Origin of the sequence: Cribrihabitans marinus (assembly GCF_900109035.1) — a bacterium.
Classification (GTDB): Bacteria; Pseudomonadota; Alphaproteobacteria; order Rhodobacterales; family Rhodobacteraceae; genus Cribrihabitans; species Cribrihabitans marinus.
The window spans coordinates 1-57671 of the sequence record NZ_FNYD01000012.1; the positions used below are offsets into that span (position 1 = coordinate 1).

Annotated in this window: 49 protein-coding genes (1 of these 49 running past the window's edge); 25 read left to right on the forward strand and 24 right to left on the reverse strand. The window is 67.5% G+C overall.

All coding sequences use genetic code 11. The features are described 5' to 3' along the window. The 6 genes from BMX57_RS17460 to BMX57_RS17485 form a co-directional block, all read right to left on the reverse strand. Nucleotides 1-432: ester cyclase (locus tag BMX57_RS17460; protein WP_143057941.1), on the reverse strand; the 432-nt coding region annotated here is incomplete at its 3' end. After that, nucleotides 429-983, reverse strand: a complete 555-nt coding sequence (locus tag BMX57_RS17465) for an ester cyclase (RefSeq protein WP_092370268.1) — start codon at nt 981-983, stop codon at nt 429-431. The genes BMX57_RS17465 and BMX57_RS17460, both read right to left, overlap by 4 nt. A 131-nt stretch (nt 984-1114) precedes the next feature. Next, nucleotides 1115-2272: a carbohydrate ABC transporter permease gene (locus tag BMX57_RS17470; RefSeq protein ID WP_092370271.1), complete on the reverse strand. Its 1158-nt coding sequence runs from the start codon at nt 2270-2272 to the stop codon at nt 1115-1117. Between the two features lie 2 nt (nt 2273-2274). Further along, nucleotides 2275-3297, reverse strand: a complete 1023-nt coding sequence (locus tag BMX57_RS17475) for a carbohydrate ABC transporter permease (protein ID WP_092370274.1) — start codon at nt 3295-3297, stop codon at nt 2275-2277. Between the two features lie 138 nt (nt 3298-3435). Beyond that, nucleotides 3436-4659, reverse strand: coding sequence for an ABC transporter substrate-binding protein (locus tag BMX57_RS17480; protein WP_092370277.1), 1224 nt, complete (start codon nt 4657-4659; stop codon nt 3436-3438). Between the two features lie 87 nt (nt 4660-4746). After that, entirely contained in the window at nt 4747-5799 is a 1053-nt protein-coding gene (locus tag BMX57_RS17485) for an ABC transporter ATP-binding protein (protein WP_092370280.1), read from the reverse strand. 573 nt (nt 5800-6372) lie between these two features. On the opposite strand from BMX57_RS17485, the gene hisD reads away from it, so the two are divergent. From hisD to BMX57_RS17500, 3 genes are read left to right on the forward strand one after another with little or no spacing between them, the layout of a single operon-like run. Beyond that, the gene (gene hisD / locus BMX57_RS17490; protein ID WP_092370283.1) at nt 6373-7701 is read left to right on the forward strand and encodes a histidinol dehydrogenase; all 1329 of its coding nucleotides are present in this window, start codon (nt 6373-6375) and stop codon (nt 7699-7701) included. 33 nt (nt 7702-7734) lie between these two features. Beyond that, complete coding sequence (locus tag BMX57_RS17495) at nt 7735-8700, forward strand: cupin domain-containing protein (RefSeq protein WP_092370286.1); 966 nt, start codon at nt 7735-7737, stop codon at nt 8698-8700. 34 nt (nt 8701-8734) lie between these two features. After that, nucleotides 8735-9739 carry a nuclear transport factor 2 family protein gene (locus BMX57_RS17500; RefSeq protein WP_092370558.1) on the forward strand — a complete coding sequence of 335 codons (1005 nt, stop codon included), beginning with the start codon at nt 8735-8737 and terminating at the stop codon, nt 9737-9739. A 244-nt stretch (nt 9740-9983) separates the two neighbouring features. Here the strand turns inward: BMX57_RS17500 and BMX57_RS17510 are convergent, their stop codons facing one another. The 3 genes from BMX57_RS17510 to speB form a co-directional block, all read right to left on the reverse strand. Continuing rightward, complete coding sequence (locus BMX57_RS17510; protein WP_092370289.1) at nt 9984-12017, reverse strand: hypothetical protein; 2034 nt, start codon at nt 12015-12017, stop codon at nt 9984-9986. Next, nucleotides 12017-13243 (reverse strand): ATP-grasp domain-containing protein, encoded by a 1227-nt coding sequence (locus BMX57_RS17515; RefSeq protein ID WP_092370292.1) that lies wholly within the window; start codon nt 13241-13243, stop codon nt 12017-12019. The genes BMX57_RS17510 and BMX57_RS17515 overlap by 1 nt, the downstream gene beginning before the upstream one ends. A gap of 452 nt (nt 13244-13695) precedes the next feature. Next, nucleotides 13696-14649: an agmatinase gene (gene speB, locus BMX57_RS17520; protein ID WP_092370295.1), complete on the reverse strand. Its 954-nt coding sequence runs from the start codon at nt 14647-14649 to the stop codon at nt 13696-13698. A gap of 151 nt (nt 14650-14800) precedes the next feature. Between speB and BMX57_RS17525 the strand changes: the two genes are divergently transcribed. The 3 genes from BMX57_RS17525 to BMX57_RS17535 all read left to right on the forward strand — a co-directional run bounded on the left by BMX57_RS17525 (nt 14801) and on the right by BMX57_RS17535 (nt 16703). After that, on the forward strand, nt 14801-16021 hold the full coding sequence (locus tag BMX57_RS17525) for an MFS transporter (RefSeq protein ID WP_092370298.1): 1221 nt from the start codon (nt 14801-14803) through the stop codon (nt 16019-16021). A 146-nt stretch (nt 16022-16167) separates the two neighbouring features. Next, a complete protein-coding gene (locus BMX57_RS17530; protein WP_092370301.1) occupies nt 16168-16404 on the forward strand; it encodes a type II toxin-antitoxin system CcdA family antitoxin in 237 nt (78 codons plus the stop codon). Continuing rightward, a complete protein-coding gene (locus BMX57_RS17535) occupies nt 16404-16703 on the forward strand; it encodes a CcdB family protein (RefSeq protein WP_092370304.1) in 300 nt (99 codons plus the stop codon). The genes BMX57_RS17530 and BMX57_RS17535 overlap by 1 nt, the downstream gene beginning before the upstream one ends. A gap of 3 nt (nt 16704-16706) precedes the next feature. On the opposite strand, the gene BMX57_RS17540 is transcribed toward BMX57_RS17535, so the two are convergent. Beyond that, nucleotides 16707-18074, reverse strand: a complete 1368-nt coding sequence (locus BMX57_RS17540; protein ID WP_092370308.1) for a hypothetical protein — start codon at nt 18072-18074, stop codon at nt 16707-16709. Between the two features lie 172 nt (nt 18075-18246). On the opposite strand from BMX57_RS17540, the gene BMX57_RS17545 reads away from it, so the two are divergent. From BMX57_RS17545 to BMX57_RS17555, 3 genes are read left to right on the forward strand one after another with little or no spacing between them, the layout of a single operon-like run. After that, a complete protein-coding gene (locus BMX57_RS17545; protein ID WP_092370310.1) occupies nt 18247-19971 on the forward strand; it encodes a ShlB/FhaC/HecB family hemolysin secretion/activation protein in 1725 nt (574 codons plus the stop codon). A gap of 19 nt (nt 19972-19990) precedes the next feature. Next, the gene (locus tag BMX57_RS17550) at nt 19991-23803 is read left to right on the forward strand and encodes a two-partner secretion domain-containing protein (RefSeq protein WP_244892202.1); all 3813 of its coding nucleotides are present in this window, start codon (nt 19991-19993) and stop codon (nt 23801-23803) included. 18 nt (nt 23804-23821) lie between these two features. Continuing rightward, nucleotides 23822-25741 (forward strand): caspase family protein, encoded by a 1920-nt coding sequence (locus BMX57_RS17555; RefSeq protein ID WP_244892203.1) that lies wholly within the window; start codon nt 23822-23824, stop codon nt 25739-25741. A 16-nt stretch (nt 25742-25757) separates the two neighbouring features. Here the strand turns inward: BMX57_RS17555 and BMX57_RS17560 are convergent, their stop codons facing one another. The 12 genes from BMX57_RS17560 to BMX57_RS17615 form a co-directional block, all read right to left on the reverse strand. After that, the gene (locus tag BMX57_RS17560; protein WP_092370316.1) at nt 25758-26570 is read right to left on the reverse strand and encodes a class I SAM-dependent methyltransferase; all 813 of its coding nucleotides are present in this window, start codon (nt 26568-26570) and stop codon (nt 25758-25760) included. Between the two features lie 88 nt (nt 26571-26658). Beyond that, a complete protein-coding gene (locus BMX57_RS17565) occupies nt 26659-28413 on the reverse strand; it encodes an adenylate/guanylate cyclase domain-containing protein (RefSeq protein ID WP_092370319.1) in 1755 nt (584 codons plus the stop codon). A gap of 94 nt (nt 28414-28507) precedes the next feature. Further along, nucleotides 28508-28714: a hypothetical protein gene (locus BMX57_RS17570; RefSeq protein WP_342341980.1), complete on the reverse strand. Its 207-nt coding sequence runs from the start codon at nt 28712-28714 to the stop codon at nt 28508-28510. 13 nt (nt 28715-28727) lie between these two features. Next, a complete protein-coding gene (locus BMX57_RS17575) occupies nt 28728-30320 on the reverse strand; it encodes a nitrite reductase (protein WP_092370325.1) in 1593 nt (530 codons plus the stop codon). A gap of 13 nt (nt 30321-30333) precedes the next feature. Further along, nucleotides 30334-31545, reverse strand: a complete 1212-nt coding sequence (nirJ, locus tag BMX57_RS17580; RefSeq protein WP_092370328.1) for a heme d1 biosynthesis radical SAM protein NirJ — start codon at nt 31543-31545, stop codon at nt 30334-30336. A gap of 1 nt (nt 31546) precedes the next feature. Then, complete coding sequence (gene ahbB / locus BMX57_RS17585; RefSeq protein WP_092370331.1) at nt 31547-32032, reverse strand: siroheme decarboxylase subunit beta; 486 nt, start codon at nt 32030-32032, stop codon at nt 31547-31549. Continuing rightward, on the reverse strand, nt 32029-32478 hold the full coding sequence (locus BMX57_RS17590; RefSeq protein ID WP_092370334.1) for an Lrp/AsnC family transcriptional regulator: 450 nt from the start codon (nt 32476-32478) through the stop codon (nt 32029-32031). Before BMX57_RS17590 ends, ahbB (BMX57_RS17585) begins: the two co-directional genes overlap by 4 nt. After that, nucleotides 32475-33464, reverse strand: a complete 990-nt coding sequence (gene ahbB / locus BMX57_RS17595; protein WP_092370337.1) for a siroheme decarboxylase subunit beta — start codon at nt 33462-33464, stop codon at nt 32475-32477. Before ahbB (BMX57_RS17595) ends, BMX57_RS17590 begins: the two co-directional genes overlap by 4 nt. A gap of 2 nt (nt 33465-33466) precedes the next feature. Continuing rightward, the gene (locus BMX57_RS17600; protein WP_092370340.1) at nt 33467-34612 is read right to left on the reverse strand and encodes a cytochrome D1 domain-containing protein; all 1146 of its coding nucleotides are present in this window, start codon (nt 34610-34612) and stop codon (nt 33467-33469) included. Next, the gene (locus BMX57_RS17605) at nt 34609-34971 is read right to left on the reverse strand and encodes a c-type cytochrome (protein WP_244892204.1); all 363 of its coding nucleotides are present in this window, start codon (nt 34969-34971) and stop codon (nt 34609-34611) included. Before BMX57_RS17605 ends, BMX57_RS17600 begins: the two co-directional genes overlap by 4 nt. Continuing rightward, the gene (gene cobA, locus BMX57_RS17610; RefSeq protein ID WP_092370343.1) at nt 34964-35737 is read right to left on the reverse strand and encodes a uroporphyrinogen-III C-methyltransferase; all 774 of its coding nucleotides are present in this window, start codon (nt 35735-35737) and stop codon (nt 34964-34966) included. Before cobA ends, BMX57_RS17605 begins: the two co-directional genes overlap by 8 nt. A 94-nt stretch (nt 35738-35831) precedes the next feature. Then, nucleotides 35832-37586 (reverse strand): nitrite reductase, encoded by a 1755-nt coding sequence (locus tag BMX57_RS17615; RefSeq protein WP_218142436.1) that lies wholly within the window; start codon nt 37584-37586, stop codon nt 35832-35834. Nucleotides 37587-37699: 113 nt separating this feature from the next. Between BMX57_RS17615 and BMX57_RS17620 the strand changes: the two genes are divergently transcribed. From BMX57_RS17620 to BMX57_RS17670, 11 genes are all read left to right on the forward strand, one after another. Then, complete coding sequence (locus tag BMX57_RS17620; protein WP_092370346.1) at nt 37700-39730, forward strand: NosR/NirI family protein; 2031 nt, start codon at nt 37700-37702, stop codon at nt 39728-39730. Next, entirely contained in the window at nt 39727-40899 is a 1173-nt protein-coding gene (locus BMX57_RS17625) for an NnrS family protein (protein ID WP_092370349.1), read from the forward strand. Before BMX57_RS17620 ends, BMX57_RS17625 begins: the two co-directional genes overlap by 4 nt. 121 nt (nt 40900-41020) lie before the next feature. After that, nucleotides 41021-41725 (forward strand): cytochrome c biogenesis protein CcdA, encoded by a 705-nt coding sequence (locus BMX57_RS17630; RefSeq protein ID WP_244892205.1) that lies wholly within the window; start codon nt 41021-41023, stop codon nt 41723-41725. Next, the gene (locus BMX57_RS17635) at nt 41722-42960 is read left to right on the forward strand and encodes an MFS transporter (protein WP_143057942.1); all 1239 of its coding nucleotides are present in this window, start codon (nt 41722-41724) and stop codon (nt 42958-42960) included. The genes BMX57_RS17630 and BMX57_RS17635 overlap by 4 nt, the downstream gene beginning before the upstream one ends. A 196-nt stretch (nt 42961-43156) precedes the next feature. Then, nucleotides 43157-43609, forward strand: a complete 453-nt coding sequence (locus BMX57_RS17640) for a c-type cytochrome (RefSeq protein WP_092370358.1) — start codon at nt 43157-43159, stop codon at nt 43607-43609. Nucleotides 43610-43622: 13 nt separating this feature from the next. Continuing rightward, nucleotides 43623-44987, forward strand: coding sequence for a cbb3-type cytochrome c oxidase subunit I (locus tag BMX57_RS17645; RefSeq protein WP_092370361.1), 1365 nt, complete (start codon nt 43623-43625; stop codon nt 44985-44987). 18 nt (nt 44988-45005) lie between these two features. Further along, nucleotides 45006-45818 carry a CbbQ/NirQ/NorQ/GpvN family protein gene (locus BMX57_RS17650; protein ID WP_425304918.1) on the forward strand — a complete coding sequence of 271 codons (813 nt, stop codon included), beginning with the start codon at nt 45006-45008 and terminating at the stop codon, nt 45816-45818. 9 nt (nt 45819-45827) lie between these two features. After that, a complete protein-coding gene (locus BMX57_RS17655; protein WP_092370367.1) occupies nt 45828-47750 on the forward strand; it encodes a nitric oxide reductase activation protein NorD in 1923 nt (640 codons plus the stop codon). Then, entirely contained in the window at nt 47747-48295 is a 549-nt protein-coding gene (locus BMX57_RS17660; RefSeq protein ID WP_092370370.1) for a cytochrome c oxidase subunit 3, read from the forward strand. The genes BMX57_RS17655 and BMX57_RS17660 overlap by 4 nt, the downstream gene beginning before the upstream one ends. A 6-nt stretch (nt 48296-48301) precedes the next feature. Next, on the forward strand, nt 48302-48580 hold the full coding sequence (locus tag BMX57_RS17665) for a cytochrome C oxidase subunit IV family protein (protein WP_092370373.1): 279 nt from the start codon (nt 48302-48304) through the stop codon (nt 48578-48580). Nucleotides 48581-48668: 88 nt separating this feature from the next. Continuing rightward, the gene (locus BMX57_RS17670) at nt 48669-49601 is read left to right on the forward strand and encodes a mechanosensitive ion channel family protein (RefSeq protein ID WP_092370376.1); all 933 of its coding nucleotides are present in this window, start codon (nt 48669-48671) and stop codon (nt 49599-49601) included. 31 nt (nt 49602-49632) lie between these two features. Here BMX57_RS17670 and BMX57_RS17675 read toward each other — a convergent pair whose 3' ends face one another. Both BMX57_RS17675 and BMX57_RS17680 read right to left on the reverse strand, forming a co-directional pair. Next, a complete protein-coding gene (locus tag BMX57_RS17675; RefSeq protein ID WP_092370379.1) occupies nt 49633-50196 on the reverse strand; it encodes a DUF4202 domain-containing protein in 564 nt (187 codons plus the stop codon). Then, on the reverse strand, nt 50193-50897 hold the full coding sequence (locus BMX57_RS17680) for a Crp/Fnr family transcriptional regulator (RefSeq protein WP_092370382.1): 705 nt from the start codon (nt 50895-50897) through the stop codon (nt 50193-50195). The genes BMX57_RS17675 and BMX57_RS17680 overlap by 4 nt, the downstream gene beginning before the upstream one ends. Nucleotides 50898-51065: 168 nt before the next feature. On the opposite strand from BMX57_RS17680, the gene hemA reads away from it, so the two are divergent. The 5 genes from hemA to BMX57_RS17700 form a co-directional block, all read left to right on the forward strand. Next, entirely contained in the window at nt 51066-52286 is a 1221-nt protein-coding gene (hemA, locus tag BMX57_RS17685) for a 5-aminolevulinate synthase (RefSeq protein ID WP_092370385.1), read from the forward strand. Nucleotides 52287-52613: 327 nt separating this feature from the next. Continuing rightward, entirely contained in the window at nt 52614-52754 is a 141-nt protein-coding gene (locus BMX57_RS20750) for a hypothetical protein (protein ID WP_177175492.1), read from the forward strand. Further along, nucleotides 52751-54931, forward strand: coding sequence for a NosR/NirI family protein (locus BMX57_RS17690; protein WP_092370388.1), 2181 nt, complete (start codon nt 52751-52753; stop codon nt 54929-54931). Before BMX57_RS20750 ends, BMX57_RS17690 begins: the two co-directional genes overlap by 4 nt. A 12-nt stretch (nt 54932-54943) precedes the next feature. Next, nucleotides 54944-56851: a TAT-dependent nitrous-oxide reductase gene (gene nosZ / locus BMX57_RS17695; RefSeq protein ID WP_092370391.1), complete on the forward strand. Its 1908-nt coding sequence runs from the start codon at nt 54944-54946 to the stop codon at nt 56849-56851. 4 nt (nt 56852-56855) lie between these two features. Further along, nucleotides 56856-57671 carry the 5' portion of a nitrous oxide reductase family maturation protein NosD gene (locus BMX57_RS17700; protein WP_092370394.1) on the forward strand. It continues 441 nt past the right edge of the window, so the window shows 816 of its 1257 coding nt (coding positions 1-816); it begins with the start codon at nt 56856-56858; its stop codon lies off the right edge, out of view.

Below are 57671 nucleotides of genomic sequence, written 5' to 3' on the forward strand. Positions count from 1 at the left end.
CATCACCTCGGGGATGTCCCAGAGCGCCTGGAACTCGGTCATCACCCCGTCCTCGAAGCGGTAGAACTCGTGGAAGCGCAGGTGCATCTGGTGCCCGGTGGGCGGGATGTCCATCCAGGGTGCGGCGAAAGTGCCGGTATAATAGCCGCCGCAGCCGACCCAATCGGCGCCCTCGGGGGTGGGCCCGGCCATCACGATGAAGTCGCGCCGCTCCAGATCGGGGATCGCGGCGAAGAGCGGGGCATAGGCCCGGTCGTAGAACGCCTCGGGCCCGGTCATGTCGCCAAACGGAAAGGCCAGCCGGAACAGCGCGTCCGGGGCGGCGAGCCCGGCCAGCGCCGCGCGTACGCCGGTTTCGGTGAAATCATACATCGCCGCGCGCAGCGGCGCGAGCCGGGCCTTGTGCTCGGTATGTCGGTCGGGTGCGCTCATGTCCGCTCCTCCGAAACCCGGGCCGCGTCCGGAGACGGGGCAGGGCGCTCGCCGCGGTCATAGGCCTCCCAGCCGCGGCCGTCGAACACGTCGACGCCCAGCTGCGCCAGCACATGCGGGAAATCGACCATCACCCAGTTGTCCGCGATCCTGCCGTCCTCGACCTTCCAGAAATCCATATAGCGTATCTCCACCCGCTTGCCGGTGGGTTCAACCCCCATGAAGGCCCCGGTATGCCGGGCCTCTTGCCGGCCGAAGGCGGCGGCCCATTCGCCCATGTAGAGCCGCGCCTCGTCGATGCAGACCTTGTCCGAGAAGGCGGCCTGGAACGGGCGCTGCCAGTTGTCCTGAAACTCCCTGAGTCCGGTCTTGGTGCCGCAGCCGTAGTTGCCGCGCCAGCGGAACCCCTCGGCGAAGAACTCGCCGATATCGGCGATGCGGTGGTCGTTGAGCCCGTCGACCATGCTCTCGATCACTTGGCGGGTCTCGTCGGTTTTCGTCATGTCGGTATCGCGGCTCAGAACCGCCTGTTCGGGTCGGATGCCTTTCATCGGCCTTGTCCTTTTGGATATTCGCTGAAGGGGTTATGCGCGGGTTCGCCGCGCCCTTTCCAGGAAATCCCGGGGCATCCGGTTGAGCGCGGGGTGACGGCCCCGCGCCCGGTGACGGGCGGCACAGCCCATCAGCCCTTGACCGCGCCGGCGGTCAGGCCGCTGACGATCTGGCGCTGGAACACCATCACCAGCAGGAACAGCGGGGCGGTGATCGACACCGCCGCGGCGATGGCCTCGACCTGGTCGGTGGTCGTGGTCTCGCGGTTGAAATAGCCCGCGATGGCCGGGACCATCGTCTGGTTCTGCGCATCCAGCAGCAGCGAGGTGACCAGGAAGTCGTTGTAGCCCAGCAGGAAGCTGAACAGGCCGGTGGTGATGACGCCGGGCCACATTACCGGCATGATCACCCGCCGGAAGGCCTGGAAATGCGAGCAGCCGTCGACGCGGGCGGCCTCGTCCAGCTCGGTCGGGATGTTGTGGAAGAACGAGCGCAGCATCCAGATGGTGAAGGGCTGGTTGATCGCCACCAGAACCGCGATCACCGCATAGGGCTGACCATAGAGCGTGGGCGCGGCGTCACCGAAGATCGGGCGCAGGATCTCGGACGAGTTGATGAAGACCGGCAGGTAACCCGCCACCAGAACCGAGTGCGGCAGCGCGCGGAAGATCAGCGCCAGGATCAGAAGCCAGAAGGCAAGGTTGGATCCCGACCGGGCCAGCCCGTAGCCCGCCAGCGTGCCGACGGTCAGGGACACGGTGACGACACCGGTGGTCACGATCAGCGAGTTGATGAAGTTGCGGTAGAACTCGTTTTCGACCCAGACCGATTGGTAGTGCACCGTGGTCAGGCCCAGGATCGGATTGCCGAGCGGGCCGGCGATGGCGTTCAGGCCGGACAGCACCACCGGGAGAATGGCGAAGAACAGCACGATGAAAGCCACCGCAAAGCCGACGACCGCGATGATCCAGCCCAGCAGCACGGTGCCCGGCTGGGTGAAGCGGGCCACCATCTCGGGCAGCCGGCCCATGGCGAATTTCCCCGACCACCAGAGCACCAGCAGCCCCAGCACGATGTCGATGATCGACAGGCCGTCACCGCCCGCGCGGGTTCTCGGCCCGAAGATCACCTCGAGCGGGTTGGTGGCGAAGGCATCCACCGGCGACTTGAAGCTCATCACCGTGATCCAGAAGATCGGGAAGGCCGCGATCAGGCACCAGAAGGCGAGGAAACCGGCCGATCCGAGACGCAGCCCGAGGGACTGCCGCATTGCTTTGGGCGTCGACATGGTCAGTGGCTCCCCTTGTGGTCGCGCCAGGTGCGGCGCAGTGGCAGGATCAGCAGGATCACGATCCCGATCATGGTCAGCATGGCGCTGGCCGAGGCACGGCTGATGGCGCGGTTGCCCGAGTCGTCGGGGACCAGGAAGTCATAGGTCAGCCACTGCAGCGAGATGACGTGGCTCTGGCTGCGGAAACCGACGACCTCTTCGAACACGCGGTAGGAGTCCATCAGGTGGATGATCGCGATGAAGATGATCAACGGCATCAGATGCGGCACGATCACGTAGCGCAGACGCTCCAAACGGTTGGCCCCGTCGATGATCGCGCTTTCCAGCGTGTCCTGGTTCACGGTCTGCAATCCGGCGTAGAAGATCACGAAGGCGAAGGGCGCGACATGCCAGACCCGGTAGAACAGCATCAGCAACTCGATGGTCCAGGCCTGGGCGAACATGGCGATGTCCTTGTCCAGCCAACGCTCCAGCGCGGCGGTCAGGATGCCGTCGCCAACGAACAGCCAGTAGATCGACAGCGAGCCGATGACCGGCGTGATGATGAAGGGCAAGAGCGAGATGAAGATCACCGGCCCGCGCAGCGATCGCGCGGCATTGTTCACCGCCAGCGCGATGGCCAGGCCGACGCCGATCACCAGCGGAAGGGTGAAGAGCGTGAAGGTGAGCGTGAAGCGCAGCGCCTTCCAGAAGTCGATGGTCATCAGCTGCGACCAGCTGCCGTTCCGGATCGCCGCGCCGACGCGGTCGAATTCGAGAACGTCGCGATAGGCCTGCAGGCCGACGAAATGGGTCGTGGTCTTGATGTTGCCGTTCTCGTCCATGACCGGCCGGCTCTTGACCTCGGTAACGCAGGTCTGGGTGGGAAAGCCCGGGGTGCAGGTCTCGACCTCGACCTGCTCGAACTCGGGCTGCACGTTGTAGAAACTCTGGGTGAAGACGCTGACCAGCGGGAACGCGATGAACAGCATCATCATGAACAGTGATGGTCCGACGAACGCGATGAATGTCTTGAACTTCATGTCTCCGGCCCTTCCTCGGCTGGGTGACTTTGCTGGTGGCGCCTGCGTACTTCGGGACGGTCGGGCGGGGTGCCGCGACGTCCGATGCCCCGGCAGGGGCGGGTGGAAAGGCGGGCGTGCCGCCTTCCCGGAGTGGTGTTACTCGGTGATCAGTCCGGCCTCTTTGGCCGACGTGATATAGGCCGCCTCGATATCGGCCAGGGCGGTCTCCGCATCCTTGGCGCCGGTCAGGTAGTCGCTGATGCCGTTGCCGAGCGCGGTGTGCATCAGGCCCATGGCCGTGGTCGACGGATAGGCCGGCGGGGAAGGCTGCGCGCTGAGCGTCTCGATCGCGCCCGTGGCGAAGCGGCCGGGCTCATACCCGGGAACCAGCCAGATCGCGGCCTCGTTGTTGGCGCTCACCATCTCCTCGTCCAGGCCCTCGACGATCAGCTTGAACGCGGCGACGGCCTCTTCATCCGAAATGTTCGCGGCCACGACGATGCCGTCCCACCAGATTGTGGTGGCCGGCGGACCGTCCGCGGTGGCCAGCGGGGCGGCAGCGGTTTCCACCAGCCCGACGACCTGGCTTTCGCCCTCGATGTCGGCGGCGGCGGCGCGGCTGGCCCAGAGGTTGGCCATCGCGATCTTGCCCTGCTGGAACTGCTGCTGGACATAGGTGGAATCCGACACCAGGTATTCGGGGTCGAGATAGGGCGTCATCGCCTTCATGGTCTCAAGCGCGTTGATCCCGGCTTCGTTGTTGATCGTCGGGTTGTTGCTGTCGTCGACGAAGCTGCCGCCGTAGCCGTAGAACATGTTCACGAAGTCCTGCGCCAGGTTCCAGCCGGACTTGAGTGTGGCGCCCAGCGGGTAGTCGACCACGCCGGCCTCCTGGATCTTCTCGGCCGCGGCCATCACTTCGTCCCAGGTCTGTGGCACCTCGAGGCCCAGATCCTTGAGGATGTCGGCGCGATACTGCAGGTGCTGTGTGTTCACCATCATGGCAATCGCCATGATCTTGCCGTCGATGCGGATCAGCTGGTTGGGCGACAGGTCCTGGCCGTATTCGGCCACCAGATCGTCAAGCGGGCGGATCGTGCCCTCGTTCAGAAGCGGGGTGATGGTGCCGTTCGACACGCCGCCGAGATGGTAGAGCGACGGGCTGGCCGCAAAGGCGGCGGGCTGCTTGGTGCGGAACTCCTGGTCCAGCTCGGCTTCGAAATTGCCGCATTCGGCCATCGCGTCGGCGACCGCCTTCCAGGCCTCGAAGCCCGCCGACAGCATCTTGACCTCGATCTCGTTCTCAAAGGCGCATTCGGCCCATACGCCGGTGCCGGTCACAGCGACCGCCCCGGCCAATGCAAGGTTTCTCAACTTCATTCTTTCTCTCCCTGTAAACTACCGGACGCCGCCCATGTCGCCGCGCCCTGTTCCGCCCCATCCCTGACGGGGCAATTGCGCAGGACCTCAGGAGGCCCCGATTCTCGCCCCCGTCGCCGTGTCGAACAGGTGGCAGATGTCGGTCGGCACCGAGAACGAGACCATGTCGCCGATCTCGGCCCGGAATTCCTTGTGCGCCTTGACCGAGACGAGCTGGCCGCCGGCCCGCACCGTCAGCATGGTGGCGTCACCCAGAAGCTCGATCGTGTAGAGCGGGGCGTTGACCTGGCCATTGCCGTCGGCGACCTCGGCATCCTCGGCCCGGAAGCCCAGCGTCACCTCGCCGTCAGAGGCCTGCAGCCCGGAAATCTCGACATTCTTGCCGCGGAAGGTGCCGCCCTCGATCACGCCTTCCATCAGGTTCATCGCCGGCGAGCCGATGAAGCTGGCGACGAACGTGTTGGCGGGCATGTCATAGATGTCGGTGGGCGTGCCGACCTGCTGGACGATGCCCTGTTTCATCACCACAACGCGGTCGGCCAGCGTCATCGCCTCGATCTGGTCATGGGTCACATAGACGGTCGTGACCTTCAACTCGTGGCTGAGGTTCTTGATCTGGGCGCGGGTCGAAACCCGCAGCTTGGCGTCCAGGTTGCTGAGCGGCTCGTCCATGAGAAACACCGACGGCTTGCGCACGATGGCGCGCGCCAGGGCGACCCTCTGGCGCTGGCCACCGGACAGCTCGGCCGGTTTGCGGTGCAGGAAATCGGTCAGCTCGACCATCTCGGCCGCCTTCATCACCCGCTCGTCATGGGTGGCGGGGTCGGCCTTTCGGACCTTGAGCGGAAAGCGGATGTTCTCGTAGACGTTGATATGCGGGTAGAGCCCGTAGGACTGGAACACCATCGCCACGTCGCGGTCCTTGGGGTCCAGGTCGTTGACCTTGCGGTCGCCGATCCAGATCTCGCCCTCGGTGGCATCCTCCAGCCCCGCGATCATCCGCATGGTCGTGGTCTTGCCGCAACCGGACGGACCGAGCAGGACCAGGAATTCCTGGTCGGCGATGGTCAGGTCGAAACTGTCGACGCCAACGAACGATCCCCAGCGCTTGGAGATTTTGCGGAGTTGGATTTCTGCCATGTCAGTCCCTGTCGGTTGCTGTCGAGATCTTTGCAAGCGTATTCAAAACATCATTGCGCAAGACCTGATTCGTGGCAAGGGCTTATTGTTCGCCGCGATTCGGGCCCGATGAAACCGACCTCCCACACCGGGGTTACGCTCTCAGCTGCCGGGCGCGCAAAAAGCGCGCTATGCGCGCGGCACATGGGTCATTGCGAAATTATCGGGTTAGGAGGTGTCGGCAGCAAGCAATTTTCCGGCGTCAGGAGCTAGATCCAGGACTCGGATCGGCCTCAGCACCCGGCGGAGCACGCCGGGACTGACGGGGCCGGGCCGATGGTGGGTCCGGCAGAGCACGGAGGTCCGTTGGTGCGGCCAATCCCTCCTTGAACGCTGCCCGAGGTTGATCTAGTGTGATGAATACGTATTCAGGCCGATTCGCGGATCACCCGTCCCGAAACGGCCGGGCGAGCTTGCCGGGAGGCGGCCAGGACAGGTGCATGGGCAGGTCGGCCCGGCGTCGCACCGGGGCCGAGCGGCGCGTCGGACGCCCTGAAAGGGGCGCCCAATCCGATCAGGACAGGAGGCAATGACATGACCATCACCTACCTCAAGCGCGGCAAGCCCGAAGCCGACCGGGCCGAGGACGACGCCAAGACCCGCGCGGTGGTCGAGGCGACTCTCAAGGACATCGAGGCGCGCGGCGACACGGCGGTGCGCGAGCTGAGCGAGAAGTTCGACAAGTACAGCCCGCCCTCCTACCGCCTGTCCGAGAGCGACATCGAGGCGATCACCTCGAAAGTGTCCGAGCGCGAGATGGCCGATATCCGCTTCGCCCATGACCAGGTGCGCAACTTCGCCCAGGCGCAGCGCGACTCGATGAAGGATATCGAGGTCGAGACCCTGCCGGGCGTGATCCTGGGCCACAAGAACATCCCCGTGCAGTCCGTGGGCTGCTATGTGCCGGGCGGCAAGTTCCCGATGGTCGCCAGCGCGCATATGTCGGTGGCCACCGCCTCGGTCGCCGGCGTTCCGCGGATCATCGCCGCGACGCCGCCCTTCAACGGCGAGCCCAATCCGGGCGTGATCGCCGCGATGAAGATGGGCGGCGCGCACGAGATCTATGTGCTGGGCGGCATCCAGGCGATCGGCGCGATGGCGCTGGGAACCGAGACCATCGACCCGGTGCACCTGCTGGTCGGTCCCGGCAACGCCTTTGTCGCCGAAGCCAAGCGCCAGCTTTTCGGCCGCGTCGGCATCGACCTCTTTGCCGGCCCGACCGAGACGATGGTGATCGCCGACGACACGGTCGATGCCGAGATTTGCGCCACCGACCTTCTGGGGCAGGCTGAACACGGTTACAACTCGCCCGCCGTCCTGTTGACCAACAGCCGCGCGCTGGCCGAGTCCACCCTGGCCGAGATCGACCGGCTGCTGGGGATCCTGCCGACCGCGGGCACCGCCTCGGTCAGCTGGGACGCCTATGGCGAGGTGATCCTGTGCGACAGCCATGACGAGATGCTGGCCGTGGCCAATGACTACGCCTCGGAGCATGTGCAGGTGATGACCGGCCGCGACGACTGGTATCTCGACAACATGACCTGCTATGGCGCGCTGTTCCTCGGCCCGCGCACCAATGTCGCCAATGGCGACAAGGTGATCGGCACCAACCACACGCTGCCCACCAAGAAGGCCGGGCGCTATACCGGCGGGTTGTGGGTCGGCAAGTATCTCAAGACCCACAGCTATCAGAAGGTTCTGACCGACGAGGCGGCGACGATGGTGGGCGAATACGGCTCGCGCCTGTGCATCCTCGAAGGTTTCGTCGGCCATGCCGAGCAGTGCAACGTGCGGGTCCGCCGCTATGGCGGGGTCAACGTGCCCTATGGCGCGCCCGCGCCGCATCGCGATGCCGCAGAATAACCTCCAGAACATCCCACAGGAGACCCCAACCAGATGACCCCGACCGAGATGGAAGCCCGCATCGTCCGCTACGGCGACCTGCAGCCCTGCAAGACCGCCTTCATCGACGCGCATACGCCGGGCAGCGACCAGAAGGAAAACTTCACCATCATCGGTGGCGGTGTGTCCGAAAGCCCCGACCAGCACGTGCACATCACCATTCCGCACGGGTTCAACATCGGCGCCGCCGGCCAGCCGCCGCGCTGCCGCAACAGCCTGCACAACCACCGCACCGCCGAGGTCTTCTTTGTCCTCAAGGGGCGCTGGCGGTTCTTCTGGGGCCGCTGGGGCGATGCCGGCGAGGTGGTGCTGGAAGAGGGCGACATCTTCAACATCCCCACCAACACGTTCCGCGGGTTCGAGAATATCGGCACCGATTACGGGATGATCATGGCGATCCTGGGCGGCGACGATGCCGGTGGTGGCGTGATCTGGGCGCCGCAGGTGATCGAGGATGCGAAGGATCACGGGCTGGTTCTGGGTGACAACGGCAAGCTCTACGACACCAAGAAGGGCGAGAGCCTGCCCGAGGGCGTGAAGCCGATGCCGCTTCTCACCGAGGAGGAACTGGCCAAGGTGGACGAGCCGACCCCGATGCAGGTCATCGGCGGCTATGTCCGGCGCTACAACGACCTGTGCGCCATCGCCTCGGACGCGCCGGCCAAGGTGATCGGCAAGCAGGGCGTGATCCGCGACCGGCCGGGGTTCGAGGTCGACCTGATCACCCGCGCCAGCGCCACCGACAGCAAGCACAGCCATGACCGCCCGTCGGTCCTGATGCCGGTCAGGGGCCATTGGCGCGTCGAATGGGAGGGCGGCGCCGCGACCCTGGCGCCCGGAGATACGATGAGCGTGCCCGAGAACCTGGCCCATTCCGCAGTGCCGTCGATGACCGGCGAGGCCGCGCTCTACCACGTGATCGGCACCGACGATCCGGCCGGCGCGACCTGGAAGGGCTGAGATGGCGGACGGGGCAGGGGCCGAGGGGACCGCGATGAGTGACCTTCAGGGCGCCAAGGCGCTGGTGCGCGCGTTCTATGCGGCGCTGGACGCCGCCGAGGGGCCCGACGTGGCCGGGGTGATGGCGCGGTTCTGCGCCCCCGACCTGCTGTGGCGGGGGTTCCACCCGTTCGACGAGCAGAGCGGGCCCGAGGCCGTGGCGCAAACCTTCTGGGTGCCGCTGAAATCGGCGCTACGGCCGTTGCGGCGGCGGCTGGATCTGTTCTTTGCCGGGCGCAATCACGGTGACGGCGCTGTCTGGGTGGCGTCGATGGGGCACCTGATGGGGCTGTTCGACGCGCCCTGGCTGGGCATTCGCCCCACGCGCAGGATCGCGATGCTGCGCTATGCGGCCTTTCACCGGGTCGAGAATGGCGCGATCACCGAGACCGCGATGTTCTTCGACATCCCGCATCTGATGATGCAGGCCGGGCAGAATCCGTTTCCGCCGCAAACCGGCGCGCATCTGGTGCAGCCAGGTCCGGTCGATCACGACGGGCTGCTGTTTCAGCCGCAGGATCCCGAGGAAGGCGAGCGCACGCTGGCCGCGATCGAGTTCATGGTCAAGGATATCGGCGGCGGCTGGCGCGGCGGTGCCGACCATTCGCTGGTCGACGAGCTGCGCCGGTCCTGGAACGAGGACATGATCTGGTGGGGTCCGGCCGGTATCGGCGCGACCTACACCATCGAACGCTATGCCGAGCAGCATTCCGGCGCCTTCCGCGCGGCCTTTGCCGGGCGGGTGTTCAACGGCCATGTCTGCCGCATTGCCGAGGGCAAGTTCGGCGGCTTCTTCGGCTGGCCCAACCTGACGCTGCAACCCACCGGCGGCTTCATGGGGATGCCGGCCACCGGCCAGGCCGGTGACATGCGGGTGATCGACATGTATCGGCGCGAGGGCGACAAGCTGTCCGAAAACTGGGTCTTCATCGACCTGCTGCATTTCTGGAAACAGCAGGGGCTGGACGTGCTGGGCCGGATGCAAGGCCTGACCGCCTGAACGGCGGCGCTCAACGGTCGCGGCCCACGCGGCCAGTGCGTAGCGGTAAATGGCGACCACCTGCGGCGCCAGGCCCTGCGCGCTCAGGCCGCGGCTGAAATACGGCACGATCCCGAAACAGATCGACGCGAACAGAACCCCGGCCGCCGCCAGGGGTTCCGAGGGCAGGGCGTATCCGGGTGTTCGATGGGAAGTGCTCATCCACCCGCCATACCAGATTCCCTGCGCCCGGAAACCGGGCGGGTCAGGCCCCCCGGGGCGGGATCTCGGGCAGCCTGCCGGCCGCCCAGCTGCCGGTGGCCAGGTCGCGGATATGGTCAATGACCTCCTGCGGCACGTCGTGGTCGGTCTCGGTCCCGCGCAGCGGATCGTCGTGGAACAGGTAGACCCGCGACAGGAACTGTTCGAACTCCAGCGACCCCTCGCCGTGGCGTTCGCCGTTGCCGCCGGTGGACACGACCGCGCCGCCGCCCCAATCCTGGCCGCTGTCATTGTTGGGATTGTAGAAATAGACCCGCATCTTGCCCGCCTGGTCCTCGCCCACGCGCAGGATCGCGATGGCGTGCCAGCCGACGAACTGTCCCTGGGGATCGGTGACCGCGATACCGGCGGGCTGCGGGTGGCTGACCGGACGGTCGCCATTGAAAAGCGGGTGATAGCTGGACATGAACCGGCGCAGGAAGGTGTCATAGCCGGTCAGCCGGCCGCTGGTCACGTCGACGGCAACGGCGCAGTCCCGCGCCACCCACCAGCCGTGGAACTGCGGGTTGATCCAGCGATGCGGATCGCCGTCGCGCCCGGCGCAGAGCCGCCCCATTTCGGCATAGATCCGGTCGAGGTGAGACACCAACAGGACCGAGACCGGATCGGCGTCGATCGGCCCGAACCCGGCCAGGCCCACGGGCAGGTCGGCGGCGTCGATCGCGGTGCCTTCGAACTGCATCAGGACGGTGTCGAACTCGGCGGCCTGGGTGACGATGTGCAGCAGGTAGTCCGGCTCGATCAGCGCCCACATGGCGATGGCGCGCGCCGCCTGGCAGGTCGGGTTGGCGCCCTGGCCGATGCCCAGCGGCTGTCCCAGCACCTGGACAACCCCGGCCAGCAGATGCGCCTCGGGCGGCACCGCCTCGCCGAAGCCCTGGATCAGCCGCTCGCGGGCTTGGCCGCGCACGGTCAGTTGTAGCTGCCGGTCCAGCGCGGGGACCATCGGCGCATGATGCAGGATGCCTCGTTCGAGCAGCATTGCCAGGCCATAGACCGCCTGCGGCGTCGCCGGCGTGACCGCGGCACCGATCAGGTCCTGGATCAGGCGGCGGTAGTTGCGCCAGGAATCCAGGCCGCGCGACCCCAGCCCCAGCGCCTCGGGTACAAGCGGCCGGTCGGCATAATCCACCGCCCAGGTAACGAAGGCCGCGTGATAGTCCGACACCAGCCCCGTGTCATGCATGGCGCGGGCAAACCCCATCGCCTCGCGCGACAGGCCGGCCTCGTCGAAATGCGCGATGCGGTCCAGGTAGACGGCAGTACCGGGATCGTCCAGCGAGGCCACGGTCGGACCGAACAGCGCGCTGACCAGGCGTTCGGCGCCCAGCCGTTCGTTGCCCGGCTCGGTGCCCTTCTCGTGCAGCGCGATGGCGATCTGGGCGATCATGTCCTTGGCCACACCCACCTGCACCGAGCGCTGTTCCAGCAGACGCCAGATCTCGGTCACCAGCACACCCAGAACGTCGGTCAGGCCGATATGCTCGAAGATGTAGGTCAGCGCGCGCCGCTTGCGGTCATACCGCTCACCCAGCATACGCGCGGTCTCGTCGGGCGGCAGGAAGATGTCGCGCAGGTTCAGGGCCAGCACCTGGGTCAGGAAATGCCGGGCCTGGTCGCTGTGCAGGTTGTCATGCCGTGCCTGTCCGGTTGCCACCGCCAGGAATCGCGCCAGGCTGGTCAGCTCAAGCGCCGCCGAGACCGGATCTTCCGAGCTCAGTGTGCCGCCCACAAGCTGCGGCAGAAGCGTCTCGGGCCGGTCCCAGTCGGACCCTGCAAACAGCCCGGCCGCGTCCATCCGGGCTGCCTGTGCCGCGATCGCGTCCAGCCCGCCGGGCATGGCCTGCAGCCGCGCCACAACGTCCAGGACCGGGCGCTGGTGGCGGAACTTGGCGAAGGGGCGCGCCTGCTCCAGCCGAGCGATCGCGACGTCCAGCGTCTCGGCCAACCGCAGGGCCGGGGCGTCGACCCCGGACCCTTCGGGCGGCGGCGCGGAATGGGCGGTATCTGCGGTCATCAGACGTAGTAGTCCAGCTCTTCCTGTTGCTTGAGAAGATCCCGCAACTCGTGGGCATTGTCACCGAAGAAATAGGCCAGCCCCCAATGCGTGCCGAATGCCGAGCGCTTGGCGACCTTGTGCTCGCGCGGGTCGGACAGCTCGTGAAACTCGAAATAGGGATGGTTGGCGGTCTGTTCCGGGATCTCCAGCCGGCTGACCACGCGGCGGCGCGGATAGACTCCGAAACAGCCGGCATGGCCCTTGGCGTCCTTGATCGGCGTGGGAAAGAACGCGTCCAGCTCCTCCTGCGTGGTCTTGGGGTCGAAGGCGACGACCAGACCCTGGTAGCCGTTGAAGCCATAGGCGCGCTCGATCAGCTCCAGCGCGTTGAACCCCGGCGGGCGATAGGCGACCTCGCCAAAATAGAGCTTGTTGTCGCTGGTCAGGAAATACTCGGGATGGATGAAGCCGAACTCGATGTCGAAGACTTCGATCAGCTTCTCGATCTCCTCGGTGATCCGCTCCCGGTGCGCTTCCAGTTCCGGCGTCGCCGGCACAAAGACCGAATAGCCCAGCGTGACGTATTCCGAGATGTTCAGGAACTGGATCTTGCCGTCCTTGATCCACGCCTCGACCGCGAATTCCCAGCCGTCCAGATGGCTTTCCAGCAGCGCCGGAAACTCGTCGTCGGGGATGCCGTCGACATCCTCGGGCGTGCGGATCACCCGGTGCCCGGCGGTGCCCGACTTGTCGAAGGCCTTGAAGTGGATCGGATCATTGGGGTCGCCGTCCAGCTTGAGCAGGGTCTGGTTGACCCGCTTGAGGAAGCGGATGACGTCGCCGCGGTCATGCGCCTCTTCGAAGACGCCGACCCGGATGCCACCCAGCTGCGCGCGCCGCTTCATCAGCGACTTGTCGCGGAACAGCATGGCCTGGCCCAGCAGGCGCGGGTTCTTGAGCAGCACGGCATTGATCGCGCCGGCCCATTCCACCGTCTCCTCGAAGATCGGGATGGCCACGTCGACGCCCATCTCCTCGAGCTTGTGCGCCAGCTCGTTCGAGCGTTCGTTCAGCCGGTCAAAATCCCACGGCACGAACGGGATGTCGTTCTGCTCGCAATAGGCCTCGGCCCAGGGCGGGGCGACCACCACATACCGTCGGTCGAACCGGTCCACGGCGTCGATGGCGTTCAGGCTCCAGCCCAGGAGGGCGACATAGCCCTTGTCGGGGTTCTTATCGGTCATTGTTCCGTCCTTTCCGTCGGCAGATCCTGACCTGACATGGTATGCCGTCCGCCGGCCCCTCGGGCGTGACGGTCCGCGCGGTGGCGGGGTGTGATCTGCTGTAATCGTGGTTACGCGCATCGGGGTCGGCATCGGGTCAGGGCCCGCCCGTGTCTCGCGTGGGTGCAGTTCCGTCGCGGTCGACCTTCCTGCGGCGCGGGGCCGCTTGCTGGTGTCGCGGGCAGCGTCACGGGGCGCATGTGAGATGCGCCGCCAAGCGGCCGGTCGTCCCCGGTCCAGGCCGGGCGGGGCGGCCTCTTGCGCCCGGTTCGGTATACCCCATGATCCCACGGATCGGGGCAGGACATCAACTGCGCAGACGTGAACCGGTTCCCCGCCCTTTGGAGCAACCCGGGTCAACCGCCTGACTTCGCAACGTTAATCCGGGATGCGATTTTCCGACGCTCTAGGCTTCAGGGGGTGGTCTGGCGGGCGTGAAAGACGAAGCCGAGGAAATTCAGCAGAACCTGCGCGGCCAGCGTGGCGGTGACCCCGCCGGGATCGTAATCCGGTGCAACCTCGACCAGGTCGATCCCCACGACCTCGTGTCGCCGCGCCAGGGCCTGCAGCATCTCAAGCACCTCGTAGTAGAGGAACCCGCCATGGCTGGGCGTGCCGGTGCCCGGCGCGATCGAGGGGCAGAACCCGTCGATGTCGATGGTCACATAGACCCGAGCGCCGATCGGGATGCGGGCGATCACCTCCTGCGGCCCCAGCGCGCGGGCCTGGCGCACCGACAGGATGTCGGACCCCATCGCGCGGGCGGCCTCGTACCCGTCACGCGCCGTGGATGAGACATTGCGGATGCCGACCTGGGTAAGCCCGGTGACATAGGGCTTCTCGGCCGCGCGGCGCAGGCAGTTGCCGTGGCCGTTGCGCACCCCGTGGCGCTCGTCGACGAAATCCAGATGCGCGTCGATCTGCAGGACATGGATATCGCCATTCCCCTCGAAGGCGTCGATGCAGGGGATGTTGACCGAGTGGTCGCCGCCCAGCACCACCGGAAAGGCGCCCGCCCGCAGGATCGTGTCCACGCCGTCGCGGATGTTGGCGTGGCTGGTCGCGGTGTCGGTATGCACGATGTCGGCATCGCCCAGATCGACGATGCGCACGGTCTCGGGCAGGTAGGTGCAGTCGTCCTCGTGGTCATAGGCCCCGCCCAGCCCGAACGAGAACAGGGTCGAGGCCTCGCGGATCGCGCGCGGCCCGAACCGGGCGCCGGCGCGGAACTGGGTGCCGGCGTCGAAAGGCGCGCCCAGCACCGCGATATCGGCGTCGAGCGCGTCCCAATCGCCGACATGGGGGCGCTTGCCGAAGGTGGAAATGCCGACGAAGGGCAGGTTCAGGCGGGGCTTGGTGTCGCTCATCTCGCGCTCCGGGCGGTTTCGCTCTGTCTGATCGCATCCTACGCAGGTGTCGTGGCCGGCGGCAAATCCGGGGCCGCTCCCGCGGTGTTTCCCAGGGCGAAGGGCGGCTTTCATCCTTGCCTTGGCGCCGGGATCGTCCGAGAGAGACCGGATGAAAGACCGCCCGTTCCTCTTTATCCTGGCGACGCTTCTGATCGACGCGATCGGCATCGGGATCGTGTTCCCGATCATGCCCGAGCTTATGGAGCGCGTGGGCGCGGCCTCGAACGCCGAGGGTTCGCTCTGGGCGGGGCTGCTGATGTCGGCCTATGCCGGCGCGATGTTCCTGTGCGGGCCGGCCATCGGCTCGTTGTCGGACGCCATCGGACGCAAGCCGGTCCTGCTGGCCGCGCTGGCGCTACTTGCGGCGGATTACGTGGTCATGGCGCTGGCCGGGTCGCTGTGGCTGCTGTTGCTGGGGCGGCTGATCGCGGGCATGGCGGGCTCGACCTATATCACCGCGACGGCCTATATCGCCGACATTTCGACAGCGGGCGAGAAATCCGCGCGGTTCGGCATGATCGGTGCGGCCTTCGGCATCGGCTTCGTTCTCGGCCCGGCCCTGGGCGGGCTGGCGGCGACCATCCACTTGTCGGCGCCGTTCTGGATCGCCGCAGCCATGTCGGCGGCCAATGTCCTCTTCGGTCTCTTCGTTCTGCCCGAGAGCCTGCCGCCCGAGCGCCGGCGACCATTCGGCCGGCGCGAGCTCAACCCCTTCGCCCAGATCCTCGACGCGTTCCGCATTCCCAACCTGGCCGTGCCGCTGCTGGTGCTGTTCGTCTTTGAGTTCGCCAACATGGTCTATCCGGCCCTTTGGGCGTTCTGGACGCGCGAGGTGTTCGGCTGGTCCACCGCCCTCATCGGCCTGTCGCTGGCGGCCTACGGGGTCATGCTGGCCGTGGTGCAGGGCGGGCTGATGCCGCTGCTGGTGCGTGGGCTGGGCGAGTTCCGGGTGCTGGTGATCGGGCTTCTGGCCGCGCTGGTGGGGATGGTGGGTTTCGGGTTTACCGAAACGCTGGTGGGGCTGGCGCTGTTTTTGGTGCTGGCCGCTCTCTCGGACCTGGCGCCGCCGCTGCTGACTGCGATGTCGTCCAACCGCGTCGATGAAAGGCGGCAGGGCATGGTGCAGGGGGTCATCGCCTCGCTGTCGTCCTTTGCATCTGTGGTCGCGCCCCTGATCCTGACCTTCGTTTTCGAGGTCTATACCGACGACGAGGGCGAGCTCTACATGCCCGGTGCCCCGTTCCTGCTGTCCGCGCTGATGGTGCTGGCGATCCTGCCCCTGGCGCTGCGCCTGGGCCGCGCCACCGGCCTCTCGCTCGATCGCCCGTAGGCCGTTGCGGGGCGCGACACCTCGCTCGTGTCGCGAACCGTGCGGACGAAAGAAGACGCCGCAATGGCCGGCCTTGCTTGTTAACCGGGCCCCAAGGTTGATGCGCATGAAGTTTGCGCATATACTCTTCACAAGGAGGCTCCACAATGCAAGCAAGCAAGACCGCCCGCAAGGCCACCAACCTGTCGCTGGACCAGACCCTGCTGGCCGAAGCGCGCGCGCTCGGCGTGAACCTCAGCCGCGCCGCCGAGGCGGGGCTGAGCGAGGCGGTGCGCCGCGCCAAGGCCGAGGCCTGGCGGCGCGAGAATGCCGAGGCGATCGCCAGCTCCAACGACTGGGCCGAGGCCAACGGCCTGCCGCTCGAGGCGTTCCGGCAGTTCTGATGGCGAAATACGATGTCTTTGCCGGGACCCAGCCCGGAACGCTGTTGCTGGATGTGCAGAGCGACCTGCTGGGCGGGCTGAACACGCGGGTCGTGGTGCCGCTGATCCCGCAGGGCCAGGCGCCGGTGCCGGCGCGGTTCCTGAACCCGGTGGTCGAGATCGACGGGGTGCCGCATGTGATGGTGACGCAGTTCCTGGCCGCGGTGCCGGCGGGAATGCTGCGCGATCCGGTGGACAGCCTGGCGGCGCGCGCCGACGAGGTGACGCGCGCGCTGGACATGCTGTTCCAGGGGTTCTGAGCGCTAGCCCGCCCGCGCCGACAGCGCCGCCTCGGCCAGCGCGCGGGCCTGCGCCAGGTCGCGGCCGCGAAAGGCGCTGTCCAGCGCGGCGAGCCGGGCGCGGGCGGTGTCGTCGCCGTCCTTGGCGGCCAGCGCGATGGCGCGGCGGGCGGGTGCGACCTGCTCGGCATAGAGCTGCCCGGCGGCCAGCCCGTCGCGCAGGGCGGTCTCGGCCAGGGTCAGCGCATCCAGCGCCTTCTGGTATTCGCGGGTGCGGGCGCGGTCGTCGGCCTCGCGCAGGGCGTCGGTGACGCGGGCCAACTCGTCCTGCACGCAGCGCTCGGCGTTCAGCGCGGCCAGTTCCTTGCGCTGCGCCAGGGCCTGCCGCAGGTTGCTGTCGAAGCGGCCATGCTCGACCATCCCGTCGGTCATCTCGGTCAGCACCCGCCGCGCCTGCGACAGCAGCCCCATCGCCGCGGCCTGGTCGGGCAGGGCGCCGCGCGCGCGCTTGAGCATGTCGACACATTCGATCAGCTCGGGGCGGAACCGGCCGGCGGCGGGCAGCTTGCGCAGCCCCGCGATCATGTCGCGCAGCCGGGCGTGGTTGGCCTCGAAATCGTCGTCGCGCTCCTCGGGGCGCAGCTCTTCGACCAGTTCCAGCCCCTTGGTGCGCACCTTGAGCTCGGTGGCGGCCTTGCGCAGGGTCAGCACCGCGCCGACCCAATTGGCGCTTTTGGTGAAGTTCTCGGCCTCGCCCATCATGTCGCGCACATCCGCCAGCACCGGGCGGGCGGCGCCGCCGCCGGGGGCCTGCGCCTCGATGGCGGCGATACCGGTCTCCAGCCCGGCGCGCAGGCGGGCATAGTCGGCGCCGCGTTCGGCCTCGGCCATCATCGCGGCGTGGCGGTGTTCCTGGGCGTCGCAGGCGGCCAGCGCCCGGTCGATCTCGCCCTGCGCCTCGGCCTTGGCGCGGCGGGCCTCGTCCTCCTCGATCCGCGCCAGGTAATCCTCGATCGCGATTGCCCCGCCGCCGGCGCGATGGGCGCGGGCCTCGGCCAGCCGGGCCTGAAATCTGGGCTCTTCGACCAGATAGCGGCGCACCGCGTCGATCTCGCGATCCAGCGCGCGGACGGTGTCGGCCTCGCGCGCCATCAGCTGCGCGGCGCGGGCGGGCTCGGCCTCGCGCGCGGCGGCCAGCGCCCGGGCTAGTGGCGTGGCCAGCCCCGCCAGCAGCCGGGCGCCGCGCGGCGGCAGGGCGCGCACCCGGCCCAGCACCGCCTCGGCGCGGGCCATGTCGTCGCCCGCATCCGCCGTCGGGGCCGGGTCGGCGCCGCCTGGGGCCGGCACGATCCCGAACCGGGTCAGAAACTCCTGTTGCGTCCGGGTCAGCATGGATGCTCCGCCCTGAAGGTGTCGGATACAGTCTGACCGGCTTTGCGCGATCCGCCAACAGGGCAGCGCCAAAAACCGACAAACCGGTGTCGCGGCTTGGCTTTTCCCTTGCGTCAAGCGGGTGTTTTGCGCTTGGCTGGAAACAGTTCATTTCAGATCGGACCACAGGTCGATGCCATTTGCGAATACCCTTTCCCCGCGCACGGTGGTGCTGGCCGGCGTCCTGTCGCTTCTGGCGCAGGCGGGGCTGGCGCAGACCGCGTCGAACATCGCGCCCTCGACCTTTCAGCCCGAGAACCGGCAGGCCACTTCTGCGCCGGTGACCGTGGCGCGCGACCCCGGCGCCGACACGCCCGCCGGGTCCGACCGGCTGTTCGTGACGGTGGGGGCGGTGGACCTGCGGAACCCGCTGCCGCAGATGCGGGCGGCCAACGAGCGGTTCCGCGCCACGCTGGCGGGCAAGCGGGTGCCGGCATCCGAGATCTTCCGCGCCGTGCGCGAGCTCGAGGCGGCCTACGCCGAGGCGGGATTTGTTCTGGCCCGCGTGGTGCTGCCGCAGCAGACGGTGCGCGACGGCGGCACGGTGCGGGTGGAGGTGGTGAACGGCTTTGTCGAGCGCATCGACAGCAGCGCGGTGCCGGACCCGGTGCGCGCCCGCGTGGCCGCGATCACCGCGCCGCTGGTGGGCCGGCCCGGGTTGCGCATCCAGCAGATCGAGCGCGCGCTGCTGCTGGCCGGCGACACCTATGGCGTGCGGCTGGCCTCGACCCTGGCCACCGGCCAGCAAAGCGGCGGAACTGCGCTTATCCTGGACGGGCAATACAAGCGCGTCACCGGCTCCTACGGGCTGGACAACACGCTCTCGGACGAGCTGGGGCCGTTCAACCTGAGCATGGGGCTGGAGCTGAACGGCGCGCTGGAGATGGGCGAGACCTTCTATGGACGGCTGGGCGGCGCGCCGCAGGACTATTTCAGCAGCGATCCGCAATACCGCATCGCTGCCCTGGGCGCGGTGGTGCCCATCGGGCTGGACGGGCTGACCTTCAATGTCGAGGGCACGCTGAGCCAGTCCAACCCCGATGACGCGCTGGTGCCCACCACCAGCCAGTTCGACCGGCTGTCGCTCAGGCTCTACTATCCGTGGATCCGCTCCCGCGCCTTCAACCTGACCTCGCAATTCATCCTCGACCGGCAGAATGACGAGCAGGAGCTGAAGCTGCCGGGCGGCAACATCCCGATCTATCGCGACGAGCTTACGGTGCTGCGCGCCTCGCTGGATGCCGGCTGGCAGTTCGACTCGGGGGCCTATCTGCGCACCAGCGCGATCCTGTCGCAGGGCATCGACGCGCTTGGCGCGCGCAGCGCCGCCGAGGCCGCCGGAAACGGCGTGCCGTTGTCGCGGCAGGGCGCGGATGACGAGTTCACCAAGCTGGTGGTCGGCGTAAGCTATGACCGGCCGCTCAGCCCCGACTGGAGCCTGTCGCTGCGTGGGCGGATCCAGGAGAATTTCGGCGATCCGCTGCTGACCTCGGAGCAGTTCAGCATCGCCGGGGCGGGCGAGCTGTCGACCTTCGACGCAGGCTCCGTCAAGGGCGATGACGGCTGGGTGATGCGGGCCGAAGTGGCGCATCAGAGCCGCATGTCGCTGGGCGGCATCGGCCTGATCGTCAAGCCCTATCTGTTCGGCGCCTATGGCGAGGTCGGGCTGGAGCAGCCGACGATCGTCGAGCAGGGCAGCACCACCGCCACCTCCTACGGTGTCGGGATCGAGCTGCTGACCATCGAGGAGTCTGATTACAGCAACGCCACGCTGCGGCTGGAATACGGAAGGGGGGAACGGGATGACAACGAACCAGATGACGACCGGTTCAGCATCGTCGCCAGCCGCCGGTTCTGAGCCGCGGCGGGCGCGGGTAGTGCGCCCCGGGCTGGGCCTGGTCGCGGCGCTTCTGGGCTCGACGGCCCTGGCGCAGGAGCTGCCCACGGGCGGCAGCGTGGTGGCCGGCGGCGCGGTGATCGGCGCGCCTTCGGGCGGGCAGATGGCCATCGGCCAGACCACCGGCGCGGCGGTGATCGACTGGCAGAGCTTTTCCATCGGGCAGGGCGGCCGGGTCGACATCACCCAGCCCGGCGTGCAATCGGCGCTGCTGAACCGGGTGACGGGCGCCACCACCAGCCAGATTCACGGCCAGTTGACCGCCAACGGCCAGATCTTCGTGGTCAATCCCAACGGCATCTTCATCGGCCCCACCGGCCGGATCGGCACCGGCGGCTTCGTGGCCTCGACCCTGGGCATCGGCACCGACGACTTCATGGCCGGGCGCTACCGGTTCGAGGGCGATGGAAGCTCGGCCACGGTCGAGAATGCCGGGCGCATCGACGTGGTGCCGGGCGGCTATGCCGCGCTCATTGGCGGGCGGGCGAAGAACTCGGGCGTGATCCGGGTGCCGCTGGGCAGGGTCGGGCTGGCCGCGGGTGAGCGGGTGACGCTGGATGTCTCGGGCGACGGGTTCCTGCAGGTGGCGGTGCCCTCGCAGGGCGACGAGACCATGGAGGCGCTGGTCGAGAATTCGGGCCGCATCGAGGCCGAGGGCGGGCAGGTGCACATGATGGCCGCCAGCGCCCGCGACGCGGCACGGCAGGTGGTCAACATGTCCGGCGTGATCGAGGCGCGCAGCGTCGGCGGGCGCAGCGGCGCGGTGGTGCTGGGCGGCGGCGGCGGCGCGGTGCGCGTCACTGGGCGCATCGACACATCGGCGCGGGCGCAGGTGGCGACCAGCCCGCGCCCGGTGGCGCGTCCCGAAACGCAACCGGGTGGCGACATCACCATCACTGGCGCGGCCATCGAACTGGCCGGCGCCACGCTGGTCGCCAGCGGGGCGGGCGCGGGGCAGGGCGGTCTGATCCGGGTCGGCGGCGATTTCAAGGGCAGCGGAGACCTGGCGCGCGCGCTGACCGCGCATGTGGATGCGGCCACCCGGCTGATTGCCGATGGCGGCGAGAGCGGCGATGGCGGGCGCATCGTGGTCTGGTCGGACGTGTTCACCGATTTCAGCGGACAGATCTCGGCGCGCGGCGGCGATGCGGGCGGCGATGGCGGGTTTGCCGAGGTCTCGGGCCTGGCCGACCTGCGCTATCGCGGGCTGGCCGACACCCGCGCGCCGGCGGGGCAGGTGGGGATGCTGCTGCTGGATCCCAGCAACATCACCGTGCCGGGCACCATCGACGCGGCGACCATCGAGTCGAACCTGTCCACCACCAGCTTTACCCTCGACACCAGCGGGCCGGGGCCGGATGCCGGCGACATCACCATCAACGAGGCGATCAGCTGGAGCTCGGGCTTCTCGCTGGGTCTGGACGCGGACAACGATATCGCGATCAACGCGCCGATCATCGGCAGCGCGCTGACCGTGCTAGCCGGTGGCACCATCACCACCGGGCCGGCCGGCGCAATCGGCGTCGGGCTGTTCGAGATCTTCGCCGGTGACTGGATCCAGCTTGGTCCGGTCCTGCCGGCCTTTGACGCCGACGATTTCCGGCTGGATCCGGATTATACCGGCACGTTCCTACGTGCGCTCGGCGGCACCGGCGGCGCCGGTGATCCCTACCGCCTGACCGATATTTACGGTGTTCAGGGTATCCGCACCGGGGCGCTGCCCTCGGCCAGTTTCGTCCTGGCCAACGATATCGACGCCGAAGTGACGGGCACCTGGCGCGAATTCGACGGCCCGTTCGGCTTTGACACCATTCCCGTCTTCAGCGGTACGCTGGACGGGGCGCGGTATGTGATCTCGGACCTGTTCGTCAACGATTTCGTGGATGGCGGGCTGTTCGGCACCATCTCCGCCGGAGCCACCGTTACAGACCTGGGGCTGGTCGATGCCGATGTCAGCAATGACGAGGGCGGGCTGCTGGCCGACACCAACCTGGGCACCATCGCCAATTCCTCGGTCGAGGGCGTGTTGCAGATGGTGGCCGGGGTCGTCGGCGGCATGGTCGGCACCAATGCCGGCATCATCCGCGACAGCTTTGCCGATATCGAGATCGACGCCTTCTCCTTCGCGGCGACGCCGGCCTCGGTCGGCGGGCTGGCCGGGCAGAATTTCGGCACCATCCTGCGCAGCCACAGCAGCGGAACGGTGGATGTCAGCGAATCCGGCGGCGCGTTCGTCTCGGCAGGAGGGCTGGTGGGGTTCGAGCAGGGCACGATCACCGATTCCTATTCCTTGGCTGACGTCACCCTGACCCAGAGCGCCAGCAATGGCGGCGCGGTGGGCGGGCTGGTCGGCATCAACGAGGCACCGATCCCGCCGGGCAGCTTAACCATCACCAACTCCTTCTCCGCCGGCACCCCCTCGGCCACCGGCGCCGCGGCGGTCGGCGGGCTCGTGGGTCTCAACACCGGCACCGTCATCAACTCGTTCTGGGACACCGATGCCTCGGGCGTGGGCACCAGCGCGGCGGGCACCGGGCTGACCACGGCGCAATTCCAGGACACCGCCGGCTTCTTGGCGCTGACCCAGCCTCTGGGCTGGGATTTCGCCGGCGCCTGGGCGCCGGGCGCGCCGGGGGCCTATCCGACGAACTATTCCACCAGCCCGGTGGTCTTCGTCCAGCCGGGCGATTTCACCGTGCAATACGGCCAGACCCCGACCGCCACCGCGCCGGGCACCATCGGCGGCGGGGCCGGCAGTTTCGTCTTCGGGCCGCTGGGCGACACGCTGGACACGTCCGGGCTGCTGTCCAACCTCAGCTACGGGTCGCAGACCGTGGGCACGACGCCCTTCACCATTCCCGTCACCGGCCTGACCTCGGCGCAGGGTGTGGGCTATGCGGTGCGCTCGCTCGGCGCCACGGCGACGATCACGCCGGCGCCGCTGACCGTCACAGCGCTGAACCAGAGCCGGGTCGAGAACGACGAATTCGTGCTGGACCAGAGCGCCTTTGCGGTGACCGGCCTGGTGTTCTCGGACAGCGTCGGCAGCGTGGCGCTGAGCAGCGCCGGCGCAGCATCCGACGCCACCGCCGCCGGCAGCCCCTATGCGATCAACCTGGGCACGCCCGCGGGCAGCGGGTTGAGCAACTACAGCATCGCCCTGGTGCCCGGCCAATTGGCGGTCCTGCCCGAGGCGACCCCGCCGGTGCCACCGGTGCCGGTCATCCCGCCGCCGCCCACGGTGGACACCACGATCACCGGCGGCACCGGCGGAACCGGGGGCGGCACGACCGGCGGCACTGCGGTCACGCCGACCGACCGCGCGGCGCTGGCCCTGGGCACGGTCGAGAGCTTCTCGGAGGATTTCGAAGCCCGCGCCGCTGCCTGCGCAGGCCAGGATGATGATGTCGGCGCGTATCTCGCCTGTCTCGCCGACGCGATGGACAGCTACTCCGACGACCTGGAGCGGCTGGTCTCGGAGCTGCCTCCCGAGTTGTCGGGCATCGCCGACATCATCCGCGACGCCTCGGCCGGGATCCGCGCGGCAGGCGCCGAGGCGCAGGCCCGTCTGGCCGTCGCCACCAGCGCCGCCGAGCGCGCCGCGATCCGGCGCGAGGCAGTGGGCAAGGCCCGCGCCGCGCTGCAGACCGCCGAGACCGAGATCCGCAAGGCGATCTCCCTGATCCGCGCCACGGATCCCGAACTGGCCGGGCTGCACCGTCAGCAGGCCGAGACCGTCATCGCCGCCGTGGGCCGCGCCGAGATCGGCATGTCCCGCGTGCTGGAACTCTGACCCCGGAGGACCCGTCTGGTGCCCGTGCGAGTTCTCGTGTTTGCCTTCTGCCTGATTGCCGGCGCCCTTCCGGCGCTGGCCGAGCGGCGCGTGGCGCTGGTGGTGGGCAACTCGAACTATGCCGATGTCACCTCGCTGGATAACCCGATCAACGATGCGTCGGACCTGGCCATCGCGCTCGAGGGGCTGGGCTTCGAGGTGTTCCTGGGCACCGACCTGGCCCGCGACGAGATGCTGAGCCTGGCGGAATCCTTCGGCGCGACCGCCGCCGAAGCCGATGTGTCTCTGTTCTTCTATGCCGGGCACGGGTTCCAGTCGGACGGGGTGAACTACCTGGTGCCTGTGGATGCGCGCATCAACTCGGGTGCGGACGTGCCGGATCAGACGGTGACGATGGGCGACATCATAAGCCGCATGGAACGTTCGGACGGCTTGCGCCTGATCTTTCTGGACGCCTGCCGCGACAACCCGTTCGATATCGACCTGCCCGATGCGTCCGACGGGCTGGCCCGGGTCGGCAGCGCGGCGGATTTCCTCTTCGCCTATGCCACCCAGCCCGACAACGTGGCCTATGACGGCACCGGGCGGAACTCGTTTTTCACCGAGGCGCTGCTGAGCCATATCTACACGCCCGGCCAGGACATTTCCGACCTGATGATCAACGTGCGCAAGGACGTGATCGCGGCCACCGGCGGGCGGCAGATCCCGTGGGACAATTCCTCGCTCACACGGCAGTTCCGCTTCGACACCAGCCCGGCCACCGCATCGGAGGAGACGCTGTTGTGGCAGGTGGCGGCCAATGCGCGGGATCCGGCGCTGATGCAGCTCTATGTCGACCGTTATCCGCAGGGCGCGCATGTGGGCGACGTGATGGCGTTCCTGGGCGGGGCCGGCGAGAGCGCCACGCGCAACCTGAGCGCCCCGGACAGCGACGAACAGGCCGAGCGGCTGTGGAAGCTGGCGCAGCGCAGCCGGATGCGGCCGCTGCTGGAATTCTACCTCGAGCAATATCCCGACGGCGCCCGTGCCGGGCAGGCGCAGCGGCTGCTGCAGAGCATCCCGCGCGCCGAGGACAGCACGCCGGGCGGCATCTGCGAACGGCTGGCCACCCATCCCCGCGACAGCACCGCGCGGATCACCGGCGTGCCCTTTTCCCAGTTGCAGCGCAACGCGGTGGGCGCGATCCAGGCCTGCAGCGCGGCGGCGGCGCAATCGCCCGAACTGCCGCATTACGTGGCGCTGCTGGCGCGGGCCACCATCGCCGCCGGCGACATCGAGCGCGCGGTCACGCTCTACCGCCAGGCGGCCGAGCGCGGCGACCTCAGGGCGATGGTCAGCCTGGCGCAGTTGCATGAAAGCGGCACCGGCCTGCCGCAGGACATGAACCGGGCGCTGGAGCTTTACGAGCGCGCCGCTGAGGGCGGCAGCCTGGACGCGATGATCAACCTTGCCGTGACCCTGTTCGAGGGCCGCGTGGTCGCGCGCGACAACGCCCGCGCGCTGTCGCTGCTGCAACAGGCGGCCGAGGGCGGCTCGGCCAAGGCCACGTTCAACCTGGGCGTTCTGGCGCAGGACGGGGTGTTCGGAGAGCCGGCGCAGGCGCTGGACTATTTCCGCCGCGCCGCGCAGGAGGGCGAGCACCAGGGCTGGCTGGCCGCCGCGATCCTGCTGGACGAGGGCAGGGGGGTGGCGGCCGATCCCGCCCGCGCCGCCTCGATGCTGCTGCGCGGGGCGGCCGCCGATGACGGCACGGTGATCGCGCAGCTGACCGGCGCGCCCGACCAATGGTCGCGCGAGACCCTGCGCTCGGTGCAGGCGCAGCTGGCGGCGGCGGGGTTTTACGACGCGGCCATCGACGGGCTGGCGGGTCCGGGCTTCACCGCCGCGCTGGAACGCTGGCGCAACGGCGGCTTCGACGCCGCCGCACTGGTGGACTGACCGGGGAGAGGCGGCGTCAGGGCGCCGTGGCCTCGGCAACCAGGGCCGACATGCGGCCCGCGGCCGGAGCCGCGCCGAAATCGCGCGCGATGTCCTCGGTGATGGCCTTCTCGACCTGTTCGAGCGTGGGGCCGGAGCGCGCCTCGATCTCCAGGCGCAGGGGCGAGCCATAGGACTGTCCGAAAGCGAAATCGCGCGCCTGCGCCGCGTGGCTTTCCATCTCCAGCTCCGCGATCCGCACGTCGCCGAACCCGGCCGCCGCCAGATCGGCCTCGATCCGGGCGGCTTGGGAATACCCGAACGGGGTTCGCGCCAGAAACTGCGGCGGATCCTCGGGATAGAGCCGCATCAGCGTGGCAACCGCCCGGTTCGAGAAGTCGTTTTTCTCGATCGGCCCCCAGCTGTTGAACACGAACCGGCCACCGGGGCGGAGCACCCGGCGCGCCTCGGCGAAGCCCGCCGGGCGGTCGGGAAAGAACATCACCCCGAACTGGCACAGCACCACGTCGAAACTGTCATCGTCGAAGGGCAGCGCCAGCGCGTCCGCCGCCTGCCAGTCCAGCCGGTCGTCATCATGGTGTTGCCGGGCACGCTCCAGCATGGCCGCGTTGAGATCGGTCACCACATAGCGGGCGTTGCCATCCAGACGCGGCGCCAGCGCCCGCGTGACCGCGCCGCTGCCCGCGGCCAACTCCAGCACCGATTTCGGATCGCCCCGGGCCGCGCGGCGGGCAAGGTCGTCGGCATAGCCCGCGAACAGGATCGGCACGAGATGCGAGTCGTAGATTTCGGGAATCGAGCCGGTGAAGTCGGAATCGGTGTCGGGCATTCGTCCCTCCGTGAGCAGGTCGGCCGGCACAGTAGCGCGACTGCGCCACAAAGTCGCCATTGCAACACCCGCAGGACTGCTGGACCGGTCAGTCGGCAAGCCCTGCGTTGGTGTATCCCTGCCTCAGAAGGTCCCGCTTCGTTGGATCCTTCAGGGGCAGGCGCCCCAGATGGTCCGCGAAGGAATATCGGGGATTGATCGCACCCAGCTCGCGGCGCACCGCGCGCGCCTCGTCCAGGCGGCCGAGGTTTCCAAGCGCCGAGACCAGAAATCCGCGTGTCAGGTCGGTTGTCGGCGAGGCCTGGATGCGTTCCTCGAAATTCTTGACCGCATTCTCGTAGTCTCCGGCCAGCAGATAGGCGGTCCCGATGAAATGCAGATACTGGTGCCCCATGATCGGCTCCAGCCGCAGCGCCAGTTGCAGGTCCGCGATGCCGTCGAGCGGGGTCCCGCCATAGATCTTGTCAAGCCCGCGCATCCCGATCGCCAGTGCGAAATTCGGGTTGAGTTTCAGCGCCCGCTCAATGGCGGCCGCGGAGGCCTTGAGGTCGCCTGCCCAGAACATGTTCAGGCCGGCCACGTAATGCGCGTAGGGCAGGTCGGGATCCTTCTCCAGCGCCAGGCGGCAATAACGCTTCGACAGGTCCATGCTGTCGCTGCGGCCCAGCCACTTGTTCTGGAAGTCGCGGTTATAGGCGTGGGCGAGGCCGACATAGGGTTCGGCGTAGTCGGGATCCAGATCGATGGCCAGGTTGAACGAGCGCAGGGCGAGATCGAACATCTCCCTGGTATTGGCGCTGCTCAGAAGCGCCTCGCGGCCGCGCAGGAACAGGTCATGCGCCTCGACGCTGCGGGTCGGAACCTGACCGATCCGGTCCTCCTCGGCCGGTGTCAGCTTCACCTTCAGCGCATCGACGATGCAGCGGGTCACCTCGTCCTGGACCGCGAAGATGTCCGCGAGGTCGCGGTCATAGCGGTCGGCCCAGAGATGCGCGCCGCTGGCCGCGTCGATCAGCTGCGCGGTGATGCGCAGGCGGGTGCCGGCGCGACGGACCGAGCCCTCGAGAACATGCGCCACGCCCAGGTCGCGGCCCACGGTGCGGATATCCGTGTTCCGGCCCTTGTAGGCAAAGCTGGAATTGCGGGAGATCACCAGAAGGCTGCCGACCTTGGACAGGTCGGTGATGATGTCGTCGGTGATCCCGTCCGAGAAATACTCCTGCTCGCGGTCGCCCGACAGGTTGTCGAAGGCCAGAACCGCGATCGACGCCCGCGCCGCCGTCGCGGTCCTTGCAGCCGGCGCCCCGGCCAGTCCGGGTGGCTGGTCGGGGTGCCATTTCCAGATCCGGATCGGCGCGTCGATGTTCTTGACGGCGACTTCGCCGCAATCGTGGAATGCGATTCCGATGCGGGTGCCAAGGCTTTCATTCACCGCTGATGACACGCAGATGCCGCCGGGATCGGCCAGCGCCTCGAGCCGCGCGGCGACATTGACCCCGTCGCCATAGATATCCGCGCCGTCGATGATGACATCGCCCAGGTTGATGCCGATCCTGAGCGTGATGGCCGGACTGGCCGGATCCGGCGGCACGGCGCCCTGTTGCAGTTCGATGGCGCAGGTCACGGCATCGACCACGCTTGCGAATTCCACAAGCGCGCCGTCGCCCATCAGCTTGACGATGCGGCCGCGATGCGCCGCGACCGCCGGGTTGAACACGGCCTGCCGGTGGGACTGCAGCGCCCGGTGCGTGCCGGCCTCGTCCGCGCGCATCATCCGCGAATACCCGACGACATCCGCCGCCAGTATCGCGGCCAGCCGACGGTGATCTGAAGATTGCGCCATGGATTCCCCTTGGCCCTGCCGGGACCCGCGCAATCAGCCTACAGGGGTTCGGGCGTCAGATGGAAACCATTCTTGCGCGCCCGGTGCGAACCGCCTACCCCTCGGCCCGGTCCATCAGCCCGCGCACCCAGCGGCCGCAGGCCCAGGTCGCCGGCACGCCCAGGGGCAGCGACCAGATCAGCGCGGTGACCGGCGGGATGGCCGGGCCGCCGATCCCGTGCAGGATCAGCCCCGCAAGGAACAGATTGATCGCCACCGCCGCGGCGGCGAAGGGGTAGAACAGCGCCGCCAGTTTCCACACCGGCCAGCGGCCCTCAGTGGCTGGTGCCTTCGGAGAAGGTGATCTTGTTCCAGACATTGTATTTCCCAGACGGTTTGCGCATCGGCAGGCGGGTGACCTCCTCCAGCGTCTGCGCATCATAGACGATCACCGCGCCGTCATCCTCCCAGACCGAGACCAGCGCGTACGCCCCGTCGCGGGTGAACTCCACATGCGCCACCGTGGCGCCGGGCACCGGGCGCAGGGTGCGCACGATCTCCAGGCTCTGCTTGTCGATCACATGCATCGCGTCGCGGTTGGGGCCAAAGAACACGTCGGCCCAGAAATAGGGCGTGTTCTCGTGGCTGCGCAGGAAGAAGCCGGGGCCTTCGGTTTGGATCACCGCCAGCCGTTCCCAGGTTTCGGTGTCGATGACGCTCAGCTTGCCCTCCTTGAGGTGCGGCGTGGCCATCACCCGGCGCCCGTCTCGGTCCCAGCTAATGCCCGAGCCCAGATGCGGCATCCCTTCCAGCGGCAGCTCAGCGATCTCGCGACCCACGTTGAGGTTGACCACCACGCCGCGCACGCCATCGCGCGCGGCCCCGATCAGATTGCGGTAATCGTCGTCGAAAAAGAAATCGTCGAGCGGCCCGCTCAGCTCGATCCGGCGGCGGGCGAACAGGCCCTGCGACGAGGCGATCCCCTCGACCATGCCCTTTTCGCGGGAATGCACGAAGCCCTCATAGACCGGATCGGCCTCGGGGTCGGTCGCCACCTCCCAGATCTCGGGCGCGTCCTTGAGCGCAAGGATGAAGCTCTGCCGCTGCGGCGCCTGGTAGACCGCCGAGACGCGGCTGGGCGTACCGTCCTTGGCGATCACCTCCATCACCCGGGCCACCGACAGGTCCTCGGTCGACAGGATAGTCAGCGACATCGGCAGGTAGTTGGCCACCGCCAGCCACTTGCCGTCATGGCTCATGGCGATGTTGCGGCTGTTGAGGCCGGCGCGCACCCGGCCCACCTGTTGCAGCGACCACAGGTCGTATTTCTGCACCCAGCCGTCGCGCGACATGATGAAGACATAGCGCCCCTCGGGGCTGAATTTCGGCCCGCCATGCACGGCAAAGGGCGTCTCGAACCGGTCCAGAACCTGAAACGTGTCGCCGTCGAGGACCGAGACGTGATGATCGCCGGTCTCCACCACCAGCGTGATGTTCATCGGGTCGCTGTCCCAGACCGGGGCGTCTGCCGCCGCGTAATCCTCGTCCAGCATCCGGCTGGCCATGATCTGCGGCTCGCCCCAGTCCGGCACGTCTTCCAGCGGCGTCTTGAGGTATTCGGCCAGCGCCGCGATGCGGTCCGCGCCCAGATCCTCGGCAAAGCCCGGCATCTGCGTGGCCGCCCGGCCCGCCGCGATCACCGCGTCCAGATTCGGCCCGCGCATCCGCCCCAGCGTCTCGGGGATCAGCGCCGGGCCAAGCCCGCCCAGCCGGTCGGCGCCGTGGCAGGAGGCGCACATGTCGGCATAATCCTTCACCGGCCCCGCGACCGCAGCGCCGCCAAGCGCCAAGGTCGCCACGATCAGCGCAGCCCTGATCTTCCTCTTGCTGAAAATATCCCCGCCGGAGGCTCCCGCACTCGCAGGCATCGCAACGGCGGGATCAGAAGAACTGGTGCGCGGGATCATGTCTCTTGCCTCGGAACGGTGTGACGGTCAGGCGGTCGGCGGCATCCACGCCGATCTCGGCATCGCTGAGATAGCAGGCCGGATCCTCCTCCCAGGGATCGCCGGTCAGCTGCAGCGCGCGAATGCGGGTGTTGCCGCCGCAGACGTCGCGCAGCGTGCAGGCGCCGCAGCGCCCCTTGAGCGGCCGGGGCCGGGTGCGCAGCATCGCCAGCATCGGGTCGTCGCCGGTCCACAGCTCGGAGAACGGCGTGGTCTTGACGTTGCCCACGGTATAATCCGACCAGTAGGTGTCGGGATGCACGCGGCCCAGGTTGTCGATATTGGCCACGCCCAGCCCGCTGGAATTGCCGCCCCAGGCGGCCAGGTGCGCACGTATATGGGCCACCTTTTCGGCGTCGAAATTGCGCGCCACCCACCCAAGGAAATACCCCGCATCGGCGTCGTTGTTGCCGGTCACGATGTCCAGCGGCATGTCCTCGGCGGCGGCCACCCAGGCGCGGTCCAGCAGCAGGTCCAGCCCCTTGCGCGTGCGCCGGTGCGCCGCGTCCTCGCCCCGGTTCTTGTCGCCGCGCCCGGCATAGACCAGGTGGCTGAGATAGAACTTGTCCACCCCCTCGTCATCGCAGAGCTGCAGCAGGTCGGGCAGGTGGTGATGGGTGCCTTCGGTCAGGCAGAAGCGCAGCCCCACCTTGATGCCGCGCTTCTTGCATTCGCGCACCCCGCGCAGGGCATCGGCAAAGGCGCCGTCCACGCCGCGGAACCAGTCGTTGGTGGCCCCGATCCCATCGAGCGAGATGCCCACATAGTCGAACCCCACCTCGGCGATGCGGTCGGCGGTTTGCCCGTGGATCTTGGTGCCGTTGGTGCTGAGCGCCAGCATCCGCACCAGCGGCCGCGCGCCATGGGCGATGTCGAAGAAATCGAACCGGTCCAGCGGCTCGCCGCCCGACAGGATGATCGCGGGCACCTTGAATTGCCCCAGATCGTCCAGCGTGGCCATCGCCTGCTCGTGGCTCAGCTCGCCGGGGAAGTTCACATCCGCCGAAACCGTGTAGCAGTGCCGGCATTTCAGGTTGCAGCGCCGCGTGAGGTTCCAGATCACCACCGGTTTCACCGGCCCGGGGCGGCGCTTGCGCGGCGGCGTCGGCGTGACCAGCTGGTGCATGTATTCGGTCAGACGGAACATGTCAGTTCCTTTCCTTCAGGCGCAGCCCGGTCTTTTTCAGGATGCGCGTGGAATAGAGGATGTCATGGCCCCGGCAGGCATCTCCCAGCAGCGCGGCGATCTGCGCGCGCTTGGCCTCCACCTCGTCGCGGGTTGCCCCGTGGACCATGGCAAAGAGGTTATAGGGCCAGTCGGGCCGGGCGCGGGGCCGTTCATAGCTGTGGGTGACGAAGGGCAGGGCGCCCACCTGCGGACCCAGCGCGTCGATGCGGGCATCGTCCACATCCCAGACGGTCATGCCATTGGCCACCATGCCCAGCTTGTAATGGTTGGGCGCGGCGGCGATGCGGCGGATCACGCCGCTGGATTTCATCGCCGCGATGCGGTCCATCAGGTCGGATTCCGCCAGCCCCAGCCCCTCGGCCACCTGGGCGAAGGGCGCTTGCACCAGCGGCAGCCCGCCCTGCAGGGCGGTGATGATGGCGCGGTCTGTCGTGTCGATGCTCATGCGGCCACCCGGAAGCCAATGAAGAATTCCTGCAGTTTGGGAAAGCGCAGCACCTTGTGCCCGGTCTCCCGCTCGATCGCATCGGCGGCGGCTGCGATGCCCCCGGGGGTTTCCGAGGCCAGCACGAACCACATGTTCAGCCGGTGCGTGCGCTGATAATTATGCGCCACCTCGGGCAGCGCATTGACTTTGATCATGACCTCTTCGAATTCCGCGTCCGGCACCGCCATCGCGCAGAGGCAGAAAGCCCCGCCCATCGCCGCGGCGTCGAAGAAGGGGCCGAAGCGGGTGATCACGCGGGCCTTTTTCATCCGGGCCAGACGGTCCAGCAGCTCGGCCTCCTCCAGCCCCAGCTCCGCGGCCACGGCGGCATAGGGATGCGGGACCAGCGGCAGGTCGTCCTGCATCCGGTTGAGGATGCGGCGGTCGGTGGCGTCGAGGGTCATGCGGCGGCCTCCTTGTCGGCGATCAGCGCGCCGGTCTGCTTGAAGCAGCGGGTCGAGAACAGCACCTTGTGCGGCGCCCCGAACAACTCGGGCAGGGCGGCGGCGCGGGCCAGCACCTCGCGCGCCTGCGCCCGCGACTTGGCGTGGATCATCGAGAACAACCCGTAGGGCCAGATCCCCGGCACGATGCGCCGCTGATAGCACAGCGTCACGCCGGGCACCGCCGCCAGCGCCGGGCCGGCGGCGCCGATGCGGTCGGCGGGCACGTCCCAGACCACCATCGCGTTGGCCGACCACCCCAGCGCGCGGTGGCGCACAATGACGCCGAGGCGAGTGATGATCCCGGCCGCGACCAGCGCGGCGAGCCGGTCCATCACCGCGTCGGCGTCACGGTGCAGCAGCGTGGCGATGCGGTGATAGGGGCGCGGCGTCAGCGGCAGGCCGGTGGTCAGCTGTTGCAGCAATTCGCGGTCGCCGTCGCGCAGCGCCGCGCGGTCCACCTTGCGCCGCGGCGGCACGGTGGCGACGTCGCCCGACAGGCGGAATCCGAGGTCGATGTTGAAGGGCCGCACCAGCGGCAGGTCCAGCACCCGCAACCTGGTCTGCGCCCCGATCCGGGCCAGGGTCGCGTCCACATGCGCGCGGTCGGGGCCGGTGGCCACGAACCACAGGTTCCATTCGTCCTCGCGCAGGTAGTTGTGGTTCACGCCGGGCTGCGCGCCGATGATCGCGGCAACCTCGTCGATGCGCGGCTCGGGCGCGGCGACGGCGGCCAGCGTGCTGGCGGAGACCGTGCCGGGCGCCACGGTGGCGCCGACGCGGGTGATGCGGCCGGCGACCTTCATGCGGTTCAGCCGGGCCAGCACATCGTCTTCGGAGATGCCGAGTGCGGCGGCCATGGCCGCAAAGGGGCGGTCGGTGATCGGCAGGTCGCGCTGCCAGTCATCCAGCAGGCTGCGGTCGATGGGGTCGGTGATATGGCACATGGTTACAGCCCCGTCCGGTGCGCGCGCGCGGTGAAGAAGATGCCCGAGGGGCTGTCGGCCTCGATCTCGCGCAGTTTCTCGAAGGTCTGCGTGTCGTAGACCATGACCTTTCCGGCATCGCGGACGCTGATCCAGACCTCGTGCCCGCGCGGCGTGAACTCCATGTGCAGCACCGCCGGGCCGGGCTTGAACTGGTGGATCACCTGCTTGCTCACGCTGTCGATGACCTGGATCGTGTCGTTCAGCGGATGGGCGAAATTGACCCAGACATGCCGACCGTCGGGGCGCGCCATGGCAAAGACCGGCTGACCGTAGGTCTCTGTCCGGCCGGTTTCCGTGAGTGTGGCGGCGTCGACCCAGAGCACCTGGTGGTGCCCGACGGCCGGCAGGACAAACTCCGCGCCGGTATGCGCCCAGCCTTCCAGATGCGGCATCTTGTAAACCGGCATCTCCTGCTGGCCGCGGCCATATCCGGGCAGCACGCGGATCGGCTCGGGCGTCTCGGCCCAGAGGTCGAGCGCGGTCAGACCGTCCTGCCCGAACAGGCCGGTGATATAGGTGCGCCCATTGGCGGTGATCAGCGCGTCATAGGGGTTCTTGCCCATGCCGGGGATGCGTGTGGTGCGCATTCCGGGCCCCGAGAAATCGGCGATCCAGCTTTCGCCACTGTCCCAGACGGTAAAGACGAAGCGGCGGCCCGGCGCATCGACCAGCCCGATGGTCTTGCCGCCGGTGGGGATGTCGGCCACCAGCTCCAGCGTGTCGGCGTCGAAGACGCGCACGCCGCCGGGTTCATAATTCGACACCGCGACCAGCTCGCCATCGTCCGAGATTGCGCCGCCGATGGCGTTGCCGGCCTGCACCACGCGGCCGGCGATCTCGCGTGTCACGATGTCCACCTTGGTCAGCCCGCCATCGCGGCCGAACACATAGGCGAAGCGTTGATCGGGGGAATAGACCAGGCTGGCATGGCTGAGATCGCCCAGCCCCCCGATGCGCGCCAGCGCGGCGCGGTCGGACTGGTCGACCAGCAGGACCGAGCCGGTGGCGCGTTCGATCACCAGGCCCAGATCGCCGGTGGCGGTGGGCTCGGCCAGGGCGGTTGTGCCCAGCAGGGCGGCGGCAAGGGTGAGGGCAAGGCGGGTCATCGGTCCTCCTCTGGCGTCAGCAGGTAGCGGGCCACCCATTCGGCCTCGGCCTCGTTCATCAGCGGGCGCCAGGGCGGCATGGCGGTGTCGGGGATGCCGTCGAGGATCACTCCGGTCAGCACCTCGGTGTCGTAATGCTGCAGGGTCTCGGCGCGAAGGTCGGGGCCCAGCCCGCCCCTGAGCGTGAGCCCGTGGCACGAGCCGCAATCCTGGTGCACCAGACGCTTGAGCGCCTCGGCATCGGGGGCAGGGGCCTCGGGATCGGCGGCAAAGGCCGCGCCGGCCAGACTGGTCACCATCACCGTCAGCGCGCGCAGCAGCCAGCCGCGCCGCGGGGGCCTGTTGCGCCTTTCAGCCATGCGCCTCGACCCGTTCCAGAATCCGTTCGACCGGGGCCTGCGCGTAAAGCGACACGACCTGGCCGATGATGAAGAGTGTCGGCGCGCTCAGGCCCGCCTCGCGCACATCGGCGGCCACCCGGTCGAGCCGCGAGACCATGCGGCGCTCGGCGGCGGTGGTGGCGCGGCTGACCGCCAGAACCGGGGTCGCGCCCGGCAGTTTCTCGGTCATCAGGCCAACCGCGATCTGGCCGATATTGGCCACGCCCATGTAAACCACCAGCGTGGTTGCGGGATCGGCCAGGCGCTTCCAGTCGAGATCCAGCACCTGCCCCGCCTGGCGGTGGCCGGTGACATATTGTACGCCGGTGGCCAGCCCGCGATGGGTCAGCGGCACGCCGGTGGCGCAGCTTGCGCCCTGGGCGGCGGTGATGCCGGGGGCATAGTCGACCACGATGCCGTGGGCCATCAGATGCGCGGCCTCTTCCGAGCCGCGCCCGAAGATCATCGGGTCGCCGCCCTTGAGCCGCGCGACCGTGTGGCCCGCGCGGGCCTCGGTCAGCAGAATGTCGTTGATGCGGTCCTGCGGGACCGTATGGCATTTCGGCGCCTTGCCGACCGCGATCCGCCGCGCGCCGGCAGGCGCCAGCGCCATGATCTCGGGCGAAACCAGCCGGTCGAAGACCACCACGTCGGCCGCTTCCAGCATCCGCAGCGCGCGCAGCGTCATCAGTTCGGGATCGCCCGGTCCGGCTCCGATCAGGTAGACTTGTCCCGGCTTGGTCATGGCGTGTTCCGTCCTCTGGCTGGTTGGCTGGCGGTCAGGGGGAAAAAGGGGCGGGTTCCAAGAGACGCAGAGGAACCCGCCCGCCGGTCCGTCGTCAGTAGACGTCGGCCCGAGTGTTGTAGACGTTGAACTTGCCGGTCGGCGTCACAAGGCGCTCGTCCTTGATGACCGTCTTCAGCTCAAGCGTCTTGTCGTCGACCACCACGATGGCCGATTCCAGGTCCTTGGCGTTCCACACGGAGAACCAGATCTCGTTGCCCTCCTTGTTGAACTCGCCCTGCACCACGCGGGGCTGGCCCTCGGCGATGCCGGCCCATTCGACGATCGGCAGAACCGTGAATTCCGGTTCCTCCTGCGCCAGGTCGGCCACCTTGAAGACCGCGACCGAACCGGAGATCTCGGCATCCGGGTTCAGCGGCGCGTCGACATAGAGGTTGTCGGACTCGGGGTGCGTCTTGACGAAGAGCGAACCGCCGCCCATCGCATAGAGCTGCTGCACCATCTTCCAGGCGTGGTCGGGGTTGCCCTCGGGGTCGGTGCCGATCACCGCAACGGTGTCGTCGCCCAGGTGCGAGGTGACCCAGACCGGCCCATAGGTCGGGTGGTTGATATTGGCGCCGCGCCCCGGATGCGGGGTCAGGCCGTCAGTGTCGATCACCGCCTCGACGTCGCCTTCCTTGGTGTCCATCACCACCACCTTGTTGCGGGCGTTGGCTGCGGTCAGGAAATAGCGCTTGGTGCTGTCCAGCCCGCCATCATGCAGGAACCGTTCGGCATCGACCTCGGTGATCTTGAGGCTGTTGATGTCGGAATAGTCCACCAGGTGGATCTTGCCGGTCTCCTTGATGTTGACGATGAATTCGGGGTTGTAGTGCGAGCTCAGGATCGCCGCCACGCGCGGTTCGGGGTGATAGGTCTCCTCGTCGAAGATCATGCCGCGGGTCGACTTGATCCGCAGCGGCTCCAGCGTGTCGCCGTCCATGATCACGTATTGCGGCGGCCAGTAGCTGCCACCGATGGCATACTTGTCTTCCCAGCCTTCCATCTTCGAGGTCTCGACCGAGCGTGCCTCGGAGCCGATCTTGATTTCGGCGACGGTGTCGGGGCTCTCCATCCACAGGTCGATCATGTTGATCTTGGCGTCGCGGCCGATCACGAAGAGATAGCGGCCCGAGGCCGAGATCCGGCTGATATGCACCGCGTAACCGGTGTCGATCACCTTCTTGATCTCATAGCTGGCGCCGTCGATCAGGGCGATCTGCCCGGCATCGCGCAGCGTCACCGAGAACAGGTTGTCGATGTCCCAGTCGTTCATCTTTTCGGCCGGACGGTCCTCGGGGGCGACATGCACCTTCCAGCTGGCCTTCATCTCCGGCATGCCGAACTCGGGCGGCGCCGGCGGCTCGAGCAGGACGTAGCGCGCCATCATGTCGATCTCTTCCTCGGTCATTTCGCCCGAGGTGCCCCAGTTGGGCATGCCCGCGGGCGAGCCGTAGGTGATGAAGTCGCGCAGATATTCGAACCCGTTTTCGCGGGTCACATCCGGGGTCAGCGCCTTGCCGGTCGCGCCCTTGCGCAGCACGCCGTGGCAGCCGGCGCAGCGTTCGAAATAGATGGTTGTCGCCTTCTGGAACTCGGAAGGCGTCATCACCGGGTCGCCGGGCTTGCGGCCCGGAATCTCGACCTGGATCTGGCCCAGGGTGGTCATGCTGGGCTCATAGGCTGCCGCCGGGCCATCGGCATGGTCCTTTGGCTTGTCCTGGGCCACGGCCATTGGCGCGGCCAGGCCCAGCGTCAGCGCGGCGCCGGTCATGAGCAGCGTTGCGCGGATGGCTTTGGGTGTCTTCATAACGGGTACTCCGTTCGGGATGGTGAGGCACTCACGAGTCTGTCATCGGGCCGGGCGCGCCGCCTTGACTTTCGTTAAGGCCGTGCCCGGTGGCCGCGCGTAGCAGTTGATCCATGCGCGCCGTGATCCTGAGAACCCTGTGCCTTGTGCTGCTGGCCCTGCCGCTCTCCGCGCAGGAGCGGCTGCCGGCCGCGCCCGGCATCGCCCCGGCCCGGCCCGACGCCGCGCTGGCCGCCGAGATGCTGGGCCTGGAGGGTCCGGTCATCGTCACCCGCGTTGCCGAGGCGCCGGCCCGATGGGCGGTGAGCGCGCCCAACGGCACTGCGCAGGGGGTGATCGGGTCGAGCTGGGAGATCGCGCGCACACTGGGCTATTCCGGCCGGCCCATCGACATGCTGGTGGCGGTCACGCCCGAGGCGCGCATCGCCGACGCCCGGCTGATGCGCCATGCCGAGCCGATCCTGACCCTGGGCCTTTCCGACGCCGACATCGCGCGATTCGTCGGCGGTTTCGCCGGGGTCGACCTGGCCGCACCCGAGCAATCCGCCGCGCTGGCCGAGGCCGGGGCGCCCGACATCATCTCGCGCGCCACCGTCACGACGGGGGTGATCCGCGACTCGGTTCTGCGGGTCGGGCGCGCGCTGGCCCTGGCGCAGGGCTATCTGGACGCGGGCCGGATCAACCGGGTCGGCTATGAGCGGAAAGACTGGCAGGCGCTGCTGGAGGAAGGCGCGGTGGGCCGGCTGCGGGTCACGATGGCGCAGGCCGCCGAGGCCATGCCCGAGGCCGCGCCGCCGCTGGAGCCCGGTGACGGCGCCTTCATCGAGCTCTTCGCCGCGGTGATCGACCCGCCCGCGATCGGGCGCAACATCCTGGGCCAGCAGGCCTATACCCGTGTGGTCGCGGCGTTGCCCGAGGGCAAGGTGGCGCTGTTCGTCGCCTCGCGCGGGCTCTATTCCCATCGCGGCATGGCCTGGCGGCGCTCGGGCCTCTTCGACCGGCTGGCGCTGGTGCAGGGCGGCGCGCGCTATCCGGTGCTGAGCCAGGGCTATATCCGCATCGACAAGCTGCCCGCCGGCCTGCCCGAGTTCAAGGAGCGCAGCCTGTTCCAGGTCGGCGGCGAGGGGTTCGACCCGGCCGCGCCCTTCACGCTGGAGCTGACCGCCACGCGCGGACCCGCGCAGATGGTGCGCGGCCTCGACTATGCCCTGCCCGAGGCCTATCAGAACACGCCGCCGGCCGAGCCCGCGCCGCTCTGGCGCGAGACCTGGGAGCGGCGCAAATGGGCGGTGATCGGGGTGGCCACGATGCAGGGCGTGCTGACGCTGATCCTGCTGGCACAGGAATGGATCGTGCGCCGGCCCCGGCTGTGGCGCGGGCTGCGCCTGTCCTTCCTGACCGTCACGCTGGTCTGGCTGGGCTGGGGCATCAACGGGCAGCTCTCGGTGGTGCAGGTAGTGGCCTTCGTGCAATCGCTGCTGAGCGGCTTCCGGTGGGAGACCTTCCTGATCGAGCCGGTGATCTTCACCCTCTGGGCCGGGGTGGCGCTGGGGCTGCTGTTCTGGGGCCGCGGCGTGTTCTGCGGCTGGCTGTGCCCCTTCGGCGCGCTGCAGGAGCTGACCAACCAGATCGCGCAGCGCCTGGGCGTGCGCCAGATCGCCGTGCCGCAACCGCTGCATGAACGGCTGTGGATCATCAAATACACGCTGTTCCTGGCCATCCTCGCGCTCAGCTTCTACTCGATGCAGGATGCGCTGGTGCTGGCCGAGGTCGAGCCCTTCAAGACCGCGATCTCGATGCGGATGATGCGCGCCTGGCCCTTCGTCCTCTTCGTGCTGGCGCTGCTGGCGGCGGGGCTGTTCATCGAGCGGTTCTATTGCCGCTATCTCTGCCCGCTGGGCGCGGCGCTGGCGATTCCGGCCAAGCTCAAGATCTTCGACTGGATGCGCCGGCGTCCGCAATGCGGGCGCGAATGCCGGCTGTGCGAGCCGAAATGCACCGTCGGCGCCATCGACCCGCTGGGCCGGATCAACCCCAATGAATGCGTTCTCTGCCTGCGCTGTCAGGTGATCTATTTCGACCCCAACACCTGCCCGACGCTGAAACGCCGCGCCCGGGCGGGCCAAGCGAAAGCTGCGACATGACCGCCCTGACCCGGATCTTCACCGAAGGTTTCCGCATCTTCTTTCTCGCCGCCGGCCTGTTCGGCGTCTTCGCCATCGCGGTCTGGAGCCTGGACCTGGCCGGGCTGGCCGACGCGCCGGGCCGCTCGGTCTCGCCGCTGGGGTGGCACGCGCATGAGATGGTGTTCGGCTATGCCACCGCCGCGATCGGCGGGTTCTTCCTGACCGCGGTGCCGAACTGGACGGGCGCGCCAGGGGCGCGGCAGGGCTATATCGCGCTGGCCGCCGGGCTGTGGCTGGCCGGGCGTATCGCGGTCTGGTATGCCGGCGCGCTGCCGCCGGTCTGGGTGGCGGTGCTGGACCTGGCCTTCATTCCGGTGCTGTCGCTGAAACTGCTCAGCCAGCTGGTCAAGCGCCCCAAGCCGCAGAACATGATGTTCCTGCTGTTTCTCGGGCTGATCTGGGCCGCCAACCTGATGGTGCACCTGGACTGGATCGGGGCCGCCTGGGGCGATGCCGGGACCGGGCTGCGCGCCGGGCTGCTGGCGGTCTGCGCGATGATCTCGGTGCTGGGCGGGCGGGTGACGCCGGCCTTCACGCGCAACGCGATGAAGCGCGAGGGCGTGGACGAGGCGCGCTGGCCGGTCAGCGACGCGCGGCTGGAGAAAGCCGCGCTGATCCTGTCGCTGGCGCTGCCGCTGCTGGTGCTGCTGCCGGTCGCGCCAGTCGTGACCGCTGCGGTGGCGCTGGTCTTCGGCTTGGCCCAGATCGCCCGGCTGGCGCGCTGGCGCTGGCGCTGGTGCCTGACCCGGCCGATTCTGCTGGCGCTGCATATGGGGCTTGCGATGCTGGCCGCCGGGCTGGTCCTGTGGGGGCTGGCCGGGCTTGGCCTGGGCTCCGAGGTGGCGGCGCTGCACGTGCTGGGCATCGGCGCGGTGGGCGGCATGACGCTCGCGGTGATGAGCCGCGCCGTGCTGGGACATTCCGGCCGCGACCTGGTGGCACCGGGGCCGGTGGCGGCGGGCTATGCGATGATCGCCTGCGCCGGGCTGCTGCGCTGGGTCGCGGGCACGGTGCCGACCCTGTGGCTGGCGGGCTCGCTGATGGCGGGGCTGCTCTGGGTGCTGGCCTTCGGCCTCTTCGTCGCTGCGCTCTGGCCCGCACTCACCGGGCCGAGGGTGGCGGGGTAGGGCGGATGCGGGCGGCGGGTTCGAGGCCAAGTTGCAGGATTTCTGCAATGCAGCCCAGGTCAACTCACGAAAAGGTTGCTTGACCCTCCCGTTGCCGGAAGTTCTAGCATCAAGCTTCTAGGTGAATGAATTTAAAGGCACCTTGATTTCAAAGGCACCTATGGAGATCACTTATCAAACCCTGCTGCTTGCATTCGGCCTCGGGCTACTTGGCTTTATAGAACCCTGCACTATCGGCGCACACATGCTGTTTCTGGGAGGCCAGAGAGTCCGCCCGATGGGTCAGCGGATCAGCGCAGCTTTCATCTTTCTATCAGCCCGGCTCGTCGTGATGGGTGGATTTGGTGGCTTGATCGTCGTTCTGGGCCAGGGCCTTATCGAGGTTCAGACCGGTGCGTGGCTAGCTTTCGGTGCAATTTATCTTGGCCTTGGGTCTGCGATATTAGCGGGATGGGACAAAATAATGCGCCACCGCATCGGGTTGGCCCCCGAACGATGGAAGGTTGCCTCCAACCCGCTGCTTCAGGGGTTGGCGTTCGGCCTGAACATTCCCGCCTGCGCCGCACCAGTCCTTTTCGGGCTTATCGGTACAGCGACCGTCAGCGGGTCGGCCACGACCGGTTTTCTGATGATGGGGGTCTTCGCGCTGGCGCTGTCACTTCCACTCCTGCCGCTCTCCGTCGTACCCCGCCTCGCCCGGCCCCTTGACCGGCTTGCGGACTGGCTGCGGCCGCGTCGCTGGCTGCTGGGCATGATTTTCATCGGGCTGGGCTGGTCGGTTTGGTTTGGCCTCTTCGTGGAACCCGTGGACTGGAGTGGGACGTGACCCCCCGTCGCCGCTTCTGGCACGTCGCGGGCGCAGGTACCGCATTCCAGGCTGGTTCGGCGGCGGTGGACAGCGCAACCGTGATGTCGGCGCTGGTATTTCAACTGACGGGCAGCGCCGTCGCCGTGGGAGCCGTTTCGACGATCCTGCGGCTCGGCTGGCTTCTCCCGCAACTTTTCGTTGGCTACTTCGCCGGTCGTGGTGCGTCCTCCATGCCGTTCTATGTCCTCGGCGCGTTTGGACGAACGGCGGCCATTGCCATGCTCGCAATCGCCCTCTGGGTCGGCGCGACTCTCGGCTGGAGCTACGCCGCGCTCGGTGCGGTGACACTTGTGCTGTGGGTGCTTTACGCGTTCCTCAGCGGGATCGTCGGCGTTCCCTACAACGACATCGTCGCCCGGTCGGTTCCGTCTGACCGCCGGAGCCGGATGCTTTCAATCCGCTTCTTCGGGGGAGGGGTCGTTGCCCTTCTTGTCGCCGCGCTGGCGGACAAACTGCTCCGGACGCTCGATTTCCCGATCTCCTATGCCGCGGTGCTGGGGATCGCGGCGTGCCTGATGTTGGTCTCGTCCTTCATCTTCACTGCGATGGGAGAGCCGGAACAGACGACGCCTGCCAAAGCGGCCACAAGTTTCACCGCCTATCTGCGTGAGGGGGCTGTGACGTTTCGAGACGATCCGGTGTTCCGCCGTTTCGTCTTTGCGCAATGGTGCGGCGGCGCGGTTCTTATTGCCGCTCCGTTCTTTATCGTCGCGGCCAACGGGCTTGGCGTTGGTTTGGAAAACGTGGCGCTTTTGCTCGGTGCCCAGACCGTCGGGGCGCTTGCGGGAAATCCGCTATGGGGCTGGTGGGGCGATAGCCGGGGCAAATTGAGCCTTATGCGCGGGATCGCCATTGCCCGCACGGCTCCGCAAATTGCACTTCTGGTTCTTCTGCTGATACCCGTGCCGCCAGAGGCAGCCATGCCGGTTCTGCTCGCCGTATTCTTCGTTCTGGGCGCCTTGGCGAATGGCTTGACGATTGCGGTCATCGGTCTGCTGATGGAGATATCGCCGGACGACCGACGCCCTGCCTATAGCGGGTATTTCAACGCGCTGACTGCACCCGCTTTCGTTCTGCCGCTTGTCGGCGGTTTGGCCGTCGCCGCCTCGGGTACATGGATCGTATTTGCGGCTGCGCTAGCTGCCGCAATTGGTCAAGCCACGTTTCTCGCGCGCATCGACCCAAGAGAATGAAGGAGATGGACGAGGCTGCTCGGCCATCCGGATGAAAAGCGGACACTCGGCCAAAGTCTGGAAAGCCCGCCGAACCGCCCTTCGCCGCCTGGGCTAGCGCCACACCATTTCCGGCAAACTTGACTTTCGTTAAGGCGCCCCGTCCGGCCAGCCCGCATACCTGAGCGCACCATCAAGCGGCGCAAAGGAGAGCGCGATGCGCGAAGTCATGACCAAGGCCATGGCCCGCAACATTTTCTATGGCGGGTCATTGTTCTTCATCCTCATCTTTCTGGGCCTCTCGGCCCATTCACACCTCTATATCGTCAACACCTCGACCAATTCCGAGACGCTGACCGAGAGCGTCAAGTCCGGCAAGCACCTGTGGGAGAAGCACGGCTGCGTGAACTGCCACTCGATCCTGGGCGAGGGCGCCTATTTCGCCCCCGAGGTCGGCAACGTGATGACCCGCTGGGGCGTCCTGGACGATCCCGAAGGCGCGTTCGAGATGCTCAAGGGCTGGATGGAGGCGCAACCCACCGGCATCGAGGGGCGCCGCCAGATGCCGAATTTCAACCTGAGCGACGAAGAGATCCGGAACCTGACCGATTTCCTGATCTGGACCGACAATATCGACGCGCAGGACTGGCCGCCGAACGACGCCGGCTAAGGAGGGACAAGACATGAAATACCAATCGCAGAAAATCGCGCTGGCCTATTTCGCCGTGGCCATGGCGCTCTTTGCGGTGCAGGTGCTGATGGGGCTGCTGGCGGGCTGGATCTATGTCTCGCCCAACTTCCTGTCGGAGCTGCTGCCGTTCAACATCGTGCGGATGCTGCACTCCAACGCCCTGATCGTCTGGCTGATCACCGGCTTCTTCGGCGCCGCCTATTTCCTCATCCCCGAGGAATCCGAACGCGAGATCCACTCGCCCACCCTGGCCTATGTGCAGCTGGCGATCCTGGTGGTTGGCACGCTGGGCGCGGTGCTGACCTATGCCTTCAACCTGTTCGAGGGCAACTGGCTCTTGGGCAAGGAGGGGCGCGAGTTCCTGGAACAGCCCAAATGGGTCAAGGCCGGCATCGTCGTGGCGGCGTTGATGTTCCTCTACAACGTCTCGATGACGGTACTGAAAGGCAAGAAGACCGCGATCACCAACATCCTGCTGCTGGGCCTCTGGGGTCTGGCGCTGCTGTTCCTGTTCGCCTTCTACAACCCCGCCAACCTGAGCCTGGACAAGATGTACTGGTGGTATGTCGTGCACCTGTGGGTCGAAGGCGTGTGGGAGCTGATCATGGCCTCGATCCTGGCCTATCTGATGCTCAAGCTGACCGGCGTGGACCGCGAGGTGGTCGAGAAATGGCTCTATGTCATCGTCGCCGCAGCGCTGTTCTCGGGCATCCTGGGCACCGGCCACCACTATTACTGGATCGGCGCGCCCGGCTACTGGCAGTGGATCGGCTCGATCTTCTCCAGCCTCGAGGTGATCCCGTTCTTCGCGATGATGGCCTTTGCCTTCGTCATGGTCTGGAAGGGCCGCCGCGACCATCCCAACAAGGCCGCGCTTCTGTGGTCGCTGGGCTGTGCCACGCTGGCCTTCTTCGGCGCCGGCGTCTGGGGCTTCCTGCACACGCTGCACGGGGTGAACTACTATACCCACGGCACCCAGATCACCGCCGCGCACGGGCACCTGGCCTTCTTCGGCGCCTATGTGGCCCTGAACCTGGCGATCTTCAGCTATGCGATGCCGATCCTGAAAGGGCGCGATCCCTATAACCAGGTGATGAACATGGGCTCGTTCTGGCTGATGTCCGGGGGCATGGCGTTCATGACCTTCGTGCTGACCTTTGCCGGCACGGTGCAGACGCACCTGCAGCGGGTGTTGGGCGACTATTACATGGACGTGCAGGACCAGCTGGCAGTGTTCTACTGGATGCGCTTCGGCGCCGGTGTTGCCGTGGTGATCGGCGCGCTGGTGTTCATCTATGCCATGTGGGTGCCGCGGCGCGAGGTCATCTCGACCGACGCAACCCAACCCGCGGAGTGACCCGAGATGGATGGTTCGATGAACATCAACCCCTCAGAACAGGAGTTGGGGGCGGCAGACGCCCCCTTCTACCTGCCCCAGGACGACGAGATCGACGTCTTCGCCGCCGCCTATACCAACCGCCTGCCGGTCCTTCTCAAGGGGCCGACCGGCTGCGGCAAGACCCGCTTCGTGACCCATATGGCCGCGCAGCTGGGCCGCCCGCTCTATACTGTGGCCTGTCATGACGACCTCAGCGCGGCCGACCTGATCGGGCGATATCTGCTCAAAGGCGGCGAGACGGTCTGGGTCGACGGGCCGCTGACCCGGGCGGTGCGCGAGGGCGCGATCTGCTATCTCGACGAGGTGGTCGAGGCGCGCAAGGACGTGACCGTGGTGCTGCACCCGCTGACCGACGACCGCCGCATCCTGCCCATCGACCGCACCGGCGAAGAGCTGGAGGCCGCGCCCGGCTTCATGCTGGTGGCCAGCTACAACCCCGGCTACCAGAACATCCTCAAGACCCTGAAACCCTCGACCCGGCAACGGTTCGTCAGCCTGGAATTCGACTTTCCCGCGCCCGGGCTGGAAACCCGCGTGGTGGCGCAGGAAAGCGGGCTCGACCCCGACCGCTGCGCCGCACTGGTGCGGCTGGCGGGCAAGCTGCGCGCGCTCAAGGGTCAGGACCTGGAAGAGGGTGTCTCGACCCGCCTTGTCGTCTATGCCGCGACGCTGATCGCGCAGGGCATGTCAACCGACCGCGCCATTCTTGCGGCGATGGTCGAACCGCTTACCGACGACGAGGACACCAAACGCGGGCTCCTCGATCTTGTCGCGGCCATCTTTGGGTGAGGCCGGCCGATGGGCAGGATCGAATTCGAACCATGGGAACCCGAAGAAAGTGTCGGGAAACTGTGGCACGCGTTTGCCAGCCGCCTGGATGCGCCACGCGCGCATGAGGGAGCCGCGGTCGACCTCTCCGAGGTCGTGGGGCGGCTGGCAGTTCTTTTCCGGGGCCTCGGGGGCAAGGCGGGCGTCGAGCTGCGCGCCGTATCCCCCGAGGTCTCGCGCCACCGCCTGAGCTGGCGGCGGCGGCTGGGCACCGAGGTCGAGCTGGCACCGCGCGCCAGTTTCGACGGCGAGGTGCTGCGCCTGCCCGAGCGGCTGGCGATCTATCCCGTGCGCGAGGCCAATGGCGCGGCCTATGTCTGGCTGGCCGCCTGCGCCGCCTTTGCCGGCACGCGGGTGGACGACGACGATCCGCTGCGCGCCGACCTGCGCGCGCTGGCGGCGGCGCAGACGATGGTCGGGGCCACGCTGGACGCCGCGCCGGGTCTGGCGCCGCTCTATGCTGCACTCTGCGACGGGCTGCTGCACCAGCGCGCCACCCCGAGCCTGCCGCCCGACGAGGCCGCGGTCGAGGCGCTGATCCGGCACATGCTGGGCGATCCCGCACCGCTGCCGCCTGCGGCCGAGCGCCTGCGCGCGCGGCCCGACGAGTTGACCGCGCCGCGCGGCTATCAGCCGTTCCGCCCGGTGCCGCTCTGGCCCGAGCTGCGCGCCGTGGCGTTCTCGCAGGGCCACGAGGCCGAAAGCCGCGACACCGAGGGGGCGCCCGAGGAATCGAGCGAGAAGACCCACCGCGCACGCCGCCGCAAGTCCGAGCAGGCCGAGCGCAACGACAGTTTCATCCTGCACAAGTTCGAGGCGATTCTCAGCTGGGCCGAGTTCCTCAACCTCAACCGCCGGGTCGATGATGACGACCCCGACAACGCCAAGAAGGCCGCCGACGACCAGGACGAGATCGGGCTGGGCCAGATCTCCAAGGCGCCGCCCACGCGGCTCAAGCTGCATCTCGATCTCGCGCCAGAGGATGTCGACCGCGAGCGCGCCTCGGGCCGCATCCTCTACCCCGAATGGGACGTGCGCAGCGGGCAATACCTGGCCGACCACGTGAATGTGTTGACCTCGCAGGCCGAGATCCGTGACGGCGCCGAGGCCTTCATCCACGACCCCGCCACCGCGCGGCGCATAAGGGCGGTGAAACGCCAGTTCGAGGCGCTGCGCCCGGGCCGGGTAATGACCCGCGGGCATCTGGACGGGGACGCGCTGGATATCGAGGCCGCGGTGCGCGCCGAGACCGACCGCCGCGCCGCCGGCGAGGGCAACGAGCGCGTCTGGATGCAGTCGCGCCCGGTCGCCCGCGATCTCGCCGTGTCGATCCTGCTGGATGTCAGCCGCTCGACCGAAAGCGCGGTCACTGGGCGCGCGGTGATCGACATCGAGCGCGAGGCGCTGGCGGCGCTGGCCTGGGGGCTGGATGCCTGCGGCGACGAGTTCGCCATCCACGCCTTCTCGTCGCTGAAACGCCACCGCGTCTATATCCAGCGCTGCAAGGGCTTCGACGAGCCGATGGGCCCGGTGCCCGAGGCGCGCATCGCCTCGCTGCGGCCCGGCTTCTACACCAGGCTGGGCGCCGCCATCCGCCACGCCTCAGCCGATCTGGCGCTGCAGACCCGCAAGCGCCGGCTGCTCCTGGTCATCACCGACGGCAAGCCCAACGATCTGGACCATTACGAGGGCCGCCACGGCATCGAGGACACCCATATGGCGGTGCGCGAGGCGCGGCGGCTGGGCCAGTCGGTGTTCGGCGTGACCATCGACAAATCCGCCAAAAGCTGGTTCCCGCGCCTGTTTGGGCAGGGCGGTTTTGCCGTTATCCCCGACCCCGCCCGCCTGACCCTGGCGCTGCCGCAGATCTATCGGCAGCTGGTGGGCGCGTGAGCGACGCCAGCCTGATCGACGAGCTGCCCGGAGAGCTGCTGATCTGGGTGCTGATCGTCAGCGAGCTGCTGGTCTTCGGCGCCGGGCTGGTGGCCTTCATGGGCGTGCGCCTGACCGACCCCGCGGGCTTTGCCGAGGCGCAATCCCATCTCTACCGCACCGGCGCCGCGCTCAACACCGTAGTGCTGATCTCCTCGGGCTTTCTGGCCGCAAAGGCGCTGCATTGGCGCCAGACCGACCGGCGCCGCCCCGCCCGGCTGGCGCTGATCGCCGCCGCCGCGCTGGGGGTGGTGTTCCTGGTCATCAAGGGCGCCGAATATGCCGGCAAGGCGGCCCAGGGCATCGCCTGGGACACGCATCCCTTCTTCACCTTCTACTACCTGCTCACCGGGTTCCACGCCGCCCACGTCGCCGCCGGCGTGGCGCTTCTGCTGCTGGTGGCCTGGCGCGACGCGGTGCCGAACATCCAGGCCAGCGCGCAGTTCTGGCACATGGTCGACCTGGTCTGGGTGCTGCTCTTTCCGGTCATCTACCTGCTGGGATAGGGCGCCATGACCCGCAGTTCACCTTTTTCCAAATACTCAAATCCCGACCCGCTCACCCGCGCCTGGGCCGGGCTGGTGGCGCTCAGCCTGGCCACGACCGCGCTGACCCTGGCGGGGCTGCCGGCCCGGCTCACCGGCGCGCTGGTGCTGCTGCTGGCGCTGCTCAAGGCGCGGGTCATCCTGGCGCGCTACCTGGAACTCGACCGCGCCCCGCGCCTGCTGGCGGGGTTCACCGCCGCAATCGTCGCGGCCGGCGCGCTCATCCTCGTGCTCTACCTCGTCTGACCGGCAACCGCGGCGAAATCGGTCCGGAACCTGATGCGCAGGCCCCGCGTTGGGGTCAAAATTGCGTCTGAAATCAGGAAGGGACATCATGGAGGAACTCGACAAGATCACCGACACGGCCGGCGGCTGGATCGACCAGTTGCTGACCACCGAGATTTACAACGGCAAGGCGCTCGGTGACCTGCTCACATTCGAGGCGCTTCTGGGCCTGGCCGGCAACGTGCTGGCGGCGGCGGCCATCATCCTCTTAGGCTTCATCGTCGCGGGGTTTATCGGCCGCCGGATCCGGGCGCTGTCGGACCGCCACAAGCGGCTGGACCAGACCCTGTTCACCTTCCTCAGCAACATCGCGCGCTACACGGTCCTGGCCTTCACCGCGCTTTTCGTGCTCAACACGTTCGGGGTGCAGACTACCTCGATCGTCGCGGTGATCGGTGCCGCCGGCCTGGCCATCGGCCTGGCGCTGCAGGGCACCCTGTCCAATGTCGCGGCCGGGGTGATGATCATCCTGTTCCGCCCGCTCAAGATCGGTGATTTCGTCGCGGTGAACGGCGTGATGGGTACCGTCAAGGACATCACGCTCAACTACACCGAGATGGCCAACCTGGGCAACGTCAAGGTGATCGTTCCCAATTCCGAGGTCTGGGGCAACACGATCGAGAACTATTCCGAATACCCGACACGCCGCGCGGAATGGGAATTCGGCGTCGGATACGGCGCCAACCTGGCCGAGGCCGAACGGGTGATCCGCGAGACGATCATGGCGGACGAGCGCTCGCATACCGACCCCGAACCCTTCATCCAGGTGAACAACCTGAACGACAGCAGCGTCGATTTCCTGGTGCGCGTGTGGTGTTCGGCCGAGGACTACTTCCAGTATCAGGCCGACATGAAACGCCAGGTCAAGGAGGCGCTGGACGCGGCCGGCGTGCCGATCCCGTTCCCGACCCGCACGCTGGTGCACGACACGCCGGCGGTGCGCCTGGTCTCGGATGGCGAGGGCTCTGTCGCCGCCGAGTGATGCGCGCTCGCGGCGCGGGCAGGGACGGGGATCAGGCGCGGAACGCCGCCGCCAGGTCCTCGGGCAGGTCGAACTCCTCCAGCACCCGCGCCCGCGCCGGGGCCGACATCTTGTGCGCGGTCTTCTCGACGATGCGCGCGATCTTGTCGGCCTCGTGCTTCTCGGCAAAGGGCGCGAAATACCACTTGAGGAAGACGAAACAGATCACGTCCTCTAGCGCCTGGACCTGCGGGTCGCGCTTGATGCCTTCCTTGCGCAGCATCCGGCCCACGGTCGCGATCTCCCCGGCGCCGAATCCGGCCTCTTCCATGAACCCGCCCACGCGCGTGGCATGATGCGCGGCCAGGTCGCGGCGCCAGGTCAGGTAGCCCGCGCGCCCCTGCGGATAGTCGGCGCGGGGCAGGATCCAGCGTTCCACATGCTGTCCGCGCGCGGCGATCCGCAGCAGCGCATCCGCCTCGGGCATCAGCCGCTCAAGCTCGGCGCTCATGCGCTGGCCGTAGAGCAGCGCCTCCGGCTGGCCCTCGTCGCGGCGCGGATCGGCGCGGTTGGCCGCGTCGATGGCGTCGATCACCTGCTGCGTGCGGTCGGTCATGGCTTGCTCCAGCTGTCGGCGGGGTCGCTGTCGGCATAGTCGCGCAGCGTGGGGATGTCGTCGATCACCGCGTGGTTGCGCTGCACCTTCACACCGGCGCTCTTGAGGCGCGAGAAGGCCCGGCTCAGGCTCTCGGGCTTCATGCCCAGACGGCCGGCGATCAGCATCTTGTCATAGGGCAGCGTCACCTCGCAGCCACCCTCCTCCTCTTGGCACAGACCCAGCAGAAACCCCGCCACCCGCTGCGCCCCGGTCTGGGCCTTGAGCTGTTCCAGCTGCGACACCAACGAATGCAGGTGGCTGAAGGTCGCGGCCAGGATCGACACGCCGATATCGGGATCCTTGCGCATAAGCGACACCAGCACCTGGGACGGGATGTGCATGATCTCGCAGGGGGTCACCGCCTCGGCCGAGACCGGGTAGGGCATCTGCTTGAGGGCCACCGCCTCGCCGAAGCTCTCGCCGCGGGTGAACACGCTGACGACCGCCTCGGCCCCGGTGGGGGCGATGCGGTAGAGCTTGACCCAGCCGTCGAGGACCACATGGATCGCGTTGGCGGTTTCCTCCTGCAGGAACAGCGTTTCGCCGCGGTCATAGCTGCGCCAATGCGCCTGGCCCAGGAGCTCGTCCACATGCCGTTCGGGCAGGCTGCGGATCAACAGCGCGTTGCGTGCCACGTTGCGATGCTTTTCGTCGAGCAATCCTGCCTCCCGTTTCCGCCTGCGCCCACGCTAGGGCAAGACCCGTCCCCGCGCATCCGCGAATTTCGACGACCGGCGCTGGTCCGCGCCCGGCTTGACAATTGTCATGTAACAGCCGCGCCCGGGCTTCTACCCTGTACGGCAAGCAGAGGAAAGCGGGAGACGGCCATGCAGTACGAAGCGTATTTCCAAACGTCGCTCGAGGCGCTGAAGTCGGAAGGCAATTACCGGGTCTTCGCCGAGCTGGCGCGCGACCGCGGGGCGTTTCCGGCCGCGCGCAACCACGGCTGCGGGCCCGAGCGGGTGACGGTGTGGTGTTCGAACGACTATCTCGGCATGGGCCAGCATCCCGACGTGCTGGCGGCGATGCATGACGCGCTCGACCGCTGCGGGGCCGGGGCAGGGGGCACGCGCAACATCTCGGGCACCACCCATGACCACGTGTTGCTGGAGGCCGAACTGGCCGATCTTCACGGTAAGGAGGCGGCGCTGCTGTTCACCTCGGGCTATGTCTCGAACTGGGCGGCGCTGGGGACGCTGGCGGCCAGGATCCCCGGCTGCATCGTGTTCTCCGACAGCCTCAACCACGCCTCGATGATCGAGGGCATCCGCCAGTCCCGCGCGCAGAAGGTGATCTGGAAGCACAACGACCTCGCCGACCTGGAGGCGAAACTGGCCGCCGCCGACGCGGATGCGCCCAAGCTGATCGCCTTCGAATCGGTCTATTCCATGGATGGCGACATCGCGCCGATCGAAGGCATCTGCGACCTGGCAGACAGATACGGCGCGATGACCTATCTCGACGAGGTGCATGCAGTGGGCCTCTATGGGCCGCGCGGCGGCGGCATCGCCGAGGCGCGCGGGCTGATGCACCGGCTGACGGTGATCGAGGGTACGCTGGGCAAGGCCTTCGGCGTGGTCGGCGGCTATATCGCCGCCTCGTCCGCGCTCTGCGATTTCGTGCGCAGCTTTGCCAGCGGGTTCATCTTCACCACCGCCTTGCCGCCCTCGGTGGCGGCGGGCGCCGCGGCCTCGGTGCGGCATCTCAAGCGGTCGGGCGTGGAGCGCGCGGCACAGCAGGCGCGGGTGGCCGAGCTGCGTGCGCGGCTGGATGCGGAAGGCATCCCGCATCTGGACAATCCCAGCCATATCATCCCGGTGATGGTCGGCTGCCCGGTCAAGTGCAAGTTCATCTCGGACACGCTGATGGAGGAGTTCGGCATCTACATCCAGCCGATCAACTATCCCACTGTGCCCAGGGGCACCGAGCGGCTGCGCATCACGCCTTCGCCGGTGCATGGCGACGCCGACCTCGACCACCTGGTCGGCGCGCTCAGCACGCTCTGGCAGCGCTGCCAGATCGCCCGCCAGCCCCTGGCCGCACAGTAATCCAATTGCGCGCCTTCGGCGCACGCCGCCTGCGCTGACGCGCGGGTGCGAGGCTCTGCCTCGCGCTCCGAGGTATTTCCGGCAAGAGGAAATGCGGTCCCGACGATCTCTTGCCGGAAAGGCCTGGCGGGGGTGGAGCGGTTGAATTCCACGCGTGACCAAAGTCAAGGAAGGCGGGGGTCTGCGCGCCTAGGACAGGGGCGAGACATTTTCGGCCGCCGACTCGGTCGCACCCGCGAAAGTTGAATCGGAAAAACATGATTCAAATCAAATCCCCACCCACAGTGCTGGCCTAGGGTGCCGGCGAATCGAGGATACCACACGACCATGACCCGCCCGCTTCCCGCCATCGATACAATCGCCGCGCGCTGCCTGCGCGTGGCCGGGGCCGTGGGCGGCGTTCCGGCGCTTCTGCTGGAACCGGCGGTGCCGGCGCCGAAAACAGGACTGACCGGAGACGCTGCATGACCCTTTGGCATGCCATAAGAACACTGACGATCCTGCTGGTCCTGAGCCTGGCCGGCGCCACCGGCGCCCGGGCCGACAGCCTGGCGAGCTTCCTTCCCGATCTCGATCCGGCCGAGCTGGCCCCCGGCGCCGAGGGTTTCGGGCCGATCCGCGAGGATGTGCCGGTGGCCCCGGTTCTGAAGGGCGGCGAGACCGTGGCCTGGGCCTTTCTGACCTCGGATTTCGTGGGCACGACGGGCTATTCGGGCAAGCCGATCCACGTGGTCGCCGCCATCGACACCGATGCGGTGCTGACCGGGGTGAAGCTGGTCAAGCATTCCGAGCCGATCGTGCTGATCGGCATTCCCAATTCCAAGATGGTCGCGCTGACCGAGGGCTATGCCGGGCTCGACCTCAAGGCCGAGGTGGAGAGCGGCGGGCAGGCGCATGACCTCGACATCATCTCGGGCGCCACCGTCACCATCATGGTGATCGACGACAGCCTGGTGCGCGGCGGCATCAAGGTGGCGCGCGCGCTGGGTCTGGGCGGGTTGTCGCCGGTGCAGATGGACGGGCCGCGGCGCGAGCTGGACCCGGGCGTGGACACGGTCCGGGACTGGACGGCGCTGTCGGGCGATGGCTCGATCCGGCGGCTGACGCTGGATGTGGGGCAGGTCAACGCGGCCTTTGCCGAGACCGGCGACGAACGCGCCATCGCCCGGCCCGAGCGGGGTCAGCCCGGCGACACGTTCATCGACATGCACATGGCGCTGGTCTCGGTGCCCGCGATCGGTCGTTCGCTGCTGGGCGAGCAGGAATATGCCAACCTGACCGACTGGCTGGAACCCGGCGAGCACGCGATCCTCGTGCTGGGGCGGGGCACCTATTCCTTCAAGGGCTCGGGCTATGTGCGCGGCGGCATCTTCGACCGGATCCAGCTGATCCAGGGCGACCGGTCGGTGCGGTTCTTCGACCGCCAGCACCGCCGGCTGGGGGCGCTGGCCACGGCCGACAGCCCCAGCTTCACCGAGCTCGACCTCTTCAAGATCCCCGCCGGGGCCGAGTTCGACCCGGCCGAGCCGTTCCGCCTGCAATTGCTGGTGCAGCGCGCGGTGGGCGCGGTGGAAAAGGTGTTCCTGACCTTCGACCTGGATTACCGCCTGCCCGAAAGCTATCTCAAGCCGCTGGCCGCGCCGCAGGTGGTGGACGATGCCAGCGCGGAATCGGCGGCCAAGACCGCGCTCTGGCAACGGATCTGGCGTGACCGCACCGTCGAGATCGCCGGGCTGGGCGTGATGCTGGCAGTGCTGACCGCGACCTTCTTCTTCCAGTTCCAGGCGACGATGAACGCGCGGGTGTTCTTCTGGTTCCGCATGTCGTTCCTGACTGCCTCGCTGGTGTTCCTGGGCTGGTATGCCAATGCGCAGCTGTCGGTGGTGAACCTGATGGCGCTGGCCGGCAGCTTGCGCAGCGGGTTCACCTGGGACGCGTTCCTGATGGATCCGCTGGTCTTCATCCAGTGGTTCGCGGTGGCCGCCGCCCTGCTCTTCTGGGGGCGGGGGGCCTATTGCGGCTGGCTGTGTCCCTTCGGCGCACTGCAGGAGTTGACCAACCGCATCGGGCGGGCACTGAAGATCCCGCAATGGACCCTGCCCTGGGGCCTGCACGAGCGCCTCTGGCCGCTGAAATACATGATCTTCCTTGGGCTTTTCGGCCTTTCCATGGTGTCGATCCCGCTGGCCGAGAAATACGCCGAGATCGAGCCGTTCAAGACCGCGATCATCCTGAAATTCGTGCGCGACTGGCCCTTCGTCGTGTTCGCCGTCAGCCTTCTGGTGATCGGGCTGTTCATCGAGCGGTTCTATTGCCGCTATATCTGCCCGCTGGGCGGCGCGCTGGCGATCCCCGCGCGGATGCGCATGTTCGACTGGCTGCGCCGTTACAAGGAATGCGGCAACCCGTGCCAGACCTGCGCCAATGAATGTCCGGTGCAGGCAATCCACCCCACGGGCGAGATCAACCCGAACGAATGCGTGGACTGCCTGCATTGCCAGGTTCTCTACCAGTCCGAGGCCAAGTGCCCGGTCGTCATCCGCCAGCTCAAGCGCCGCGCCAAGGTTGGCCGCGCAGAACTGAAGATGCCTCTGGGCGATGCGCCCGCCGGGCATCCCAACGCAAAACCGCAAACCGTTTCCTGAAAGGAGGAACACATGTCGGACCATGACAGAAAGTTCAACGTAAGCCGCAGGGGGCTCTTGGGGGCCACTGCCACCGGGGCCGTCCTGGCCAGCACCGGGATCGGCGCGTCGATGATGGGTGCCAAGCCCGCCAGCGCCGCCGGCACCGCCAGCCTCGCACCGGGCGAGCTGGACGAGTATTACGGCTTCTGGTCCTCGGGCCAGACCGGCGAGCTGCGCATCCTGGGCGTGCCGTCCATGCGCGAGCTGATGCGGATCCCGGTCTTCAACCGCTGCTCGGCCACCGGCTGGGGCCAGACCAACGAGTCCAAGAAGATCCTGACCGAGGGGTTGCTGCCCGAGACCAAGGCGTTCCTGGCCGCCAATGGCAAGGAGACCTATGATAACGGCGATTTGCACCACCCGCATATGTCGTTCACCGATGGCACCTATGACGGGCGCTACCTGTTCATGAACGACAAGGCCAACACCCGCGTGGCCCGCGTGCGCTGCGACGTGATGAAATGCGACAAGATCATCGAGATCCCCAACGCGCATGACATCCACGGGTTGCGTCCGCAGAAATACCCGCGCACCGGCTATGTCTTTGCCAATGGCGAGCACGAGGCGCCGCTGGTCAATGACGGGCAGATCCTGGACGAGCCCGACAAGTATGTGAACATCTTCTCGGCCATCGACGGCGACACGATGGAAATCGCCTGGCAGGTGATGGTGTCGGGCAACCTCGACAACACCGACTGCGACTACCAGGGCAATTATGCCTTCTCGACCTCCTACAACTCGGAAATGGGCATGACGCTTGCCGAGATGACCGAGAACGAACTGGATCATGTGGTGGTCTTCAACCTCAAGGAAATCGAGGCGGGGATCGAGGCCGGCGACTATCAGGAGCTGAACGGCGTCAAGGTGATCGACGGGCGTAAGGGGTCGAACAAGAAATACACCCGCTACATCCCGATCCCCAACTCGCCCCACGGCATCAACACCGCGCCCGACGGCAAGCATGTCTGCATCAACGGCAAGCTCAGCCCCACCGTGTCGGTGATGGACGTCACCAAGCTGGACGCGCTGTTCAACGAGGATGCCGACCCGCGCTCGGCCATCGTGGCCGAGCCGCAGCTGGGCCTTGGCCCGCTTCACACCGCCTATGACGGTCAGGGCAACGCGTTCACAACGCTGTTCCTCGACAGCCAGGTGGTGAAGTGGAACATCGACAAGGCAATCGAACAGTTCGGCGGTGCCGATGTCGACCCGATCCTGGAAAAGGTGGACGTGCATTACCAGCCCGGCCACAACTCGACCTCGATGGGCGAGACCAAGGAAGCCGATGGCAAGTGGCTGATCTCGATGAACAAGTTCTCGAAGGACCGGTTCCTGAACACCGGCCCGCTCAAGCCCGAGAACGAGCAGCTCATCGACATCACCGGCGACGCGATGGAAGTGGTGCATGACGGCCCGACCTTTGCCGAGCCGCACGATTCGATCATCGTGCGCCGCGACATCGTGAACCCGGCCAATATCTGGGACCGTGCCGACCCGATGTGGGAGGACGCGCGCAAGCAAGCCGAGGCCGATGGCGTCGATCTGGATGACTGGCAGGACCAGGTGATCCGCGACGGCAACAAGGTGCGGGTCTACATGTCGAGCCAGGCGCCGAATTTCAGCCTGGAATCCTTCACGGTCAAGCAGGGCGACGAGGTGACGGTCCATGTCACCAACCTGGACGACATCGACGACCTGACCCACGGCTTCTGCCTGTCGAATTTCGGCGTGGCGATGGAGATCGGGCCGCAGGCGACCGCCTCGGTCACCTTCGTTGCCGAACGTCCGGGCGTGCACTGGTATTACTGCCAGTGGTTCTGCCACGCGCTCCACATGGAGATGCGCGGCCGGATGTTCGTGGAACCGCGGGCAACCTGAGCCGATGCGCTGGCTCCTGATCCTGGCACTGGTGATCGGTGGCCCGCTCTGGGCCGCCGAGATCCGCGTGCCCAACGAAGCGGGGGCCATCGCCGATGCGATATCCCGGGCGGCGGACGGGGATACTCTTCGCCTGGCGCCCGGCACCTATGCCGAAACCCTGGTGCTGGACCGGCCGCTGACGCTGGACGGGCAGGGCCATGCCGCCATCGACGGCGGCGGGCAGGGCAGCGTGATCACCGTCACCGGCCCCGGCATCACCGTGCGCGGGCTGACCGTGACCGGATCGGGCGACAGCCACGACACCATCGACAGCGGCATCCAGCTGACCAAGACCGCCCGCGCCCCGGTGATCGAGAGCAACACGCTCAAGGGCAATCTCTACGGCATCGACATCCACGGCGCCGATGACGCCATCGTGCGCGGCAACGTGATCGAGGGCCGGCAGGACCGGCTGATGAACCGGCGCGGCAACGGGGTCTATGTCTGGAACGCCCCCGGTGCGGTGGTCGACGGCAACGACATCCGCTGGGGCCGCGATGGCATCTTCGTCAACTCGTCGAAGAAAAACACGTTTACCAACAACACGTTCCGAGATCTGCGCTTTGCCGTCCACTACATGTATGCCGACGACTCCCTGGTGCAGGGCAATGTCTCGGTTGGCAACGACCTGGGCTATGCAATGATGTTTTCCACCCGCGTCAAGGTGATGGACAACGTCTCGCTGAATGATCGCGAACATGGCGTGATGCTGAACTATGCCAACCGGTCCGAGATCACCGGCAACGTGGTGATCGGCGCGCAGGAGAAATGCTCGTTC

Excerpts from the sequence above, each read along its gene's own strand:
- BMX57_RS17465 (WP_092370268.1), bottom strand. The coding sequence starts at position 983 with ATGAAAGGCATCCGACCCGAACAGGCGGTTCTGAGCCGCGATACCGAC.
- BMX57_RS17470 (WP_092370271.1), bottom strand. The coding sequence starts at position 2,272 with ATGTCGACGCCCAAAGCAATGCGGCAGTCCCTCGGGCTGCGTCTCGGA.
- BMX57_RS17475 (WP_092370274.1), bottom strand. The coding sequence starts at position 3,297 with ATGAAGTTCAAGACATTCATCGCGTTCGTCGGACCATCACTGTTCATG.
- BMX57_RS17480 (WP_092370277.1), bottom strand. The coding sequence starts at position 4,659 with ATGAAGTTGAGAAACCTTGCATTGGCCGGGGCGGTCGCTGTGACCGGC.
- BMX57_RS17485 (WP_092370280.1), bottom strand. The coding sequence starts at position 5,799 with ATGGCAGAAATCCAACTCCGCAAAATCTCCAAGCGCTGGGGATCGTTC.
- hisD (WP_092370283.1), top strand. The coding sequence starts at position 6,373 with ATGACCATCACCTACCTCAAGCGCGGCAAGCCCGAAGCCGACCGGGCC.
- BMX57_RS17495 (WP_092370286.1), top strand. The coding sequence starts at position 7,735 with ATGACCCCGACCGAGATGGAAGCCCGCATCGTCCGCTACGGCGACCTG.
- BMX57_RS17500 (WP_092370558.1), top strand. The coding sequence starts at position 8,735 with ATGAGTGACCTTCAGGGCGCCAAGGCGCTGGTGCGCGCGTTCTATGCG.
- BMX57_RS17510 (WP_092370289.1), bottom strand. The coding sequence starts at position 12,017 with ATGACCGCAGATACCGCCCATTCCGCGCCGCCGCCCGAAGGGTCCGGG.
- BMX57_RS17515 (WP_092370292.1), bottom strand. The coding sequence starts at position 13,243 with ATGACCGATAAGAACCCCGACAAGGGCTATGTCGCCCTCCTGGGCTGG.
- speB (WP_092370295.1), bottom strand. The coding sequence starts at position 14,649 with ATGAGCGACACCAAGCCCCGCCTGAACCTGCCCTTCGTCGGCATTTCC.
- BMX57_RS17525 (WP_092370298.1), top strand. The coding sequence starts at position 14,801 with ATGAAAGACCGCCCGTTCCTCTTTATCCTGGCGACGCTTCTGATCGAC.
- BMX57_RS17530 (WP_092370301.1), top strand. The coding sequence starts at position 16,168 with ATGCAAGCAAGCAAGACCGCCCGCAAGGCCACCAACCTGTCGCTGGAC.
- BMX57_RS17535 (WP_092370304.1), top strand. The coding sequence starts at position 16,404 with ATGGCGAAATACGATGTCTTTGCCGGGACCCAGCCCGGAACGCTGTTG.
- BMX57_RS17540 (WP_092370308.1), bottom strand. The coding sequence starts at position 18,074 with ATGCTGACCCGGACGCAACAGGAGTTTCTGACCCGGTTCGGGATCGTG.
- BMX57_RS17545 (WP_092370310.1), top strand. The coding sequence starts at position 18,247 with ATGCCATTTGCGAATACCCTTTCCCCGCGCACGGTGGTGCTGGCCGGC.
- BMX57_RS17560 (WP_092370316.1), bottom strand. The coding sequence starts at position 26,570 with ATGCCCGACACCGATTCCGACTTCACCGGCTCGATTCCCGAAATCTAC.
- BMX57_RS17565 (WP_092370319.1), bottom strand. The coding sequence starts at position 28,413 with ATGGCGCAATCTTCAGATCACCGTCGGCTGGCCGCGATACTGGCGGCG.
- BMX57_RS17575 (WP_092370325.1), bottom strand. The coding sequence starts at position 30,320 with ATGCCTGCGAGTGCGGGAGCCTCCGGCGGGGATATTTTCAGCAAGAGG.
- nirJ (WP_092370328.1), bottom strand. The coding sequence starts at position 31,545 with ATGTTCCGTCTGACCGAATACATGCACCAGCTGGTCACGCCGACGCCG.
- ahbB (WP_092370331.1), bottom strand. The coding sequence starts at position 32,032 with ATGAGCATCGACACGACAGACCGCGCCATCATCACCGCCCTGCAGGGC.
- BMX57_RS17590 (WP_092370334.1), bottom strand. The coding sequence starts at position 32,478 with ATGACCCTCGACGCCACCGACCGCCGCATCCTCAACCGGATGCAGGAC.
- ahbB (WP_092370337.1), bottom strand. The coding sequence starts at position 33,464 with ATGTGCCATATCACCGACCCCATCGACCGCAGCCTGCTGGATGACTGG.
- BMX57_RS17600 (WP_092370340.1), bottom strand. The coding sequence starts at position 34,612 with ATGACCCGCCTTGCCCTCACCCTTGCCGCCGCCCTGCTGGGCACAACC.
- BMX57_RS17605 (WP_244892204.1), bottom strand. The coding sequence starts at position 34,971 with ATGGCTGAAAGGCGCAACAGGCCCCCGCGGCGCGGCTGGCTGCTGCGC.
- cobA (WP_092370343.1), bottom strand. The coding sequence starts at position 35,737 with ATGACCAAGCCGGGACAAGTCTACCTGATCGGAGCCGGACCGGGCGAT.
- BMX57_RS17615 (WP_218142436.1), bottom strand. The coding sequence starts at position 37,586 with ATGAAGACACCCAAAGCCATCCGCGCAACGCTGCTCATGACCGGCGCC.
- BMX57_RS17620 (WP_092370346.1), top strand. The coding sequence starts at position 37,700 with ATGCGCGCCGTGATCCTGAGAACCCTGTGCCTTGTGCTGCTGGCCCTG.
- BMX57_RS17625 (WP_092370349.1), top strand. The coding sequence starts at position 39,727 with ATGACCGCCCTGACCCGGATCTTCACCGAAGGTTTCCGCATCTTCTTT.
- BMX57_RS17640 (WP_092370358.1), top strand. The coding sequence starts at position 43,157 with ATGCGCGAAGTCATGACCAAGGCCATGGCCCGCAACATTTTCTATGGC.
- BMX57_RS17645 (WP_092370361.1), top strand. The coding sequence starts at position 43,623 with ATGAAATACCAATCGCAGAAAATCGCGCTGGCCTATTTCGCCGTGGCC.
- BMX57_RS17650 (WP_425304918.1), top strand. The coding sequence starts at position 45,006 with ATGAACATCAACCCCTCAGAACAGGAGTTGGGGGCGGCAGACGCCCCC.
- BMX57_RS17655 (WP_092370367.1), top strand. The coding sequence starts at position 45,828 with ATGGGCAGGATCGAATTCGAACCATGGGAACCCGAAGAAAGTGTCGGG.
- BMX57_RS17665 (WP_092370373.1), top strand. The coding sequence starts at position 48,302 with ATGACCCGCAGTTCACCTTTTTCCAAATACTCAAATCCCGACCCGCTC.
- BMX57_RS17670 (WP_092370376.1), top strand. The coding sequence starts at position 48,669 with ATGGAGGAACTCGACAAGATCACCGACACGGCCGGCGGCTGGATCGAC.
- BMX57_RS17675 (WP_092370379.1), bottom strand. The coding sequence starts at position 50,196 with ATGACCGACCGCACGCAGCAGGTGATCGACGCCATCGACGCGGCCAAC.
- hemA (WP_092370385.1), top strand. The coding sequence starts at position 51,066 with ATGCAGTACGAAGCGTATTTCCAAACGTCGCTCGAGGCGCTGAAGTCG.
- BMX57_RS20750 (WP_177175492.1), top strand. The coding sequence starts at position 52,614 with ATGACCCGCCCGCTTCCCGCCATCGATACAATCGCCGCGCGCTGCCTG.
- BMX57_RS17690 (WP_092370388.1), top strand. The coding sequence starts at position 52,751 with ATGACCCTTTGGCATGCCATAAGAACACTGACGATCCTGCTGGTCCTG.
- nosZ (WP_092370391.1), top strand. The coding sequence starts at position 54,944 with ATGTCGGACCATGACAGAAAGTTCAACGTAAGCCGCAGGGGGCTCTTG.